We start from the raw sequence: 52,707 nt of genomic DNA on the forward strand, positions 1-52,707 counted from the left end.
GTCCACAGGGCTTCACACTGGCAGATGTCACGCACGAAGCGCTCCAGCATGCGCATACCCTGACGGGTGTGGGTCACTTCCGGGTGGAACTGCACGCCGTAGAAGCGTTTTTCTTCGTTCGCCATGATCGCGAACGGGCAGCTTTCAGTGCTGGCAACGGTCACGAAGTCGGACGGGATAGCGGTGACTTTGTCGCCGTGGCTCATCCACACGTCCAGCAGCGGTTTGCCGTCTGCGGTCAGGGAGTCTTCGATACCGCGCACCAGCGCGCTGTCGGTGACGACTTCAACCTGTGCGTAGCCGAACTCACGCTCGTTAGAGCCTTCTACGTGGCCGCCCAGCTGCATCGCCATGGTCTGCATACCGTAGCAAACGCCGAACACCGGTACGCCTGCTTCGAATACGTACTGCGGCGCGCGCGGGCTGTTCTCTTCGGTGGTGCTCTCCGGGCCGGGCGGGGACACGGGCCCACCGAACATCCGCTGAGCGAAATCCCGCCTCCCGGGCGCGCCGCCGGGTCCGCCCGCGCCGCCCCGCCACGCGGTAGACCTGGGGAGCCCGCGCGGCCCGGAGGCCGCCGCGCCGGCCGCGCGACATCCGCGTACGGCCGCCCCCCACAGGGAGGAACGTTTGTGCTGGAACGCACCGCTCACAAGAACCGCACCGAGGTGACCTTCGTCCTGCCCGCCGGGGACCCCCCGGGCGACGTCAGCGTCGTCGGCGACTTCAACGACTGGACGCCCGGCGCCCACCCCCTCACCCCCCGCCCCGACGGGCGGCGCGCCGTCACCGTGAAGCTGGAGGCCCGGCGGGTGCACCACTTCCGCTACCTCGCCGCCGGGGACTACTGGTTCAACGAGGACGAGGCCGACGGCCACGAGGGCGACAACAGCCGCCTGACCACCTGAGCCGCCCCCGGGCGCCCCGGCCGCCGGAGGCCGGTCACCCGCTCGGGGGCGAGTGTCGGTCGACGAGCAGGGCGTCCCGGTCTGGTGGGGTGGACCCCGTCGGCGGACCGGGCGAGGAGCCGCCGGCGTGGACCCGCCCGCGGGAGGGAGACCGGATGCCCGCCGTACCCGCTCCGGGACGCCGCTCCTGTGTGTCGCACGACGCCGGGACCGTCCGCGCCTTCCTGGAGGACGCCTACGGCTCCAGGGTCGAACTGACCGTTCTCACCCCGGCCCCGGAGCCGTACCGCATCACCCACACCGACGCGGGCGACCTCGCCGGCGGGGACCTGGTGCTCCCGGGCCGGCTCGGATTCGTCTCGGGACCGCCCCGGTGGCTGGTCGTCGCCACCGTCCGGGCGGGCCGTCTCACCCTGCGCGACGGTCGCGACGAGTACCCCCTGACCGCCGGCCAGACCTTCCTGGACGGCCGCTTCGGCCACTCCCTCACCACCCGCACCGAGGACCTGGAGCTGCGCACGGTGGCGATCCCCTGGGACGCGGTCCGTACGGCGGCCCGCCGCGCGGTTCCCGGGGACGACCGGCCGGTCCGCTTCACCGGGCTGCTCCCGTGCGACGCGGCCCACGCGACGGTCTGGCAGCGCACCGCCGACTTCGCGCACCGGACCCTGCTGGCACCGGACCTGCCCGCCTCCCCCCAGGTCCTCGTCGAATCGGCGCGGCTGCTGGCCGCGACCGCGCTCGCCGTGTTCCCCAACACCGTGCTCGGCGCACACTCGCAGGGCCCCCCGCCGGCCGAATGCCGCGACACCGCCTCCGACACCCTCCGGCGCGCCGTCGCCTTCATCGAGGGCAACGCCGCCGCGGACATCGGGCTCGCCGACATCGCCGCCGCCGTACCCGTCACCCCCCGCGCCCTCCAGTACGCCTTCGCCCGCCACGCCGACACCACCCCCCTCGGGTACCTGCGCCGGGTCCGGCTCACCCGCGTCCACGACGAGCTCCGGGCCGCGGCGCCGGACGACGGGCTCAGCGTCTCGCGCATCGCCGCCCGCTGGGGCTTCGCCCACGCGGGCCGGTTCGCCGCCACCTACCGGGAGGCGTACGGCCGCTCCCCCTCACAGACCTTCAGGGCGCGGGAGTGACGAGTGGCCCGGGCCGCCCGGAAGGACGGTTCCGGGACGAGGGGCCGCGCGCCGTTACCGCGGGGCCGTGGTGGGCAGGTGCCGGGAGCGGCGCCTGCGGCGGCCGGCACCGACGACCCGCCGGCCACCCGGCGCCGGCGCGGCCGACCGGCCGCGGCCCCCCGACACGAGGAAGAGGAAGCGATGCGACGGCCCCCCGCCCCCGAGCGCCGCGACTGCACGACCGGGGACCCCGAAGCGCTCGCCGCCTTCCTCGCGTCGGTCTACGGAACACGGCTCACCGCCCGCGCCCCGGACCCGGCCGCGCGCCCCTACCGGGTCTCCTGCGTCGCCGCCCCCACCGCCGTGGCCGGCGAGCTGGAACTGCCCGGCACCCTCGGCTTCGCCGCGGGGCCGGCCTCCCTCCTGGTCGTCTCGACCCTCCTGGCGGGCCGCGTCACCGTGGCGGAGGGCCACGAGGAACACCGCTTCGGGCCGGGCCACACCTTCCTGAGCGGCCGCCTGGGCCGCCCTCGCACCGCCCGTACGCAGGACGCGGCCGTCGAGAGCCTGGCCGTGCCCTGGGCCGCCGTCCAGGCCGCGGCCGGGCGGGCCGAGGCGGGAGCGCACCGGGCGGTGCGCTTCACCGGCCTCGCCCCCCTCGACGACAGCCGGGCCGGCATGTGGCGGCGCACCGCCGAGTTCGTCCGCCGCTCCCTGTTCGCCGGGGGTCCGCCCTGGTCCCCGCTCATCCTCGCCGAGGCCGGGCGGCTCCTGGCCGCCACCGCCCTCGCGGTGTTCCCCAACGACACGGTCACGGCCACCGGAGACGGGCCCGGCGGCTCCGACGCCACCTCCGACACCCTGCGGCGCGCCGTCGCCTTCATCGAGAACAACGCCGACCGGGACATCGGCCTGGCCGAGATCGCCGGATCCGTGCCGGTCACCCCCAGGGCGCTCCAGTACGCCTTCGCCCGGCACGCCGGTACCACGCCGCTGACCTACCTGCGCAGGGTGCGCCTCGCAGAGGTCCACGCGGAGCTGCGGGCCGCGGACCCGGCGGGCCCGGTCACGGTGACGGAGGTCGCCGCACGCTGGGGCTTCGCGCATGCCGGCCGGTTCGCGGCCGCCTACCGCAGCGCGTACGGGGCCACGCCCTCACAGACCCTCCGGCACCCGGGCGGAGACTGATCCCCGGATGTCCCGACCGGCAGGAGGAGGCGACGGGCGGACACTCCGCCGGGCCCGGTCCCGGCCCGGAGCCACGCCCGCGCACCCGCCGCCCGCCGGGCGGCCCGGTCACCCGGCAGAATACGTCCGTACACCTGGCGTCACGCACGGCAGGCGCCCCGGGGCACAGGACAAGAACGGCAGGGAGGTGCGCGCATGACCGAGAACCCGGCGGGGGACGGCGGGGGGAACGGCCCTTCCCTCAGCGAGCTGCGGATCGCGGTCGTGCGCGAGATCGCGACCGCTCTGACGGGCGTGCCCGCCGAAGACGTGCCCGGACGGCTCTGCGCCGCCCTCCTGAACCTCCTGCCCGTGACCGGCCTGGCCCTCAACCTGACCGCCGAGGGCATCTACAGCACCACCCTCGGCGCCACCGACGCCACGGCGAGCCGCCTGGCCGACATCCAGTTCACGCTCGGGGAGGGCCCGGGGGTACGGGCCGCCGAGGTTTCCGCCCCGGTCCTCGCCCCGGACCTGTCCCAGGACGCCAGGCGCTGGCCGCTGTTCGTGCCGCAGGCCCTCCAGACCGGGGCCCGGGCCATGTACGCCATCCCGCTCGGCAACTCCACCGTGGTGATCGGAACGCTCGACCTCTACCGCGACACGGCCGGCAGGCTGGCACCCGCCGACCTGGCGTCGGCCGTCCTCGCCGCCGACGCCTCCACCGCGGTCCTCGCCGGCCTCGACCACGGCAAGGCGTCCCCCGAGGGCGTCGCCTCCTGGCTCCACGGCGCCGGAGAGGCCCACAATGAGGTGTACCAGGCGGCCGGCATGCTGATGGCCCAGCTCGGAGCCAAGGCGGACGAGGCACTGCTCCTGTTGCGCGCCCGGGCCTTCCGCGAGGGGCGCACCGCGACCGAGGTCGCCGAGGACGTGCTCCTGCGCAGAATCGACTTCACCGAGAATGACTAGTGCCAAGCCCACCAGGGACCGGAAGCAGGCGACCGAGATGACCCGCGAACAGCAGTTGGCCAGGGCCTTCGTCAGCCTTGCGGACACCCTCGCACCCGGCTTCGACCCCCTGAGCCTCTTCGACGGCCTGGTCCGCCACTGCGTGGGCCTCCTCGACGCCGACGCCGGCGGCGTGATGATGGGCGATGCCCGCGGCGGCCTGCGCATCATGGCCGCGTCCGGGGAGGACGCCGTCCTGCTGGAGCTCCTCCAGCTCCAGACCGGCAGCGGACCCTGCCTGGACTGCTACCACAGCGGCCTGCCCCTCTCCGTTCCCGACCTCGCGGCGGACCGCCACCGGTGGCCGGAACTGGCCACGGCCGCGCTGGAGGTCGGGTACCGCTCCACGCAGACCGTCCCGCTGCGCCTGCACGAGCAGGTCATCGGCGCGCTGACCCTCTTCCGCCGGGCCGAGGGACGCCTGGACGCGGAACAGACGGAGGTCGCCCAGGCCCTCGCCGACTCCGCCGCCCTGTCCCTGCTCCACTGGAGCGCCGACCCGGACCCCGGCGCCGAGGTGCTCACCAAGACCCAGGCGGCCATCGCCTACAAGAACGCCCTGGAGATGGCCAAGGGCATGATCGCCCAGCATGCCGGGGTGAGCGTGGAGGAAGCCTCGGCGCTGCTGCGCGGCTACACCATCGACCGCGGGGTCTCACTCGCGGACACCGTCCACGCCCTGGTCGCGGGCTCCCTCGACCTCGGCCGGATCACCGCCCTGCCCCGGCGGCCGTGACGATGCCCCCGGCTCACTCCCCGAGGGCCCGCGCGGCGACCCGCAGGTCGGCCACCAGCCCCCGGTAGGCGCCGTCCCGGTCCCGCGCGCGCAGCACCGCCGACGGGTGCACGGTCACCAGGACCCGGGCCTCGGGCAGTGAGGCCCCGTCCCGCCGCGCCGCGTCGTCCGCGGGCAGCGGCTCCAGCAGGCCGCGGTGGTCACCCACCCGGAAGGGACCGCCGAGCAGCGCCCGCCCGGCCGTCGCCCCGAGGGCCACGACCAGGAGCGGCCGGACCGCCGCGAGCTCCGCCACCAGCCACGGCCGGCAGGCCGTCATCTCGCGCAGGCTCGGCGCCTTGTGGATCCGGCGCTTGCCCGGCTCCGGCACGGTGAACTTGAAGTGCTTCACCGCGTTGGTGAAGTACGCGGACGACTCGTCGAGACCCGCCTCGGCCAGGGCCCGGCGCAGCAGCGCGCCGGCGGGCCCGACGAACGGCTCCCCCTCCCGGTCCTCACGGTCCCCGGGCTGTTCGCCCACCAGGACCAGGCGGGCCCGCCGCGGTCCCGCACCGAACACCGTCTGCGTCGCCGCCGCGTACAGCGGGCAGCCGCGGCAGGAGGCCGCCGCCCGGCCCAGCTCGTCGAGGTCGGCCGTGTGCGGCACGTACGGGCGGGCGTCGTGCTCCGCCCCGCTGCCGGCCTTCTCCCGCGTGCCCGCCATGCCGCTCACCTCCGACGTGCCCCGGGACACAGTGCCGTGGCCCGTCCGGCGTCTTCACCCGGGCCGGTGGGGGCAAACGTCACCGCCCGCCATCGCGGCGCCGCCCGACCGTCAGCACGTTCCCGTGCGGGACGGTCTCGTACCCCGCCGCGTCCAGGGCGGCGCGCAGGGCGGCCCGTACCGTGCGCTGGATGGCGTGGGCCGGCCTGCCGCCGTCGTGGGCGTTCCAGGAGACGGCCACGCCGCCCCGCCCGTCCTCCCGCACGTCGACGCCCGGCTGGGCCGGCGTACTGCCCAGGGGGAAGCCCGAGGAGGCCAGCGACGCCGTGACGTCGACGGCGCGCACCCCGCCGGCCCGGTCGGCCGGTCCGGCCGGCGCCGGAACGAGCGGGCGGAACGCGGGGCCGGCGGCCGTCACCAGGACGACCGGGCCGCCCGCACGGACCCGCTCCCAGTACCCGGTCAGGGCCGTGCGGGCGCCCGGAGCGCAGAAGGTGACGCGGGCCAGGTCCAGGTCGATGCCGGCGGGTGAGGCCGTCAGCGCGGCCTCGCAGGTCGCCAGCAGATCGGGGACGTCCACGTCGTCGATCGACCCGGCCACGCAGACCACCGTCCGGCCCCCGCCGCCGTCGACGCTCGTGGCCAGGTAGGGGTGGGCGGGCGGCTGCCCGGCCTTCGGGGTGTAGGCGACGGACGCGGCCACGGCAGACTCCTTCCAGGCTTTCCCATCATGGCCCCGCCGGCCCCACCGGCGCTGCCCCCCGAACGAAGCCCCGCCCCGGCGCCGTCCGCCCGGCGAACTCCGCCCAGGACCGCCCCTCCCGTCGGCCCGGCAGGGGGAGCCGGGCAGGGGCGGGGCATGAAGTGCGCGCGGCCGGGCAGGCGTCCGGCGAACGGACGGCACCGGCCCGGCCCAGCCGCGGCCCGGAGCCGCAGCGGTGCCCCGGTCCGGGGACCGCGGTGTGTGAGGCGGTGGGTGTGCATGGAGACGCAACCGACGGTCCGGTGCCCGAACGGTCCGGCCCCCGAGCCCGAGGAACTGATGGAGATCGCCTACGAGGTGGGCCGCGACTACCTCCGCTGGCGCTCCCGGCTGGCCGAACCGGACGGCGAGGGCAGCTGGATCCAGCTGTTCCGCGCCGACCGGATCGGCGTCTGGGCGATCAGCTGGCACCACATGCCGCCGGGAACCTGCTACCTGGACCACGAACGGGTCAGGGGCGCGGTGTACGTGGCGCGCGGCGCCCTCACCCACGAGCGGGCCCGGCTGGGCAGCGCCCCGCACACCACGGAGATCGGTGCGGGCAACGCCTTCTGCTTCGACGAGACCTTCTACCACCGCATGCACGCGGCACGCGACGCCGGGCCGACCGTCACCGTCCACGTGTTCGCCACGCCCGCCGCGCCCGCCGAGGCGGACGGCCCGGACGGCCTGCCGCTGCGCCTGGGCCTGCCCTGAGGCCCACCCCGGACCCGCGTCAGGCGCCCTCGTCGTAGGTGCCCGCCTCGACCTCCAGGGCGAGTTCCTGAAGGACCTCGATGGAGGACACGTCCGTGCGCCCGCTGTCGTGCGCGATCGCCAGGCTGGTGAACGCCAGGCTGAACCCGGAGACCATCGTGTGCAGGGCCGGCCCGAGGGCCTCGGCCACCAGGGCCGCCACCTGCTGAGGCGTCGCGTCGGCCGGGACCCGGATCGACGGCAGCATCTCGTTCAGCAGCAGGGTCGCCACCCCCGGCGCCTGCGCCGCACCGGTCTCCCCGGCCAGGGCGTCGTCGCCGTCGCCCCCGTTCTCCACGGCCCGGCGGACGTCCTGGGCCTCGGTGAGGATGCCGATCACCCGCTTGAGTATCTCTGCGCGCTCCATTGTGGGGAGCCTAGCCCCACGCCGCGCGCGGCGCCGCGGGAAACGCGCCCTCGCCCCGGATCCGCCCTCAGCCGGACGGGGGCAGCAGCGGGCCGAGGGGCCCCAGGTCGAGGTTGAGGTCGGCGAGACTGTAGCCGTGCTGGGCGCACAGCTCCGTCATCCGGTCGTGGAGGGCCAGCAGCGTGGCGCCGAGTTCCTCCTCCTGGGCCTCGCTGAGGCCGCCCGCCTCGACGCGCCGCAGGGCCTGGCGTTCGATGAGCTGGCGCAGCAGCTCCACGACGGTGAGGACGAGCTTCACGAGGTCCTCCGCTGCACTGTCCGGGCCGGTGCGGACCCGTCGGGCGGGCCCGTGCGGGCCGGCCGTCTCGGCGGGGGCGGCGGGCAGCAGGCGCAGCGCCTCGGCCATCGCGTCGCCGACACCGCGCAGGTCGGCCGCGGCGGGACCGTCCGGGGAGGGGCGGTCAGCGGCCATCGCGGTCACCGCCCGGCGGTCGGGGGCCGTCGACGGTGGCGGCGGAGCAGACCAGGGCGCGCAGGGAGATGCGGACGAGGTCGATGTCGGCGATCGACAGCACGATGTCGCCCGCGATGACGACCCCGCCCGCCAGGAGCCGGTCGAGGAGGTCGACGAGGGCGACCTGCCGTCCGGGCAGGGAGACGTCGCGGTGGTCGGCGGGTGTCATGGCGTCCACGGCGCCGCAGGCGGGGGTGTGGCGGCGGCGAAGGAGTAGGGCGCCCACGGGCCCGTCACCTCCACCCGGATCCCGGGGAGCCCGCGGGCGACGCCGTCCAGGGCCGCCAGGAAGGCCTCCGCGTCGGCGTCGGCCACCAGATAGGCGTCGTTGAGGACGTTCTCCCCCGGCGCCGCGGCGGCGAGCGGGCCGCTCTGCACCGGGTGGCTCACCCGGTCGGAGGTGTGGCGGCGGGCGACGTCGGCCAGGCGTTCGGCGGCCAGACGGGCCTGCCGGTGGTGGTCCTCGTGGGCGGTGCGCTGGCTCCGCCGGGCCTGGAGGTAGGCCCGGCCGGGGCTCACGGCGGCGGACGGCGCGGCGGAATCGGCGGGAACGGCCGGGTCCGGGGCGGCGGCCGGGCGGACGTAGAGCTTGACCCCGTACTCGGTGTGACCGCTGAGACGCGCCAGCAGCGTGGCGAAGGCCTGCCCCTGCGTGCGCAGGACGCCCAGCGCGCCGGCGTGGTCGGCGTAGAGCGTGGCCAGGCGCAGGGGCAGGACCGTGGTGTGCGCGGCCAGGGCCTCGACGACCCGGTGGTGGTGGCGTGCGGCGTCCTCCAGCCACCGCAGGTCCTCGAAGCGGGCCTTGAGCGCGTCCTCGTCCCACTCCGGGCGCGGAACGTCGCTGATGACGAAGGCGACCGGCCCCGGATCGTCGCCGGGGGCGTGCAGCAGCGTGACGGGGCGGCCCTCCACACCGGTGAGGGACGGCAGCAGCCGCCGTACCGCGGGCGCCGGGGGCGCGACGGCGTACACGTACGTCAGCAGCGCCTCCGGCGGGGTCGACGGGGCGGGCGGGGCGTTCATGACCGTGGCCTGCGCTTCGCCGGGCCGCGGACGGGGGCCTCGTCCTCCCGGCGGGCGGCTGACCCGGCGACCCCGGGCTCCCCCTGCGCCTCGGGCAGCGCGGGGGTGCGGCGCAACCGCGCCAGTTCGGCGCGCAGCCGCTCGTTCTCGGCGGCCAGCGAGCCGTCCTCGCCGCGGGAGGACAACGAGGCGTCGTGCTCCCACCAGTCGATGCCCATCTCCTTGGCCTTGTCCACGGAGGCGATCAGGAGGCGCAGTTTGATCGTCAGCAGCTCTATGTCCAGCAGGTTGATGCGGATGTCGCCGGCGATCACGATGCCCTTGTCCAGCACGCGCTCCAGGATGTCCGCCAGGCTGGCCGAGGAACCCGGCGGGTATCCGGCCATGGCGGGACCCGGGCCGAAGCTGCGGGCCATCGGGTCGGTCACCGCACTCACCTCCGGCGGTCTCGTCGTATCGCGTCGCGTCGGGTCATGTCACCGGCCGGTGCGGCCGCGGAACTCCTCGATCTCCCTCAGGCGGTCGAGCAGCACCTCCTCCTCGCGGTCGAACGTCTCCTGGTCGATCTGCCCCTCGACCAGGAGGCGTTCGAGTTCGGCGAGTCCGGCCCAGACCGGGGCGGGGTCGTAGTAGCGGGCCTCCGCCTCCTGCGCCACGCGCTCGGCCGCCCAGAGCGCGGCGCGCACCGGCAGCAGGGGAGCGGTGATCAGTTTGCCGAGCAGTCCCATGGCCGGGCGCTCCTCTCGTCCTGTCGCCCTACGGAACGAAGCTGTACGGCGGGAGCGGCCCCGCCACCCGGGTGCGCACCCCCTCGCCGGTCTCTCGGGCGAGCCCGGCGTGCGCGTCGAGGAAGGTGTCTTCGCCGTCCCGGGGGATGAGCAGGGAGAGGTTGAGGAAGTCCTCGCCGGTGGGCGGGTGGACGACGTACGCGCGGGCCATCGGGGCCAGGGCCCGGATCAGTTCCGTGGACGCGGTCGAGCGGCGCGCCTCCACCTCGGCGGCGACCAGCTGCCCCAGTTCCAGCGGGAGTCTGGGGTCCGTGTGCCCGGAGAGGATCTCGTCGTTGAGGCTGCTCGCGCGCGGTGACGCGTCCAGGATGCTGCGCAGCAGGACGCTCTGCTCCTGCCCCGCCTTGATGTTGTACTCCGCGCACCCCTGGACGCCGGCCAGGGCGTCGAGGTAGGTGGCGGCACGCTCGTCGAGGACCCGGCGCACGCTGTCGTCGTCGGGCGCGGTGTAGCCGAACCGCAGCGGCAGCGGGGTCCCGTCGGCGAGGAGCCGGTCCAGGACCGCCTGGTGGGCGGCGATGTCCCGTCGCCGGGGCCGCACCTCCTCCTCCACGTCGCTGACCACGGCCCGGAGTCCTGCGCTCTCCACCACCCGCACGGGCGGTTCCCCGGAGCCGATGCCGGTGAGGCCGTCCAGGCGGCAGGGGTGATCGCCCCGGGCCACCGCGTACACGTAGACGGCCATGGGGTCACTCCCTCTCCCGGCGCGCCGGCCGGTGCGCGGTCCTGCGGCGCCGGACGGGCCGCTCTTCCTCCACCGGCTCCTCCTCCGGCTCCTCCTGCTCGTCGTCCTCGTCCTCGTCGCTCCCGCCGGTCAGCGACTGCTTCACGGCGTCGACGGCGCCGCTCAGGGCGCCCTTGGCCTTGCCCCGGCTGCCGCCCTCGACCATGTCGCCGACGACGTCCGGAAGCTGCGCGGGGGCCTTGCGGCCCGTCTCCAGATCGAGCCGGTTGCAGGCCTCGGCGAAACGCAGGTAGGTGTCCACGCTGGCCACCACGATGCGCGCGTCGATCTTCACCAGCTCGATTCCGACCAGGGAGATGCGCACGAAGACGTCGATGACCAGTCCCCGGTCGAGGATGAGTTCCAGGACGTCGTAGAGACTGCTTGAGGTTCCGCCCCCGCCGTCGCTCCTGACGACCGCTCCCGATCCCTGCGGCATCATCGTCATGGCGTCGCTTCCCTTCCCTGCCGGTCCGGTGTGGTGTCAGCGGCCCGGCCGGTCGACCGTGCCCCGGCTGTACCTCCGGGTCCTCTCGTAGGAGATCAGTTCGCCTTCCTCGTCCAGCGACACGGTGTAACTGCCCATGACGCTGGTGGTGTCGGGAATGCGCTCCAGCTCGACCACCTCGACGACCGCCTCCCAGCCGTCCTCCGTGGGTTTCACGGAGGAGACCGAGTCGGGCGTCCGCCCCAGCAGCTCGGCCAGTTGCTCGGCGGCGGCCCGCAGCACGGCGGCCGCACCGGGCGCACCGCGCTTGCGGGCTGGGCGTCGCGTGGCCATGTGCTCCCCTCGTGAACGAATCTCCATGGACTAGCGCCCCTCCCCAGGTGTGCCTGGAACATACCTCTTATATGGGACTTTTTTGGCATATGCCGCATATTCTCCATCGGTGCGAGCAGGCCTCTAGGTACCGCCCGGGTCGGACGACCCCCGGCACGGCGCGTTGACCGACCACCTTTGGAAGGGACCAGGCTGATGGACGACGCGAGCAAGATCGCCCTGGCGGCCGCCATCGCAGGGGGCTACCTACTGGGCCGGGCGAAGAAGGGGCGCATGGCCCTCTCCCTGGCCACCTACCTCGCGGGCCGCAGGTTCGGCCTCGACCCGGGCCAGCTCATGACGCAGGGACTGAAGAAGCTCGGCGAAATGCCCCAGGTCGCGGAACTCGGTGAGCAGGTGCGCGGCGAAGCCTTCGAGGCCGGCCGCAAGGCCCTCGCCGCGGCCGCCAACCGGCAGCTGTCCGGCCTGGCCGACACGCTGCACGAGCGCACCCTCGAACTCACCCGGGGCCCCGAGGACAAGGCGAAGGACGAGGACGAGGACGCCTACGCGGACGAGGCCGAGGCCGAGGACGAGGACCGGGCCTACGAGGACGAGGAGCCCGAGGAGGACGCATACGAGGACGAGGCGGAACCGGAGGACGAAGAGGAGGAGGAAGAAGCCGCAGACGGAGACGAGGAGGACGAAGAAGAGGAGGAACCGGGCGAGGACGAGGAAGAAGAGCCGCCGCGCAAGGCGCGGGCCGCACCGCGCCCCCGCCGGACTCCCTCGCGTGCCTCCGCGTCACCCCGGACCTCCTCGCGCGCCGCCCCCGCCCGCAAGGCGGCCGCCGAGCCGGCGAAGAAGCCCGCTTCCGGCGGCAGGGCGTCCAAGAAGGCGGCCGCCCCGGCGAAGAAGGCCGCCTCGCCGCGCCGTGCCCCGGCGAAGAAGGCCGCTGCGGCGAGGCCGGCGGCCAAGCCGGCCGCGAAGAAGGCGCCGGCCAAGCGGACGCCCGCCAAGCGGACACCCGCCAAGAAGGCCGCCACCGGCCGGTCGGCCCGCAGCGGGACGGCCAAGAAGACCGCCGCGCCGGCGAAGAAGACGTCGGCCCGCAAGCCGTCGACGCGGAGGTAGCGCCATGGCCACCACCGAACGCTCCCCCTCGGGGAGCAAGACGTCTCCTGTGGACCAACTGCTCGGCGAACTCGGCGAGTACCTCTCGGCGCAGGCCGGGAACCTGGCCGACAAGGCCGCCGACAAGATCGACGACTTCACCGACCAGCTCTACGACGTGGTGGACAACGGCGGTTCCCTGGCCGGCATCGGAGGCCGGCTGCTCCAGGGCGACTCGCCCGTCAAAGCCGCCATGGGCGGCATCGTGGACAAGGCCAAGGAGGTCGGCAGCGGGCTGCTGGGCGGAGGCAAAGGCAAGAGCCGCAAGGGGGGCTCCAAGCCCACCCACATCGCCGAGTCCGTCGACATCGGCGTACCCGTGCGCACCGCCTACGACCACTGGACCCGGTTGGAGGACTTCAGCGGCTTCGCCAAGGGGGTGCGCAGCGTCTCCCAGGACGACGAAACGACCTCCGCCTGGAAGGTCAAGGTCGGCCCGTCCACCCGTACGTGGAAGGCCACCATCCAGGACCAGATACCCGACGACCGGATCGTGTGGACCTCCGACGGGCCCAAGGGAACCACCCGCGGATGCGTCAGTTTCCACGAACTGGGGCCGTCCCTCACCCGAATCCTCCTGGTGGTCGAGTACTACCCGTCAGGGCTGTTCGAACGGACCGGAAACCTCTGGCGGGCCCAGGGCCGGCGGATGCGCCTGGACCTGAAGCACTTCCTGCGCCACGTGACGCTCTCCGGCGACGAGGACCCCGACGGGTGGCGCGGCGAGATCCGCGACGGTGAGGTGGTGACCACCCACGAGGAGGCCGTGGAACAGGAGGGGCAGGACGAGGACGGGGACGAGGAGTACGAGGAGTACGGCGAGGAGGAGGACGAACCCGAAGAGGGAGAGGAAGCGGAGGAAGGCGAGGACGAAGAGGAAGAGGAAGAGGAACCAGAGGCAGAAGCGGAAGAGGAAGAGGAAGAGGAAGAGCCCGACGAGGAGGAGCGCCCCCGGCGCAGGCGCCGCCGCTGACGGCGGGGCGCCACGCCCTCGTGCGGAGGCCGCCACCCCCACCCGGGGATGGCGGCCTCCGCACGAGCCGGCCCCCCGGCTAGTGCTTCAGGGCGTCCTTGGCCTTCTGTCCGGCCTGCTTCGTGTCGGCGACGGCCTGCTCGGCACGCCCCTTCGTTTCGAGGCTCTCGTTGCCGACCATCTTGCCGGTGGCCTCCTTGACCTTGCCCTTGGCGTCCTTGCCGATGTTCTTGGCCTTCTTGCCCGCTGCCATGCGTGTTCACCTCCTGGACAGAGCTTCACTACGCCGCATTCCCGGCATACCAAGTCATATGCGCCGAACCGCTGTTTTTCTCCGCCCCGTCACCGCTCTGCGTCGAGCACGGTGGCACCGCGGCGCAGTACCGCCGTCCGGCGGACGAGGACGGTGGGGACGAGCCAGCAGCTCGCACACCACACCACCACCGTCAGGTCCACGACCAGGGCCGTGGGCGCGCCCAGGACCGTGCGCAGCACGATCAGCAGGGCCAGGGCGACCATGCCCAGCAGCAGGACCAGCCCCGTCAACGTCAGCCGCGCGGCCCAGACCACCGCCTCGGGCTTGACCCCGAGGCCGGTGACGAGGCGGTGCAGGCACACGGGAGCGGTGAGCGCTCCCGTGGCCGCGCCGCCGAGGACCACGCAGACGACGTACAGGAGGTGGTCGGTGACCGGGAGATGGCCGAAGACCTGCGTGAACGGGGCGGCCAGCAGGAACGCGAGGAGCAACTGGACGGCCGTCAGGGCCACGCGCACCTCGTGCAGCAGCTCACCCCACAGCCGGTCCGCCCGTTCGTCGCAGCTCTCGTGCCGGTCGCCCGGGCCGAGCAGACGGGCCCGTTGGTGCGTCCTCAAGAGCAGCCGGTTCGACATGGCGGCCTCCTCGCGGTGATCTGTGCGTCTGCCCCGCGACGCGGCCGCCATGCGGCCCTCCAGGCCGGAACCGCCCGGGGCCGCACCGCCGTTCCCCGGCCGCACGGCGGCGCGGCCCGCGCGGTTTCAGCGCGGACGCGGGTGCAGCCACAGCGTCACACCGTGGTCCCCGGCGCCGGAATCGACGACCCCACCGCCGGCCCTCGCCCTGGCGGCGCCGGGGCCGGCACGTCACCGTGTGCGAACGCGCCCCGCACCGCATCGGCCCCGCCCCCGATGCCCTGCGCGCCCTTGACGCCATCGGCGTCGACGTGGCCCGCGCCGTCGGCAGTGCCATTCCCCGGGGATGGGCGCCAGCGCCCCCGGCCCCCCGGCCGGTCCCCCCGGGCTCCTCGTGCCCGGTCGCCGCGCCGGTGAGCGGAACCCGGGGCGGGTCCTCGATACTGGCCGCCATGACCGACTCCCCGTCCCAGCCGCCGCACGCGTTCTCCCGCATCAAGATCCGCGTCGGGGCCCTGGTGTTCTGCGGCGACGAGGTCGCCCTCATCCGCAGGGAACGCGCCGGCTCCCTCCACTACACCCCGCCCGGCGGCAACGTCGAGGACGGGGAGGACCTCACCGCCGCGCTCCGCCGGGAGCTGGAGGAGGAACTCGCCCTGGACATCGACCGGGCCGAGGGCGGCGACCTCCTCTGGGTCGTCGATCAGCGGGTCACCCGCCCCGGCCCCACGCCCCCGCCGCGCAAGCTCCACCTGATCTACCGCCTGCACGTCACCCCCGGCCTCCGGGCCACCCTCGCCGCGTTCGAGCAGGACGAACTCCCCGACGGCGGTCACGACATCGGCACCATCGAGTGGATCGACCACCGGGAGACCGCCGGCCTGCCGATCTTCCCGCCCATCGGCCCCGCCCTGGCGGCCCTGCCCCACCCGCGCGCGGTGGTGGCCGACGCCTCTCTGGGCGCCGTCACGGACGAGACCTACACCTGGGTGTGACGCGACGGCCCGGCCGGATCAGGGGGGGCGGGGGTGGTACGGGGCGACGAGCGGCCCGGCCAGGGAGCCGGCTCCAGGAGACCGCCGCAGCGGTCCGGGTGCCGAGTTCGCGGCGTCCCCGTCCAGCCGTTCGCCGAGTCCCCGGCCTCGCGGTGCGGCCGGGCCCGTCGCGCCGGCCCCCTCGACGGCCCGCGCGAGCAGCCGCCGGCCTCCCGGCAGGTCCGGGCCCGGCGCCGCGGCGGCACCGGGTGACGGGCCGCCGCCGTGGCCCCCGAACGCGCGCGGAGGCCCGGCGGATCGGCTGGTCGAGGTCGACGGCCGCCACGTCATGACGTCCACGGCCTCCGGCACCGCCCGGACCGGCAGGTACGTGGTCGGAGCGATCGAGACCGTCGCCGGCCGGCTCGCAGGGGCCGGCGTCGAGCCGCTGACCCTCCTCGCCCGCCTGACCTGGCGGCGCCCGCTGTCGGACCCCTCTACGACCATGGCCCTGTGAACGCGCCGCTCCCCGCACTGCATCCGACCCGCCTGTTCCGCCACGACCCCGGCGGCTTCGCCCACCACCCCGGGCTTCTGGAGGAGCCCCTGTTCTGGTGGCAGCACCTGAGCAGCTGCCTCCGGGAGGGGATACCCCGCTCCTGGCTCGGGCCGCGCGACCCCCGCGCCGCCCGGGCGTTCTCGCGGCGGCTGTGGGCCGGGGCCGACCGGCCGGTCTTCACCGTCCCGCTCGCCGGCGGGCTCCGTCTGCACGTGGTCTACCAGAACGCCGACCAGGACACCGGCGTCGATTACGTGGTCCATCACCCCGCCTGGGCGGAGGCCGAGCCCCTCGCCTGGGACGCCGGGCACTGGCGTGGGCCGGGGCTGTCCTGGGACGAGCTGACCGGCGCGGCCGACAACGGCCTGCCCGGCGGCACCACGACCGACCCCGGCCTCCGGCTGCTCCTGCTGCTGCCCGCACTCGGCGACCGCGAGCCGCCGGCCGGCGCGGGCGCACGGCTCGCGGCCTGCCTGCGCGACCGCCTCGGCGCCTCCGAACCCGGGCGGCTCGCCGCGGCCGTACTGCGCCGCCAGGGCAGGGCCGGCCCGTCCCGGTGGAGCACCGACGCCCGCGGAGTGCGCACCGACGACGGCCCCCACTCCTTCCGCAACCCGGCCAACCGGGACGCCCTGCCCGACTGCCGCCTCGCCCAGATCTCCGCGGCCCTCACGGACCGCCGAGCCGCCCCCCACCGCGACCGCCGGCCGGAGGACTGCCGGCCGGACGGCTGCCCGGCCACCCCCCGCTCCGCCGCCGACTGCCCCCGACGGGCCGCGTACACGGCCTGGCTCACCGCCCTGACGGCGGACCCGGCGCCCCCCTTCTGACCCCCGCCATGCGCGCCCCTGGCCGGTACGAGCGCTCAGTGCGGTCCGCACCCCGACGGCGGGCCGGCGGCGTCCTCGTCCGTCATGCGGCGCCGGACCTGGTCCTCCTGCGCGAGGCGCCGCAGCAGTTCGAAGACGGGGGCGCAGATCGCGAAGACGATGACGGCCCGCTCGGCGAGGGCCACCGGGTCGTCGAGGCACTCCGCACGCTCCAGGTCGAGCCGGGCCACCGACTCGGCCAGCCTGGCGTAGGCGGCCAGCTCGCCCGGGGCGTACTGCGCGTCCAGCCGCCGGAGCTCCTTGAGGGCGGCCGTGAGCCCCCGTACGTGCGGTGAGGTCTCCGGAGCCCGCCAGTCGAGGGACGCCAGCAGCTCCGCCACCTCCGTACCGGCGGCCTCCTCCGCCTCCGCGTCCTCCGCCTCGTCCGCCCCGCCCTGGGAGGAGGCGACCGGCACCGGGAGCGCGTAGCTGATCGCACCGAGGGCGCCCTCGGTGGTGTCGGCCTGGTCGACCGCGCCGAGCACCTCGCGGGTGGCGGCGATGGACAGGCCGCCGAGCGTGGTCAGCGCCTTGATCAGCCGCAGCCGCTCCGCGTGCTCCTCCCCGTACTCGGCCAGGGTCGCGGCGGTCGCCCGCCCCGCGGGCAGCAGGCCCTGCCGCCGGAAGTACTTGATGCTGGCGACCGGAACGCCGGTGCGCCGGCTGAGCTCCGAGATCTTCATGCGGCCTCCCCGCCGGTCGTCCGGGCCGGTTCCCGCCATCGGCGGCCGTGGCGATTGGACACCACAACAAGATACTGCCAGTATCCAGTAGCTGGATACCAGAAGTATCCAGTCGAGGAACGCGGCCGAAGCAGCCCACCGCAGCCGCACCGGAAGATCCCGGAGAACCGATGCCCCACCCCATGCCCCGCTCCGTGCTCCGCCGACCCCAGCTGTGGATCGGAACGGGACTCATCGCCGCAGTGGTGTCGATGCTGTTCGCCCTGCTCTACGTCGGCGGCAACGTCAACCCCCGAGGCAATCTGCGCGACCTGCCGGTGGCGCTGGTCAACGCCGACGCCGGCGCCGACGCGGGCGGCCGCCACGTCGCCCTGGGCGAGCAGGTCGTCGCGGGCATACGCAAGGCCGCCGAGAAGGACAAGAGCATCGACTGGCAGCTGGTCAGCCGCGAGGAGGCCGACAAGCGCCTCGGCCGCGGCAAGGTCTTCGGCGCCCTCGTCATCCCGCAGGACTTCAGCGCCACCGTGACCGCCCTCGGCGCCCCGCAGTCCGCGCCGGGCAAGCAGCCCGCCCCGCCGACCCTGAGCGTGCTGACCAACCAGTCCGCGGGCAGCATCGGCTCCTCGATGTCCTCGCAGGCCGCCCAGAAGGCCGCGCACGCCGCCTCCGCCCAGATCGGCCAGGAACTGCTCAAGCAGGCCGCGGCCCAGAAGGCCCAGCTGCCGCCCGCCGCCCAGCTCAAGCTCGCCGACCCGGTCACCGTCACCGTCGCCGACGGCCACCCGCTGGGCGCCCGCAGCGCCATGGGCCTGAGCGCCTTCTACTACGCCCTCGTCCTGGTGGTCTGCGGCATGCTCGGCGCCAACCTGGTCAACTCCCAGGTCGACACCGCCCTCGGCTACCTGCACACCGACTTCGGCCCCTTCCGCAAGCGCGAGCCCGTCCAGCACACCAGCCGTGTCCGCACCCTGGCCATCGGCATGGCTCTCATGCTCGGCCTCTCCCTGGTGATGGGCTCCCTGGTCGAGGTCGCCACCGTCGGCATCCTCGACATGGACGCCTCCCACCTGGGTCACCTGTGGCTGTACTCGGTGTCCACCATCGCCGTCGTGGGCATCGGCAGCCTCGCCCTGTTCGCCGCCTTCGGCACCCCCGGCATGCTGCTGGCCACGGTCGTGTTCGTCGCGATGGCCGTGCCCTCCTCCGGCGCGACCGTCCCCCTCCAGGCCCTGCCCGGGTTCTTCCGGGGCCTCTCCGAGTTCGAGCCGCTGCGCCAGATCACCGAGGGCATGCGCGCCCTGCTCTACTACGGAGCCCAGGCCGACGCCGGCCTGACCCGTGCCTGGGCCTCCATGGGGATCGCCCTCGCCGCCGCGCTGGCCTTCGGCTTCGCGGTCACCGCCTTCTACGACCGCCGGGGCCTGCACCGCATCCCGCGGCCCGAGGCGCAGACCCCCGCCGAAGCGGAGCCGGCCGCGGCCTGAGCACCCCGCGGCACCCGGTCCGGAGCGCCGGCCCCCCGTCGAAGAGACGGCGGGCCGGCGCTCCGGCGTTCCGGGTGAAGGGGGCCCTTCAGGGCAACGGGCGGCCCCGTACGAGCCGGGATCCTTGGAATGGAGGGTTCCGCGGGGTACCCCTGGCAGGGCGTACGCGCGCGGCCCCGGTCCGCGGCCCGGGCCGGGGGCCGGCAGGGTCCGCGCCCCCACCGACGGCAGGAGCGCCCCATGACCACAGGCTGGAACCCCCGTCCGCCGCAGCCCGGACACCCGGCGGCCGAACATCTCCCGGAGCTCGACGTCCCGCCCCCGGGTCCCCAGCGGCGCTGGACGGTTCTGCTCCGCTTCCTCCTGCTCCTGCCGCAGTTCATCGCCACGGCCGTCCTCGGCATCGCCGCCTTCTTCGTGACCGTCGTCGGCTGGTTCGCCGCGCTGTTCACCGGCCGCCTCCCGGCCGGCATCGCGGACTTCCTCGGCGGGTACCTCGCGTACGAGACCCGGGTGGTCGGGAGCGCGATGCTGCTGGTGGACCGGTACCCGCCCTTCTCCTTCGACGGGCAGGGGCACCCCGTGCGGATCGAGCTGCGGCCCGGCGAACTGAACCGGCTGGCGGTGCTGTTCCGCTTCGTCCTGATGATTCCGGCGGCGATCGTCACCAGCATCCTGCAGTACGGCCTGGCCGCCGCCTGCTGGGTGTTCTGGCTGATCACGCTGGTGCTGGGGCGCATGCCCGGGCCCGTGTTCGGTGCCGTCGCGGCGGTGCTGCGGTTCCGCATGCGCTACCAGGCGTACGTGATGATGCTGACCTCCGCCTACCCGAAGCGCCTCTTCGGCGACGGTCCGCCCGTCGGGCAGGCCCTCGCCCCCGCTGCCGTGGCGGCGCCCTCCGGCACCCGCCCGCTGCTCCTCGGGACGCCGGCCAAGGCCCTGGTCGTCCTGCTCCTCGTGCTCGGCGTCCTCGGTGCGGGCACGTCCCAGACCGTCCGGATCCGGCAGGAACGCTGGGGCGCCGTCGACGGGACCGGAGCGGCAGTCGGAGCCGGAACCGCACCGATCCGGACAAGGTGAGTGTCCTCCAGGTGTACGCGGGGTGCGCAGCAGCAGGTCAGCGGCGCGGTCCGGGCGGCCTCCGCGGTGATCACCCCCTGTTTCCGCCCGGACACGGAGCGAGCGCACCCCCGCTGAGCTGCCCGAACACCCTTGCGCTATCCGATATTCGAACACGGTGTCCGTAAAAAGGTCATCGACATGCGCTCCACCTTCACATCCGACAGACTCGGCCGCACCGAAGCGCGACAACGCAACCAAATGCCGCGCTAAACCTTCGTATCGAAAGTGAGTCTTGTCGTGCGCTACCGCTTCGCTGCTGTTTCCGCCGCCGCCCTCCTGTGCCTGGCAGGCGCCACCGGCATGGCGGAGGCAAAGCCCACCAGCCTGTACGCCCCGTCGGCCATGGTCTTCGCCGTCTCCCAGGGCGACGACACCGCCGGTGCCACGGTCCTGCGCGCCGCGACCCTCAGCTGCATGCCCACCGCCCAGGGCACGCACCCCGACCCGAAGGCCGCCTGTACGGCCCTGAACTCCACCGGCGGCTCCTTCGACCGCCTCCTCGCGGCTCCCGACACCAACCGCGCCTGTCCGATGCTCTACGCCCCGGTCACCGTGACCGCCGACGGCGTCTGGCAGGGCAGCCGGGTCTCCTGGAAGCACACCTTCTCCAACACCTGCGCCATGTCCGCGACCCTCAACGGCAACGCCGTCTTCGCGTTCTGACGCCTGCGGGATCCGGCGGCCGGCCCGGCGGCCGACCGCCGGGCCGGCTCAGCGGGCGTGGGCCAGTTCCAGGAAGCGGTGGAGGTCGTACGCGGCTTCGAGCGCGCACAGGCTGGTGGCCGCCAGCAGCGCCGCGGCGGCGGCGAGGAGAAGGGGCCGGTTCCTCGGCGGGGGTGCGAGGAGGGCGGCGACCCGGCGGGGAACCAGGCCGGGCCGGGGGCGGCGGCCGAGGATGCCGAGGGCGGCGCCGGGGAGGCGGCGCGGGCTCCGGCTGTGTTTGGCGGCGACGGCGGCCCGTGCGACGGTCTCGGCGACGGCGCGGCGGTCGCCGGTGTGCCGTGCGGCGTGTTCGTCCGCCCAGCGCTCGACGGTGTAGCCGACCGCTGAGGCCAGGGGGCGCAGGAGGGGGTTGGCGGCGGCGGCCAGCTGGGTCAGGGAGACGAACGCGTAGTGGTGGTGGCGCAGGTGCGCGCGCTCGTGGCTGAGGAGGATCTCGTGCCCGGCCGGGTCCAGGGCGTCGAGCATGCCGTGGGTGACGACGATCCGCCCCGGCAGGCCGGGCACCGTGTAGGCCTCCGCGCCGGGGCCGTCGGTGACGACGACGGGGCCGGATCCGGGCAGGCACGCGGCTTCCAGTGCGGCGGACCACAGGGCCCCTGCGCGCCGCGCGGCCAGCCGTACGGCGGCCAGGACCGCGAAGGTGAGCAGGACGGCGCCCGCGAGCGCGGCGGGCCACGCGGCCGGGTCCTGGCGGGCGACCACCGCGGGGGCGTAGCCCTTGAGAGCGTCGACGAGCGGGATCCGCACCAGGCCGGCCAGCGCGAGCAGGCCCAGGACCAGGGTGCTGGAGGCGGCCAGCAGCAGCCCGGCCGCGGTCAGCAGCCAGGTCGCCAGACGGGGCTCCAGCCGACGGGCCAGCGGGTCGGCACCGAGCCCCGCCAGGGCGGGGAAGAGGAGGGGGAGGTACACGGCCAGGTGCATCGTCGGCGGGGCTCCCTATCCCTCGGTGCCCAGCAGGCGGCGCAGCAGGTCCTCGTCCGCGTCGGACAGTTCGTCGACGAACCGGGTGAGGACCGAGGCGCGGTCGCTTCCGCCCTCCATGACCTGGCGCATCTGCCGGGCGGTGAGCCCGGGCTCGTCGGTGACCGGCGCGTAGGCGAAGCTCCGCCCGCGCGGGGTACGGTCCAGGACGCCGCGCGTGTGGAGGCGGGCCAGGGTGGTGGCGACCGTGGTGTGGGCGGGGGAGGCGGTGAGGCGTTCGGCCACCTCGCCCGGGGTGAGCGCGCGGCCCGCGCCGTGCAGGAGGGCGATGACCTCGTTCTCCAGGGCCCCGTTCGCCCGCCGTCCGCCGCTGCCCCGGCCCGGCGGCTCCTTGTTCGTTCCCACCGTCTGCCTCCTTCCTCGGGTCGTCCGGGAGCCAGAGTAACTTCTATTCACGAATAGAAGTTACTCTGTGCGTCGCGTGCGTCCGAACGGGACGCCCGATGCCCGTTCAACCAACCGAAGGTGAAGGCACGTGAGCGCGATCAGTGTGGGACAGGCCGTGGTCCTGGGCGTCGTCGAGGGGGTGACGGAGTTCCTGCCGGTCTCCTCCACCGGCCACCTCAAGATCACCGAAGGGCTGATGGGCATCCCCGTCGACGACAAGTCCGTCGTCGCCTTCACCGCCGTGATCCAGGTCGGCGCCATCGCGGCGGTCCTGACGTACTTCTACAAGGACATCGCCCGCATCGTCACCGCCTGGGGGCGGGGTCTGGCCGACCGCGAGGAGCGCTACCACCACGACTACAAGTTCGCCTGGTGGGTCATCTTCGCCACCGTCCCGATCGTCGTCGTCGGCCTCGCGGCCAAGCCCCTGATCGAGGGGCCGCTCGCCTCCCTGTGGGTGGTCGCCGGGTCGCTCATCGTCGGCAGCGGCCTGATGTGGGCGGCCGATCAGATGGGCCGCCACAAGCGCGGCGAGGACGACACCTCGCTCAAGGACGCCATGCTCGTCGGCTCCTCGCAGATCCTCGCCCTCCTCTTCCCCGGCTTCTCCCGCTCCGGCGCCACCATGTCCACCGGACTCATCCTGGACCTGGAGCGCGTCGCGGCCACCCGCCTCTCCTTCTTCCTCGGCATTCCGGCACTGACCGGCGCGGGCCTGTACGAGCTGAAGGACGCGCTCGGGGCCGGCGTGGACACCCTTCCGCTGGTCGTCGGCACCGTCGTGTCCTTCGGTGTCGCCTACGCCTCCATCGCGTGGCTGCTGAAGTTCGTCGCCAAGCACTCCTTCAACGCCTTCGTCGTCTACCGGGTCGTCGTCGGCGTGCTCCTCTTCGGACTCCTGGGCACCGGCGTCCTGCACGCCTGACCCGTCCCCGCCCCCGACCGCCCCCGGCCGCCTCCGCGACCGGGGGCGGCCCGTGTCGGAGCGCCTAGTTCCGCAAGGCCGGTGCTTCCGGGATGATGTGGCCTCGTCATCCCCGGCGGGAAGGAACGGAACATGGCCACCGTGTGGTCAGGTCAGGGTGTATTCCGTCGCAAGCCGATCGAGCACATCGAGGAGCCCGAAGGCGGCCCCAGCGAACGTCTCGTCCGCACCCTCGGCCTGTGGCAGCTCACGGCCATCGGAGTCGGCGGCATCATCGGCGCGGGCATCTTCACACTCGCCGGAACGGTCGCCAACGGCGTCGCGGGACCGGCGGTCCTCCTCTCCTTCCTCATCGCAGGCGTGGCCAGCGCCGCGGCGGCGTTCTCCTACGCGGAGTTCGCCGGCCTGATCCCCAAGGCCGGTTCCGCCTACACCTACGGCTACGCCGTCCTCGGCGAGGTGGCCGGCTGGTTCATCGGCTGGGACCTGCTGCTGGAGTACACGGCCATCGTGGCGGTCGTCGCCATCGGCATCTCCGGGTACTTCAACTTCCTCCTGGAGGAGACGGGCGCCTCCCTGCCCACCTGGATGCTCGGAGCCCCGGGCACCGGCGAAGGGCACCGCTTCGACCTCATCGCGGCGGTCCTGTGCCTGTTCACCGCCTACCTGCTCACCCTGGGCATCAAGAACGCCGCCCGCTTCGAGACGATCGTGGTCGGGCTCAAGGTGCTGGTGGTGCTGCTCGTCATCATCGTCGGCTTCTTCCACATCAACACCGACAACTACACGCCGTTCTTCCCCTTCGGCGTGAGCGGCGCCTTCACCGGCGCGGCCACCGTCTTCTTCGCCGTCTTCGGCTACGACGCCATGAGCACCGCCGCGGAGGAGTCCAAGGACGCGCAGCGGCACATGCCGCGGGCGATCATCTACTCCCTCGCCATCGCCATGGTGCTGTACGTCCTCGCCTGCCTGGTCCTGACGGGCATGCAGAAGTACACCGACATCGACCCCGAGAGCGGCTTCTCCAGTGCCTTCAAGGCGGTCGGGCTGCCCGTCGTCGCCGACGTCATCGCCGTCGGCGCGATCATCGGCATCCTCACCGTGATGTTCACCTTCATGCTCGGCGTGACCCGCGTGTGGTTCTCCATGAGCCGTGACGGACTGCTGCCCCGCTGGTTCGCCAAGACGCACCCCACCCGGCACGTCCCCACCCGGGTCACCTGGATCGTGGGTGTGGCCTCGGCGGTCATCGCGGGCTTCGTGCCGATCGGCGAGGCGGCGGAACTCACCAACATCGGCATCCTGCTCGCCTTCGCGGTCGTGTGCACCTCGGTCATCGTGCTCCGCTACCGGCGCCCCGACCTGCCCCGTTCCTTCCGCACCCCGCTGATGCCGGTCCTGCCCGCGATCGGCGTCATCGCCTCGATCTGGCTCATCACCTACCTGCGCGTGGAGACCTGGATCCGTTTCGTGGTCTGGTTCCTCATCGGCCTGGCCATCTACTTCGGCTACTCCTACCGCCACTCCCTGCTGGCCCGGCACACCCCCCAGGGCACGCCCGGGAGCGGCGGCCTCCCCGAGTAGGGGCCGGCCCCGGCCCCGGGCGGGCGGCGGGTCAGAGGTCGATGGAGCGGAACTCGTCCAGTACGGCGAACCCGGTGCTGTCGTACAGGCCCATCGCGACCTCGTTGCCGCCGAAGACGTTGAACATCAGCGCCTCGTCGCCGCCCTGCCGGGTGGCCCACTCGCCGACGGCCATGGCGGCCCGCCCGTGTCCCCTGCCGCGGTGCTCCTCGTGCACCTCCAGGGAGAACCCGAACGTGACGCCCGGCAGGTAGCCGTGGTTGACCCAGCCGGTACCGATCACCACGCCGCCGGTCTCCATGGCGTAGAAGGCGTGCCCCGGCGTCCGGTACCCCTGGGGGAGCTGCTCGGCGAAGTCCCGGTCGGACTTCTGCCGGGCCTGCTGCGGCGTCAGCGCCCCGGCCCGGACGATGTCCGCGATGTACGAGGCCTCCTCGCGGGCCAGCCAGTCCGCGTATTCCTCCTCGCGGAGCCGGCGCACCGTCAGCCCCGGCGGCAGGACGGGCCGCTCGGCCACGGCACGCATCCGGTTCTGGCCCCGCACGGGGTAGTCGGCGAAGGCCCCCGTCCCCGGCTGCGCCCCCGCGCCGCCGGTGAGCCGCACGCGCACGCTGCGCGCACCCTGCTCCGCGCACCACCGCTCGGCCCACGCCCGGCCCCCGGGTACCGTCAGGTCGTGGATCCGGCCCGTGACCACCCCGTTGTCCTCGGCCGCCTCGACGGCGATCCACCCCGTGCCGTCCGTGGCGAGCGTCCAGCCGTCGATCCCTGTCACGGCCCGCTCCCGCAGGGCCAGGGCCAGGGGCTCCGAGCACCCCGCCTCCCGGTAGGCGGCCAGCAGCCGCTCCTCGAACCCGCCCCGCCACGCGCCCTGTTCGGCGACGATCTGTATCCCGGTCATCCGGCCAGCCTAGCCAGCGCCACCGACAGCGGCCCGCGCCCCGCCCGTTCACCCGTACTCACCGGTGGCGCGCGGGGCCCGGCGGACGTGGGCGACGGCCCCGTCCGGAGCGCCTGCCCTCCGGACGGGACCGTCGTGAGCGGCCTCGGGCCGCGGGTGGATCAGGTGTTGATGCAGGTGTTGCCGGCGGCCGGGTTCAGCAGGCCGATGATGTTGATGGTGTTGCCGCAGACGTTGATCGGGATGTGGATCGGCACCTGGACGACGTTCCCGGACAGCACGCCCGGGGAGCCGATGGCCGCACCGTTCGCGTTGGCGTCGGCGACGGCGGAACCCGTGGCGCCGAGGATGCCGACGGCGGCCAGCACGGTGGCGGCGAACGCAGTTCGAATACGCATGTCACTCCAAAGTCGATGACGGACGTCGAAGCAGGATCACACCGCTTGCGCGGGCCACTTCCCGGGCATTCACCCCACCAACGGCGTGTCACGCCCGGGCGGCCCGATGTCGCGCCCCAAGACGGCAGTTTTCGTACAGTTCTGCACGGAAACGTCCGTTCGAAACGTTGAATCAATTCTTGCGTGCATTCGGTTGCGGTCGTCGGGACAAGGGCCCGTACCGGAGGGGGCGTGACGGTGTCGAGACCGGTTCGCGTTTCCTTTTTCGGTGCTGCCCTGTTGCGCTCTGGATTTCCACTTCCGGGCGGCCCGCCCGGGCATTCTAATTGGCCCGGCTATAGCGGGCGGTACCCGTCCAGATGCGTTCGAGCCGGACGCGGGTGCCGGGTCGGGGAGCGTGCCAGATCTGGTCGTGGCCCGCGTAGATGCCGACGTGGCGCATGGTTCCCCCGGTGGGGAAGAAGACCAGATCTCCTGGCGCGCGCTCGGTGCGCGAGATGTGGTCGGTGCTCTCGTACTGGGCTTCCGCGGTGCGGGGAAGGGTCCGGCCGGCCTTGCGGAAGGCGTAGAGCGTGAGGCCCGAGCAGTCGAATTCATCGGGACCGGTGGCGCCGTACACGTAGGGGGCGCCCTTCTTGGAGGCTGCGACGGCGACAGCCTTTATGCCGTAGAGGGAGGCGGCCTGGGCGGGGGGCGCGGGTGTGAAAAGTACGGCGGTTACGGAGACTGCGAGCAACAGGACCGGAGAGCGATGGCTCTCCCGGCGTTTTTTTGTTTTGGCCAATCGTGATACCTCCGCATTCAAATACAGGAACAACCGTGATGGTGACTGTTCTCGGTGACTGCGTTACGGCTCCCGACGACGGCCCATTTTGCACGAGATGTTCTGGCGCGGAGTGTCGGACACGGCGTGAAATATCTCGGTTGGGCAAAGCGAACCGAGATGATATGCCTTCACTTTGTCGGACCATTCCGCCGTCCGGCCCGCCGTGCGGGGCGCGAAACCGGCCGGAACGCGAGAAGCGGCCACTTGGGCCGCTCGATGTCCCGCCACCGTCCCCCGTCCCCCGTCCCGTTGCCCCGCCCGCGCCCCCGCCCCCCGGTTCTCCCTACCCCGCCCTCACGGCCGGGGGCGGGAGGCCGGCCGTCCCTTCCGGTGGGCCGACAGCGACTCCCGGAACACCCGCGCGGAACGGGGGTTCTCGCCGCACTGCCACACGCCGTGCGGGCAGTAGTCGGTGATGCTGTGGTAGAGCGGCCTGTGCTCGGAGATCCACCTCAGCATCCGCCGCATGTACTCCGGGTTGTCGCCGTTGCGGAAGAGTCCCCACTCCGGATACGAGATCCGCTTGTGGTGCGCCTTGGCGAACTCGACGTGCTGGCGCAGCCCGTAGGGCTGGTCGACCATCTCGTCGAAGGAGTCGCCGGGAGGCTGGTCGTAGGAGTCCATCCCCACGATGTCGACCACGTCGTCCCCGGGATAGCACGCGGTCCAGCCGATCGCGTCCGGCCCGCGGTTGGGCGCGAAGTCGAAGCGGAACCGCTGTCCGTCGGCGGAGCGCATGGCGGCCACGATGCGCCGCCAGTACCGCTTCCAGTTCTCGGGGTCGGGGCGGCACCTGTGGGTGTAGTTGAAGCCGTTCATCTCCCAGCCCAGCACGATCACGGTGTCCGGCACCCCGAGTGCGACCAGGCGCCGGCCCAGCTGCCGGAAGTGGTGGTCGTACGCGCCCTCCGCGCCCGAGCGGATCAGCTCGGCGACCCGCTCGTCGGGGACGTCGGCCTCGTTGCCCTCGAACATGGGCACGTTGAGGACGAACAGCCTGTCGCGCCTCTCCTTGCGCCACCGCGCCCAGCTCCGCAGGGAATCGGGCGCCCCCTCGATGTTCGCCCACGTGTCGCCCGGCAGGTAGGTGTGTCCGGCGCGCAGCTCGGCCCCTCCGAGCCAGCGCGAGAGCCCCCGCATCCGGTCGACGCCGGGCGAGCCGTAGTGGAGGTAGGCGCCCACCGCCACCCCCGAACCGCTGCCGCCCCCGGCGGCCGGGAACGGCACCGCGGCGACCCCGCCCCCGGCCTCCGGGCGCGGCGCCGGGGCCACGCCGCCGCCGGCGGCCAGCACTCCGACCGCGACCACACCGACGCAGGCGCCGGCCATCCACCGCCCTGTACGGGACATGGTCGTCTCCATGAGCCTCGGGAACCGATGTGCTTGCCAGTGACGCTAGACACCCGCCCCGCAGACGGCCTGCCCGGTGCCCCGATCCTGAGCCATTCGCGGGAGCGGACCCGCCCCCGCTTGGCCCGACCGGGCGAAGCCGGTGCCGATGCCGCCGCAACCGCCGCCGTCCTGCGCCCCTTCGGGTGACCCGCGTCCGCGACCGGAACCGGACGGGGCGTCGCCCCCTCCCCTTCGGCATGAGTGCGAATGTGATCACGATCGAGATCCGGGGCCTGGAGCCGGCGGCCCTCAAGGCGGCCGAGCGGATCTCCGCCCTGTTCCCCACGAGCGGTGGCGGCCTGCCCCGGCGTGCGGGGGGCGAGGACGAGGTACTCGTCACGATCCGTGCCGACCTGGGCCCCACCCCTCCCGACGGCGGCTATACGGACACCTGCGCGTGATCGGGGCCCCTTTCGCGGGCGCAGGGCCGCCGCCCGTCCCCGCCGTGCGGGGCGGACGCGGCCGGGCCGCCCGCGCGGGCGGGAGCGCGTGACCGCGTTCGTGCGCCCGGCGCGTACCACCGGTGGGCCCGGGCCGAGTGCCGCCGGCCCCGCCAGTACGGGCCCGGCTCGTCCAGGGTGATTGTCACTCTATTCCCGCTAAGGGATGGCTGGCATAGTTTCGTCGATCTTCGCGTGCTTATGCTTCACCCGCTATGACGGAAAGCCATCCATCCCACGCGTTACGCGCGTCAACCGACGTGGTCGTCCTCGGTGCCGGTCCGGCCGGGCTCGTCCTCGGAAACCTCCTGCTCGGCGCCGGGATCGACTGCGTCGTCCTGGAACGCGCCTCCCGTTCCCGTCTCCGTGACCGCGCCCGTGCCGGGTTCCTCACCCCCGGCACCGCACGGATCCTGGAACGCCACGGCCTCGCCGACGGCCTGCACCGGCACGGCCGCCGGCACGGCACCTGCGAGTTCCGTACGCCGGAGGGCCGGTTCCGGCTCGACTACGGCACCCTCGGCGGCGGACCGCACCACGTCTACCCGCAGCAGAACCTGGTCACCGACCTCCTGCGCCACTATCTCGACCGCGGCGGACGGATCCACTTCGACACCGAGGCGCACACCGTGCACGACGCCGACGGCACCCGGCCGTCCGTCACGGCGTCCGGGCCCGACGGCCGGCCCGCCCGGTGGACGGCCCGCTACGTCGCCGGCTGCGACGGGCGGTACGGGGCGGCCCGCCGCTGCCTGCCCCCGGGAACCGTCCGCCACCACCACGACCACGGCGTGACCTGGCTCGGCCTCCTCGCCCAGGCCCCGCCGAGCCTGGACGCCGTCGGCTACGCCCTCCACGAACGCGGCTTCGCCGGGCACATGGCCCGTACCGCGGAGGTGACCCGCTACTACCTCCAGTGGCGGCGCGGCACCACCGCCGACGCCTGGTCCGACCAGCGGATCTGGGACGAGCTCGACCTCCGGATGGGCGCCGCCGAGCACGGCCCCCTGCACCGGGGCGCGCTCCTGGAACGCGGGCTCTTCGACCTCACCTGCGACGTGATCGAGCCCCTGCGGCACGGCTCGCTCTTCCTGGCGGGCGACGCGGCCGCCCTGCTCGCGCCGGCCGCCGCCAAGGGCGCCAACCTCGCCGTGCTCGAAGCCGAGATCCTGGCCGGAGCGCTCGCCGACGCCCTCACCCGCGGTGACACCACCGGCCTCGACGGATACTCGGACCGGTGCCTGGCGCACATCTGGAGGGCGCAGGAGTTCACCGGGTGGATGTGCCGGCTCCTGCACTGCGCGCCCGAACCCGACGGGGCGGGAGGATCGTCCTTCCAGGCCGGCCTGCGCCGCTCCCGGATCGCCTCGCTGCGGACCTCGCGCGTCCTCCAGGACTGGTTCGCCGAGAACTACGCCGGCGTCTGACCCCTCCCACCGCGCCCCCGCTCCGCCGCACCCCGCCCCGCCCTGCTTGCACCGATCCCCACCGGCTCCTGAGGACACCCCCACGATGACGACGACGCTCCTCGACGAAACGATGCTGCGGGACGACACCGCCCGCCTGCGCGCGGCGGCCGAGTTCGTCCGCGAGCACGACAGCGCCTCCCTGCTCCCCCTGCTCCTGCCCGGCATCGACGGGCCGGACCTGCGGGCGCTGGCCGGCCACTGCCGCTTCGCCCATGCCGGAACGCTCCTCTTCCCGCCGGACGAGGAGAGCCTGCGGGCCCAACTCGCCGACTGCGGGCTGGCCGTGGACACCCCGCCCCAGCCCAGCGTCGTCGTCCGCGAACGCCTCGCCCGGCGCCACCGGCGAGAGCCGGCCGAACTCGACGTGCGGATCCTGCGCCCACAGGTGAGCGGCGCAGCCGGCGGGGAACGCCGCGCCGTGGAGATCTTCGCCCTGACCGTGCCCCCGCATTCGGACCTGGAGCGGATCGCCGCCCACGAACGCACCCGCGGCCACGAGGCGCACCTCGCCTTCGAGGTGGACCACCCGGACCCGCTGGTCCTGCGCGGCCTGTGCGCGATCCTCGCCCGCCACGGGGCACACCCCGACGGCGGCGGCTACAACCCGCACGAGGACGGCACCGTCTTCTACTTCACCACCCCCGCGGACGAGGCCTGCGGCTACCGGCGGCTGGAGCTCTACGCGCACGGCGACCACCGCGACGCCCTCGCCGCCCACCTCGACGACCCCGGCCGGTACTCCCGCCCCTCCGCCCGCCCGCCCGCCGAAACGCTCCTCCACCTGCTCACCGGCGCCTGGAGCACCCAGGCCCTCGCCTCCTTCGCCCGGCTGCGCCTGCCCGAAGCCATGGACACGCGCACCGCGCACCGCGCCGAGGACCTCGCCCGCCGGACCGGCACCCACCCCCGCGGCCTGGCCACCCTCCTGCGCTGCCTCGCGATGCTCGGCGCCGTGAGCCGGGAGGAGCCCCCGCGGGAAGGGTTCCGCCTCACCGCACTCGGCGCCCTGCTGCGCGAGGACGCGCCCGCTTCCATGCGCCCGCTGGCCCTGATGTACGGCGGCCCGTTCTACCGTTCCTTCGGCGCGCTCGACCACGCCGTACGGACCGGGCGCCCGGCCTTCGACCACCTCTTCGGCGAGAACCACTTCGACCACTTCGCCCGCGACCCCGAGCTCGCCGACCTCTTCGACCGCTCCATGGCCGCCAGTTCCCGCATGTTCGAGCCGCTCCCGGCCCACCCCGCGCTCACCGCCGCGGCCCGGGCGTCCGCGCCCGCCACGGTCGTCGACGTCGCCGGAGGAAACGGGGAACTGCTCCGGCAGGTCCTCACCGCCCACCCGGCTCTGCGCGGCGTCCTCCTCGAACGCCCGCACGCCGTCGCCACCGCCCGCCGCCTGCTCGACGCCGCCGGCTGCGGCACGCGCTGCGACTACCGCGCCGGCGACTTCGCCGACGTACCGTCCGGAGGCGACGTCTACGTCCTGGCCCGCGTCCTGCACGACTGGGACGACGACCGCTGCCGCGAAATCCTGCGCCACTGCGCCCGCGCGATGCCCGACCACGCCGACCTGCTGATCGTCGAACGCCTCCTGCCCGCGGACGGTTCCCCCTCGCTGGCGACCGCCTGGGACCTGCACATGCTGTGCAACGTCGGAGGGCGCGAACGCCGCGCCGACCACTACGCCCGCCTGCTCGCCGACGCGGGCCTCCACCTCCACGGCCACACGCCCCTGCCGCTGGACGCGCACGTCCTGCACGCCCGCAAGACGCCCGTCCCGTGCCCGCCCCGGACCTGACCCCGGTCGACAGTTCTCCTTAACACCGCTTCACCAACAGGTCACTTCTGCTGATGACGCCTGGCCCGCCAGAGTGAGGGCATGCAAAGGATCTGCGTCATCGGCGGAAGCCGGTACTTCGGAAAGCTCCTGGTCCGGCGTCTGCGGGAGGCCGGCCACCAGGTCACGGTGATCAACCGCGGCTCCGGCCGGCCGCCCGCCGGCGTCGAGCACCTCGTCGCCGATCGTGACGACGAGGCCGCCCTCCTCGCCGCCCTCGGCCCCCGCACCTTCGACGTGGTCGTCGACCAGGTCTGCTACACCCCCGTGCAGGCGGCCATCGCCGCCCGCGTCTTCGCCGGCCGTACCCGCCGGTACGTCATGACCTCCACCATCGAGGTCTACGACCCGGCCACCGCCGCCCTGCCGTCCCTCACGGCCGGCACCCCGGTGCCGGAGGAGACCGTGGACCCGGCCGCCTGGCCGGTGGACCCGGACCTGCCCTGGCAGGACGCGGCGTACCTGGAGGACCACTACGCCGAGGGCAAGCGCCAGGCGGAGGCCGTCCTCACCCGGGCCGGCGGTTTCACCTTCGCCTCCGTCCGCAGTGGCCACGTACTCGGCGGCGGCGCCCGCGAGTTCACCGGACGCCTCGCCCACTACACGCGGCGCGTCGCCCGCGGCGAACCGGTCACCGTCCGCCCCGACGAGCGGCCCACGGTCTTCATCCACTACGCGGAACTCGCGGCCCTGCTGCACTGGGCGGCCACCGGAACGGACTTCGCGGGCCCCCTCAACGCCTGCTCCGACGGCCCGCTCGACGGGCGCGCCCTCACCGCCGCCGTCGCCGCGCAGACCGGTGGGGAGCCGCTCTTCGCGGTGGCCGCCGCGCCCGCGCCGGCGTCGCCGTTCTCCTTCGACCGCCACTACGCGATGAGCAACGCCCGCGCGAAGGACCTGGGCTTCGCCTTCCGGCACACCGCCGACTGGCTCCCGGCCGCCGTCACCGAAGCCCTCGCCGCACCCACCCACTGAGGACCACGCACATGTCCCACCCCTCCCCGTACCGCACCCTCGCGCACACCACGGTCGGCGCCGTCGGCCTCGGCGCCATGCCGCTGTCGATCGAGCACCGCCCGGACGAGAGCCGGGCGATCGCCACCGTCCACGCCGCCCTCGACGCCGGGGTCACACTCATCGACACCGCCGACAGCTACCACTGGCACGCCGGCGAAGAGGGCCACAACGAACGGCTCATCGCCCGCGCCCTGGCCCGCTACGGAGGCGACACCTCCGGCGTCCTGATCGCCACGAAGGGCGGCAGGGGCCGCCCCGGCGACGGCAGCTGGACCGTCACCGGCAGCCCCGCCCACCTCAGGCGCGCCGCCGAAGCCTCCGCGCGGCGGCTGGGCGTCGACGCGATCGGCCTGTACCAGCTGCACAAGCCGGACCCGGCCGTCCCCTGGGCGGAGTCGGTCGGCGCCCTGCGCGAACTCCTCGATGCCGGCACGATCCGCGCCGCCGGCATCTCCAACGTCACCACCGACCAGATCCGCCAGGCGCACGCGATCCTCGGCGACGGCCTCGCCTCCGTCCAGAACCAGTACTCACCCGCCGTCCGCGACAGCGAACCGCAGCTGCGCCTGAGCACCGGACTGGGCCTGGCCTTCCTTCCCTGGAGCCCCCTCGGCGGCATCTCCCGCAGCGCCCTGGACGGCCCCTCCGGCCCGACCTCCTCGGGCACCGCCTTCCACCGGGTGGCGGCCGAACGCGGCGTCAGCCCGCAGCAGGTCACGCTGGCCTGGCTGCTCGCCCGTTCCCCGTCCGTCATCCCCCTGCCGGGAGCCAGCCGCCCGGCCTCGATCACGGACTCGGCCCGCGCCGCGCACCTCCACCTGACCGACGCCGAACTGGCCCTTCTCGACGCTGCGCCGGCCCCCCGGGCGGTATGAGAGGGGCCGGCGGAAGGGCCCGGGCGGGGCCGACCGGATTCGAACCGGCGTCCTCACGGTTGTGGAGACCGCGCGCGACGACCTCTGCGCTACGGCCCCGCCCGCCCGCATCCTATGCGGGCCGCCCGTTCGGCCGCCGCCCGCGGGACCGGGGCGTCCCGCCGAGCCGGCGAGCGGTGGGGAGGCCCGGGCATGTCCGATGAGTTCCGCGGCTCCCGCCGGTCTACCGTGCAGGACCCGATCGTTGCGGAGGGAGCACCAGATGACCGGCAGCACGGCTTTCGATCTCGGACCGCAGGCGGCCGTCGTGGCCCGCCTCGTCTCCCGTGTGCCCGGGGGCGGGCTCGGCGGACGTACGCCGTGTCCCGGGTACGCCGTCGGGGACCTGCTGGGGCACCTCGCCGGGCTGGCCGTCGCCTTCCGTGACGCCGCCCGCAAGGACCTCGGCCCCACGACCGACACGCCCCCGGGCGCGGCCGCGCCGCCGCTGCCCGCCGACTGGCGCGAGCGGATCCCGCGGGCGCTCGGTGAGCTGGCCGAGGCCTGGCGGGACCCGTCCGCCTGGACCGGAATGACCCGGGCGGGCGGCGTCGACCTGCCCGGCGCCGTCGCGGCGGCCGTGGCGGCGGACGAACTGGTCGTGCACGGCTGGGACCTGGCCCGTGCCACCGGCCAGGAGTACGCACCCGACACCCCCGCGCTGCACGCCTCCCACGCCTTCCTGCTGGCGGCCGCCCAGGAGGCGGGCGCCGGCCAGGGCGTCTTCGGGCCGGTCGTCCCGCTGCCGGACGGCGACGGCGCCCCGCTGCTGGACCGGACCCTGGCCCTGAGCGGACGCGACCCGGGCTGGAAGCCGTAGGGGGTGTTGCCCGGCGGTCAGGAGTTCGGCGGCCACGCCGGTGACACCGGTACGGGTTCCCACGGGGCCGGCCGGCGCCGGACCACCAGCCAGACGGCACCGAGCACCGCGGAGGCGAGCAGGGACAGGGCGCCGGCGATCAGCAGCGCCCCGAAGAGGGAGGCGGTGCGCAGGGCCTCCCCGCGCGGGAGGGCCACTCCCCGGACCCGGGCGACCGGGGCGGTGCCGCCCGGCGCCGCCCGCATGCGGTAGCGGGAGTCCCGGGCGTTGGCGCGGTTGTCGCCCAGCAGGAAGACCCGTCCCTGCGGGACGGTCACGGAGAACGGCTCGTGACTGCCGGCCGTCGGGGCGCCGTCCTTCACGTACGGCTCGTCCAGCGGCTCGCCGTTGAGGGTGAGGCGTGCGGCGCCCGGCTGGCAGGCGATCGTGTCGCCGCCCACGGCCACGACCCGCTCGACGACCGGGCCGCCGGGGTCCTCGCCGTCATCCCAGGCCCCCGCCGCCACCAGCACCACGTCCCCGCGCCGGACCCCTGCCGGGTCCTGGCGGAACAGCAGCAGGTCGCCCCGGGCGTAGGTGGGCGCCATGGCGGCCCCCGAGTACGACGCCGCGCGGTACAGCAGCCGGGGCGCCAGTGCGCCCCCGGCGGCCATCGGCACTCCGGCCGTCAGCGTCACGAGCGCCGCGATTCCCCATCCCCGTCCCCGCCTGCGCACCCTGCTCTCCCTTCGCGCCGTCATGTGGCCGAAACCCTATGGGGTGCGGCAGAGGTGTCACCGGCCGGGAGGGAACGGTTCAGCTCGTGATCACTTCTACGTCGTATGTCATGTGAAATATCACATGACATACCGAACGGTCACGACGAGAGAGAGAACACCGATGAACCGCTCAGCCCTTCTGGCCGCCGGCGCCGCGGGCCTGGCCGTCCTCACGGCCACCCCCGCCCTCGCGGCCACGCCGCCCGCCCCCGCCGAGACCGTCACCTCCTGCGGCGCCTCCGGGCTCCAGGCGGGCCTGGCCACCAGGGTGTGCGCCGAAGTCACCGGCACCACCGTCGCGTTCTACGGCACCGTCGCCCTCGCCGGCCCGCCCTCCCCGGGCAGCCCCGCCCCCACGCCCAAGCAGCTGTTCACGACCCTCTCCGTCGAGGTCGTCGGCAGCGGCGTGCCCGTCACCCGGGACCTGCCGGTCGTCTTCACCTCCTCCACCGTCGAGGTGCGCGGGCAGTCCGCCTCCGCCCCCTGCGGGTCGACCGTCCGCGCCGCCTTCGGCGTGGCCTCGTTCCCCTGGACGGCCAGGCCCGTCGTCCACGAGGTCACCCTCACCTGCTGACGGCCCCGGCACCGTGCACGCGCCGGCGGACACCGCCGTCGGCGCGTGCCCGGCCGCGCCCCGCGTACGGTGGAACCGTGCGGATCCTGCTGACCTCGGACACCCACGTCCCGGCGCGGGCCAAGCGGCTCCCCGAGGTGCTGCTGGCGGCCGTCGACGAGGCCGACGCGGTCGTCCACGCGGGCGACTGGACCGACGAGGCCACCCTCGACCTGCTGGAATCGAGGTCACGCCGCCTGATCGCCGTCTACGGCAACAACGACGGCCCCGCCCTGCGCGACCGGCTCCCCGAGATCGCCCGCGCGGAGCTCGAAGGTGTGCGCTTCGCGGTCGTCCACGAGACCGGCCCGGCCGCCGGGCGCGAGCGGCGCTGCGCCGCCCGCTTCCCCGACACCGACGTCCTGGTGTTCGGCCACAGCCACATCCCGTGGGACTCCACGGCCCCCGGCGGGCTGCGCCTGCTCAACCCCGGCTCACCCACCGACCGCAGACGCCGGCCGCACCACACCTTCCTGACCCTGACCGCCGTCGACGGCGTGCTGGGCGACCCCGTCCTGCACCGCCTGCCCGACCGGCCCTGACCCCGGAGCGGTCAGGACTCGCGCTCCATGACCCGGCGGGCCGCCTCCGCCTCGGCCGCGGGCGGGGACAGCTCGTCCAGGGTGTCGAGCTCGTCGTCCGCCCCCAGCTCCTCCTCCCAGGCCGCCGCGAGACGCTCCTGCTCCGCGCGCGGCCGGGCCGTCACGGCCTCCCGGTGCGCGGGGTCCAGAGCCGTCAGAAAGCGTCCGACCGAGTCCGTCGGCATGCCGTTCTCCTTGTCGCCGTGCGGGAGGGCCGTCGCCCTGCTGCCGCGCCCGGCCCAGCATCGCGAACCCGTACCGGCGCCGTCGGCCGACACGTCCGGCCACCACCCGAAGAGCGGCGTGATCCGGCCGGGCGCGGCGCTTCGACCGGAATCTCCCCGCCGTCGCACTACGCTGAGGGGCCGTCCGGCGCCGGAACGTGACGACCGGGGCAGATCCCGGCCCACGCTCGCTCCGGCGCTCCGGACGCTTCCGGGAACGAGACGCGAGGGCCGATGGCAATCACACCAGGGCGCGGAGAACTCGAACTGCTCGACGACGGGGCGGGGGAGGGCGGAGGGGGCGGCGGCGAGCCCCGCGCACACCCCCACGCCCCCGACGAGGCACCCGGCAAGTCCGCCCGGTTCTCCGCCGGGCCCCCCGCCCCGCCCCGCACCCTCGTCGACGTCTTCGCCGCCACCGTCCGCGCCCACCCCGACGAACCCGCCCTCGACGACGGCACCGCGCGCCTGACCTACCGGGCCCTGGCCGCCGAGGTCGAACGCCGCCGGCGCGTCCTCGCCGCCTGCGGCATCGGACCCGGCGACCGGGTCGGCGTACGGGTGCCGTCCGGGACGAACGACCTGTACGCGTCCGTCCTCGCCGTGCTCGCCGCCGGCGCCGCCTACGTACCGGTCGACGCCGAGGACCCCGACGAACGCGCCCGGCTCGTCTTCGCCGAGGCAGGGGTCCGGGCCGTCCTGGGCGCCGGCCCCGGCATCGAGGTCACCGGCCCCCGCGCCCGCGAACGGGTCCGCTCCGCACCGCCCGCACCCGAGGACGACGCCTGGATCATCTTCACCTCCGGCTCCACCGGAAGGCCCAAGGGCGTCGCCGTCAGCCACCGCAGCGCCGCCGCCTTCGTCGACGCCGAGGCCGCGCTCTTCCTCGCCGACGAGCCGATCGGCCCCGGCGACCGGGTGATGGCCGGCCTGTCCGTCGCCTTCGACGCCTCCTGCGAGGAGATGTGGCTCGCCTGGCGCCACGGGGCCTGCCTCGTACCCGTCCCGCGGGCGCAGGTGCGCGCCGGCGCCGACCTCGGCCCCTGGCTGGTGGACCAGGAGATCACCGTCGTCTCCACCGTCCCCACCCTGGCGGCGCTCTGGGAACCCGAGCACCTCGACGAGGTACGGCTGCTCGTCTTCGGCGGCGAGGCCTGCCCGCCCGAGCTGAGCCGGCGCCTGGTCACCGAGGGCCGCGAGGTCTGGAACACCTACGGCCCCACCGAAGCCACCGTCGTCGCCTGCGCCTCGCTCCTGACCGGAGAGGAACCCGTCCGCATCGGCCTCCCGCTCAACGGGTGGGAGCTCGTCGTGGTGGACGAGTCGGACGAGCCCGTGCCCATGGGCGGCAGCGGCCAGCTCGTCATCGGCGGCGTCGGCCTCGCCCGCTACCTCGACCCCGCCAAGGACGCCGAGAAGTACGCCCCTCTCCCGTCCCTCGGCTGGCCGCGCGCCTACCGCAGCGGCGACCTCGTCCGCGCGGAACCCGAAGGCCTGGTCTTCCTCGGCCGCGGCGACGAACAGGTCAAGCTCGGCGGACGCCGCATCGAACTCGGCGAGGTCGACGCCGCGCTCCAGGCCCTGCCCGGCGTCTGCGGCGCGGCCGCCGCCGTGCGCACCGCACGCGGAGGCAACCAGCTCCTCGTCGGCTACCTCGTCGCCCAGGACGGCTGGGACCACGCGGCGGCCCTCGCCCGGCTGCGCGCCGAACTGCCCGCCCCGCTCGTCCCGCTGCTCGCCCCCGTCGACTCCCTCCCGACCCGCACCTCCGGCAAGGTGGACCGCGACGCCCTGCCCTGGCCGCTGCCCGGAGCCGCACACCCCGGGCCCGCCGAACCGCTGCACGGCACGGAAGCCTGGCTCGCCGCCCAGTGGAGCGAGGCCTTGGGCGTGCCCGTCACCGGCCCCGACGACGACTTCTTCGCGATCGGCGGCGGCAGCCTCGCCGCCGCCCGGCTGGCCACCCTGCTGCGCACCCGCTACCCGGGCGCGGCCGTCCTCGACGTCTACCAGCAGCCCGTCCTGCGCAAACTGGCCCGGAGGCTGGAGAAAACCGTACGGGAGGACGAGGCGCCCCGGACCGTCACCCCGGTGCCGCTCCGCTCCCGCGTCCTCCAGACGCTGCTGCTGCTCCCGCTGTTCACCGTGGCCGGCCTGCGCCGCACGGTGGTGCTGTTCGCGCTGGGCAACGTACTGCACCGGTTCGGGCCCTACCCGTGGGCGCCGGCCGTCTCCTGGTGGCTGGTCGCCGCCGGGGCGGTGCTGCTGCTGAGCCCGCCCGGCCGCCTCGCGATCGCGGCGGGCGGCGCCCGCCTGCTGCTGCGCGGGGTGGCGGCCGGACGCCATCCGCGCGGGGGCGGGGTGCACCTCAGGCTGTGGACCGCCGAACGGCTCGCCGAGTGCGCCGGCGCGACCTCCCTCACCGGCGCCTGGCTGGAACGCTACGCCCGGGCCCTCGGCGCCCGGGTCGGCCCCGACGTGGACCTGCACTCCCTCCCGCCGGTGACCGGCATGCTCCGGCTCGGCCGCGGCTGCGCCGTCGAGGCCGAGGTGGACCTCTGCGGGCACTGGCTGGACGGGGACCAGCTCGTGATCGGCCCGGTCCGGGTCGGCGCGGGCGCCGTCGTCGGCACCCGCAGCCTGCTCTTCCCCGGCGCGCGGGTCGGCAAGCGGGCCGAGGTGGCCCCCGGTTCCGCCGTCGTCGGCCACGTTCCGACCGGCCAGCGGTGGGCCGGCGCACCCGCCGCCAAACTCGGCCGGGCCAAACACGAATGGCCCCGCCGGCGCCCCCCGCGCCCGCTGCTGTGGCGCGCGATGTACGGGGCGACCGGCGTGGGCCTGACGGCCCTTCCACTGCTCGCCGCCCTGCCCGCCCTGCTCGTGGCCGCCCGGTTCGTACCCGCCGGCGCGGGCCCCGGCCCGGCCCTGCGCGGCGCGCTGCTCGCGGTGGTGCCCGGGGCGCTCACCTACGGGCTCGCGTACGCCCTGCTGGTGCTGGCCGGCGTGCGCGTGCTCAGCCTGGGCCTGCGCCCGGGCAGCCATCCCACGCACAGCCGGACCGGCTGGCAGGCCTGGGCGGTCACCCAGCTGATGGACCTGGCCCGGGACACGCTCTTCCCGCTGTACGCCGCCCTGGCCACCCCCTTCTGGCTGCGGCTGCTCGGCATGCGCGTCGGCCGCCGCGCCGAGGTCTCCACCGTCCTCGGGCTGCCCAGCCTCACCACCGTCGGCGACGGCGCGTTCCTCGCCGACGACACCCTCACCGCCCCCTGCGAACTCGGCGGCGGCTGGGTGCGGATCGGGCCGTCGCGGATCGGCCGCCGGGCCTTCCTCGGCAACTCCGGCATGACCGCCCCGGGCCGCCGGGTGCCCGACGACGGACTGGTCGGCGTGCTGTCCGCCACGCCCAAGAAGGCCAAGAAGGGCGGCTCCTACCTGGGCCTGCCGCCCGTGCGGCTGCCGCGCTCGGCGGCGGCCGCCGACCACAGCCGCACCTACGACCCGCCCGCACGGCTGCTGTGGGCGCGCGGCCTGGTCGAACTCGGCCGGATCGTCCCGGTGTTCTGCTCCGCGGCGCTGGTGGTCCTGACGGCCGCCGCGCTGTGCGCCCTGGCCGCGCCCGGCCGGCTGGGCCCCGGCGGAGCCGCCCTGCTGTCCGGCGCGGTCCTGCTGGCGGCCGGCGCGGCCGCCTGCGCGGTCACCGTGGCCGCCAAATGGCTGCTCGTGGGCCGCCACCGGGTGGGGGAGCACCCGCTGTGGAGCGCCTTCGTGTGGCGCAACGAACTCGCCGACACCTTCGTCGAGGTGCTGGCCGTGCCGTGGCTGGCCGGATCGGTGCCCGGCACCCCGCTGCTGACGCTGTGGCTGCGCGGACTCGGCGCCCGGATCGGACGCGGGGTGTGGTGCGAGAGCCACTGGCTGCCCGAGACGGACCTGGTGGCGCTCGGCGACGGCGTCAGCGTCAACCGGGGCTGCGTGTTGCAGACGCATCTCTTCCACGACCGGATCCTGCGGACCGATACTGTGGTGCTGCGCGAGGGCGCCACCCTGGGCCCGGGCGGGATCGCCCTGCCCGGGAGCACGATCGGAGCCCGCGGCACGGTGGGGCCCGCCTCCCTCGTCATGGCCGGGGAGTCCGTCCCCGACGACACCCGCTGGCTGGGCAACCCGATCGAGGCGTGGCGCTCCTGAACCCGCGCCCCGGCCGGACGCGGCCCGGCACACCGGCACCCCGGAAGAGCACGGCGCAGGGAGCGGAAACGGCAGTGAGCGGCCAGCAGACAGCGGCACCGGACCCGTACTTCCCGGAGAACGGCGACCCGCGCTACCGCGCGCACCGCTACGAACTCGCCCTGGACTACCGGCCCGGCCCCAACCGGCTCACCGGCCGTGCCCGGATCAGCGCGATCGCCGGACCCGCGCCGCTGGCCGAGTTCCACCTCAACCTCGCCGATTTCAGGCTGGGACGGATCCTGCTCGACGGCCGGGCCCCGCACTACACCCACCGCGCGGGCCGGCTCCGCGTGCGGCCGGCCCGGCCGCTGCCCCCGGGCGCCGCGTTCACCGTGGAGGTGCACTGGTCGGGCAATCCCAAACCGGTCCGCAGCCCCTGGGGCGGCATCGGCTGGGAGGAGCTGACCGACGGCGCGCTGGTCGCCAGCCAGCCGGTCGGGGCCCCCTCCTGGTACCCGTGCAACGACCGGCCCGCCGACAAGGCCTCCTACCAGATCTCCCTCAACACCCCCTCCGCCTACACCGTCGCGGCCGGCGGCCGCCTCCTGACGCGGACCACCCGGGCCAGCACCACCACCTGGGTCTACGAACAGCCCGCGCCCACCTCCAGCTACCTCGTCGGCCTGTCCGTCGGCCCGTACCGGACGCTGCCGGTCGACGGCGCCGGACCCGGCGAAGTCCCCCAGACCGCCCACGTGCCCGCGCGCCTGCTGCCGCGCTTCACCCACGACTTCGCCCGCCAGCCGGCCATGATGCGCCTGTTCCAGGAACTGTTCGGCCCCTACCCCTTCGGCGAGTACACGGTGGTCGTCGCCGACGAGGAACTGGACGTCCCGGTGGAGGCGCAGGGCCTGTCCACGTTCGGGGCCAACCACGTGGACGGCGCCCGCGGTTCGGAACGGCTCATCGCCCACGAGCTCGCCCACCAGTGGTTCGGCAACAGCGTGACCATCGCGGACTGGCGGCACATCTGGCTCAACGAGGGCTTCGCCAAGTACGCCGAATGGCTCTGGTCGGAGCGCTCCGGCGGGCGCACCGCCCAGGAGCTGGCGGCCGCCGCACACCGGCTTCTCGCCTCCCGGCCGCAGGACCTGAGGCTGTCCGACCCGGGCCGCAAGCTGATGTTCGACGACCGCCTCTACGAGCGCGGCGGCCTCACGGTCCACGCCCTGCGCTGCGCCCTGGGCGAGGAGGCCTTCTTCCGCATGCTGCGGGACTGGGCGACGCGGAACCGGCACGGCGTGGTGACCACCTCCGCCTTCACCGCCCACGCGGCCCGGTACGCGGCCGGCTCCACGGACGGCCTGTGCGCGGCCTGGCTCGACGAACCGGCCCTCCCCCCGCTGCCCCGCCCCGCGCACGGCACCTGACGGCCCGTCCGCCGCCCCGCCCCGGCCGCTGTCGGACCCGGGCCCTAGGGTGGGGGCAAGTCGGTGATCAAGGAGCGGTGTGGTGCGGATAGAGCGTCATCAGGTGGACGGAGCGGCCGTTGCGGCGGCCCTGGACGATTTCGAGGACCGGTTCGGGGCGCAGGTCCGCACGATGTCGCGGGGCGGGCCGATGGCCACGTACGAGTGGCAGCTGCTCGCCGAGGACCTCCTCGACCACCTGGGCGCGCTGTCCGTCAAGGCGCCCGCCCTCGACACCCCGCAGGCCGCGGCCTTCCTGCAGGACGCGGCGGCGGCGGCCGCCGGCGCGGTCGCCTACGCGGCGTACCACACGTACGACTCCTTCAGCGTCTTCCTCGACCACGTCAACTTCGGGATGAGCTACCGGCCCGGCGGCGAGCGCGACGAATTGGACGGGGTCAGCCCCTCCGAGTGGAACGACGCGTTCTGCCTCGCGGTCCTCACCGACCGGGTCGCGGCGAACGGGGAGGCCTTCCACTTCGCCCGCCAGGAGTGGGACGGCAACGCCCCCGGCAGCCCCGCCATCGAGCTCGTCAAGGGCTTCCTGGCCCAGGTGACGGGGGACACCGGGAACGAGGACGACGACTATCCGCCGAGCGCCCGGGCGAGGCTCGCCGCCCTGGACGCGGGGCTGGAGCGGATCGGCGCCCGGGCCGCCGAAGAGGGCCAGGACGGTCTCCTCGGCCGGCCGGACGCCATGGGGCTGCGGGCCCTGCGCGCCCTGGCCGCCGGCGACCGCGAGGCCTTCGACTCCGAGCTGGCCGCGCTCCTGACCCACCACAGCGCCCAGCCGGGCCCCGTCACCCGGCCGCGCAGTCTTCTCCCGCTGCTGCCGCTGGCCCTGGCGGCGCTGGCGTACCGGACGCACGGCTGGCGGCCGGCCGTGGACACGGACTACCTGCCGCTCGCCCTCGTCACCGGCTTCGAAGCGGCCTGAGGCACCCGCGCCGGACGGCTCCGGGCCGGAACCCTCCGGCGCGGGCTGCGGGCGGCGCCCTCAGGTGCCGTCGACGAGGCGCTGGAGCCCCGGCGCGTACAGGTCGGCCAGCCGCTCCGGACGCGCGTGCGCACCCGCACCGTCCGGGCGGTGCAGGCTCAGGGTGGCGCCCAGGCCCAGCAGCTGGCCGGCGATCAGCTCGGCCCGCAGCCGGGCGTCCGGTCCCGCCAGGGCGCCGGCCAGCCGGTCGGTGACCTGCTCGCGGAATCGGGCCCGCAGCAGCGTGCGCTCGTCCTCGATGCCGAGGGAGAACACCACCCGCAGCAGCGGGTCCCCGCCGAAACGGTCCCGCAGCTCGACCATCGTCAGGACCATGTGCCGGCCGAGCTCCGGCGGCGGTGCGGCGAACAGGGCGTCGGCGGCCGCGCCGAAGTCGGCGACCGTGTTGAACAAGGCCTCCTTGCTGCCGAACCGCTTCACGATCAGCGAGGGGCTCACCCCGGCGTCGGCGGCGATGCCGCGCAGGGTGACCTCGGCGTACGGCCGCAGCGTGAACGCCCGCCGCGCGGCCCGCACGATGGCGTCCCGGCCGGTCCCGGAGCCCGCCTCCGCCCCGGGGGTGGCGGCCCGCGCGGGGGCGGGTCCGTCGGTGGTGCTCATGCGCTCTCCCGGGCGGCGGTCGCGGACGCGGACACCGTGACCGTACCGTCCTGCGCACCCCGCCCGCGCGGCCGGTCCGACGGGAGGAACAGCGCGGCGGCGAGCGCGGCGAGCGCGGCCCCCGCGGCGATCAGGAAGACCAGCAGGTAGGCGTGCAGGGTCGGGGCCGTGCGGCCGCCCGCCGTGAAGGTCAGATGGGCCAGCACGGCGGCGACGACGGCGCTGCAGCAGGCCTGCCCGACGGAACGCATCAGGGTGTTCAGGCCGTTGGCCGCCGCCGTCTCGCCCACCGGCACCGCCCGCATGACCAGGGCGGGCAGCGCCGAGTACGCGATCGCCGTGCCCGAGGAGACGACGGTCGCGCCGGCCACGATCATCCAGAGGCTGTGGCTGGTGTAGAAGCGCACCACGTAGCCGACGGCCATCACGACGGCGGCGAGCGCGAGGGCGGTGCGGGGCCCGTACGCGGCGGAGATCCGTGCGGAGACGGGGGAGAGGGCGACCATGGCCAGGCCCCCGGGCAGCAGGCACAGGCCGCTGACGACGATGGACGCGCCGAGCCCGTACCCGGTGCTGGTGGGTTCCTGCACCATCTGGCCCGTGACCAGGGAGTTCGCGTAGAAGGCGAAGCCGATCAGCAGGGCCGCGACGTTCGTCAGCAGCACCGCGGGGCGCGCCGAGACCCGCAGGTCCACCATGGGGGAGCGGGCGCGCAGCTCGTAGCGGCCCCACAGCAGGCCCACGGCCGCGGACGCGCCGAGGAGGCCCAGCGTGCGCCCGGAGGTCCAGCCCCAGTCCGCGCCCCGGGTGATGGCCAGCAGCAGTCCGACGAGGCATCCCGCCAGGCCGATGGTCCCCGGGAGGTCGAAGCGGCCGGGGGAGCGCACCGGGGACTCCGGGACGATCCGCAGTACCAGGAGCAGGTCGAGCAGCCCGAGGGCGGCCGAGGCCCAGAACATCGTGTGCCAGTCGAAGTTCTCCATGACCACCGCGGCGACCGGCAGGCCGATGGCCGCGCCGATGCCGAGGGTCGAGCTCATCAGGGCGATCGAGGGGAGCACCCGCTCGGCGGGCAGCTCGTCGCGGATGATGCTGATGCCCAGCGGGATCACCGCCAGGGCGGCGCCCTGAAGGGCCCGGCCGGTGATCAGCACCCCGATGCGGGAGCTGACGGCGCAGAGCACCGAGCCGAGGGTGAGGACCCCGAGCGAGGCCAGCAGCACCCGCCGCTTCCCGTACATGTCCCCGACGCGCCCGAGCACCGGTGTGAAGACGGCCCCGGTGAGGAGGGTGATCGTCACCAGCCAGCCGGCTGCCGCCGGGCTCGCGCCCGTCAGCGCCGGGACGTGCGGCAGCAGCGGGACCACGAGCGTCTGCATCACGGCGACGACCATGCCGCAGAAGGCGAGGACGGGAACGACGAGACGGGCGCGGGGGGCGGCGCCCGAGGCGGGGGGTATCGCGGCGGGCATGCTGCTCCAGAGGGTGAGGAGAGCGGGCACCTAGGGGGTGCACGATCGTTCACCCCTCAGGGTAAACGACTGTGCACCCCTGTGTCCCCGTCCCGGTCCCGCCGCCCCGTTCCCGCGCTGCGGCGCGCTCACCCCCGTCCGTGCGGAGGCGTCGCTGTACGGACCGCCGGTGCGGCGGCCCGTACAGCGCTCGTGACGATCGGCCGGTCAGTCAGCCGCAGTCGTCGTACCCTCCGCCCCAGTCGTCATCGTCGTCGTACCAGCCGTGGCCGTGGCCGTACCCGTAGTCGTCGTCGTCCCAGCCACCGCCGTGGCTCGAATAGGCGACCGCGTGGGTGGGCGCCGCCGCGGAGGCCGTGCCCGCCGCGCCGAGTGCGGCGCCGCCTGCCAGCAGGACTCCGATCGCGGATGCCGCGAAGAGCCGCTTCACTCTCAGTGCTTGCATGGTTGAGAACCCCTTCTCGTCACTGCGCCGTTCGTACGGCGCGAAACGGTGCGCGCCTCCTTTCGCCAACAGCACGGAGTTTTCCTGTACCCGATCAACGTGCGGGGGCGAATCCGCCGTCAACGTGGCCGTTCGGGCCACGGACCCAGGGGCTGGATCGCTCTTTCACCGGGCCGCCTGCGTCCCCGCAGGTGAATACCGACTTCCCACGGTGGCGGCCTTACCCAGACCATGCTAGTCACCTACCTGTGAGTCGTCACTTCGGGCGGCGGCCCACGACCGAGCACTCGAATTCCCGTGAAGGGGTGTGCCGCTGTGGAACAGGAACGCACGACGTGCTGCGTGGTGGGAGGCGGGCCGGCCGGCATGGTGCTGGGGCTGCTCCTGGCCCGCGCGGGGGTCGAGGTGACGGTGCTGGAGAAACACGGTGACTTCCTGCGGGACTTCCGCGGCGACACCGTGCACCCGTCGACCCTCTCGCTCCTGGACGACATCGGGCTCGCCGAGCGCTTCGCCGCCCTGCCGCAGCGCCGGGTGTCCTCCGTCCAGCTGCCCATCGGCCCGGACCGGTCCCTCGTCACGGTCGGCAACCTCGCGGCGCTGCACGGCCCGTACAACTACATCGCGATGGTGCCCCAGTGGGACCTCCTCGACCTCCTGGCCGACGAAGCGGGCAAGGAACCCTCCTTCCGGCTGCGCGTGGACACCGGGGCGACCTCCTTCCTGGTCGAGCGCGGACGGGTCACGGGCGTGCGCTACCGCACCGCCGACGGCCGCACCGGTGAACTGAGGGCCACCCTCACCGTGGCCTGCGACGGGCGCGGCTCGCTCGCCCGGGCCCTGCCGGAGCTCGGGCTGGAGGGCTTCGCCTGCCCCATGGACGCCTGGTGGTTCCGCCTGCCGCGGCACGAGGACGACCCCAGCGGGCTCGTCGGCGCGCTCGGCGACCGCTTCTTCACCGCCCTCATCGACCGGGGCGACTACTGGCAGTGCGCGGCCCTCATCCCCAAGGGGACCGACGCCGAGCGCCGGGCCGAGGGGCTGGAGCGCTTCCTGACCCGCTTCGCACAGGCCGCGCCGTGGCTGGCCGACCGCACCGGCTCCCTCACCTCCTGGGACGAGGTCAAACTCCTCGACGTACGGCTCGACCGGCTGCGCCGCTGGCACCGGCCGGGACTGCTGTGCATCGGTGACGCCGCCCACGCCATGTCGCCCGTCTTCGGCATCGGCATCAACCTGGCCGTCCAGGACGCGGTGGCCGCCGCCCGCCACCTGGTGCGCCCGCTGCGCGCAGGCACCGTGGGGCTGCACGACGTGCGCCGGGTCCAACTGCGCCGCTGGCCCACCACGGTGGCGACGCAGGGCCTCCAACGCCTGGCCCACGCCCAGGTCATCGAGCCCCTGCTGGCGGGCCGGACCGCCTTCGGCGACCCGCGCCGCGCCAAGCGGATGACGGAACTGGTCACGGAGTCCCGCTGGCTCAATCGCGTTCCCGCCTACTTCATCGGATACGGAGCCCTGCGCGAGAAGCCGCCCGAGGAGTCCCTGCGGTGACCCTCCGAGCAGCGGTGTGGAAGTAGGGTCTCCGTTTATTCGGACTGGCTGGATATGATCGGCATCCCACCCCACAGGGCCGTGTCGGCAGTTTCCCCATGCCCTCGTCCAGGCCGGCCCGCCCCCCCGCTCCGCCGCTCCCGAGGACCGATGTCTGCGATGGCACCAGAAGGCCCACCGAGCCCGCCGCCCGTCCGGCGCCGCCGTACCGTGCGCCTGCGCACGATGCTCGTCTGCCTGGCCGTCGTCCCCACCGTGGCGATGGGGACGCAGACGGCCCTCACCGCCCAGCGCCTGCTGGCCCAGTCGGAGCACCTGCGCGCCGACGTGGAGGCCGGCCGGCAGGTCGGGGTGCCGCTGGTGAAGCTGATGAACGAGCTCCAGGCCGAGCGGGCGATGGCGGCGGCACGGTGGGCGGGCTCGCCCGTCACCGACGAGGCCCTGCGCGACAAAAGGGCCGATACCGACCGTGCGGCCGCGGAGTTCCGCCGGATACGGCCCTCCGACAGCGACCCCGCGCAGGGGTCGGAGAAGGCTCCCGACGGCACCGACGAGGGACGCCTCGCCGCCGTGGACGGACGGCTCGACCTGCTCACCGCGTACCGCAGGCGCGTGGACTCCCACAGCGGCAGCGCCGAACAGGTGGTCGGCTACTACACCGGGGTGATCGACGACATCATCCGCGCCTACCAGGACGAATTCAGCCATGCCGAGGACGCCGAACTCGCGCAGGAGAGCCGGCCCGCCGTCTCCCTGTTCTCGGCCACCGAGATGGTCGCCCGCGAGGACACCGCCTTCGCGCTGGCCGGCCCCTCCCGGGAACTCGCGGCCACCGGCTTCTCCCAGTTCCTCGACGCCGTCGGCACCCACCGGTACCTCTACGACACCTGGATCGTGCCGTACCTGCCGCCCGCCGAACTGGCCCTGTACGACAAACTCACCGCCTCGGACGCCTGGCAGGCCAAGCTCCGCATCGAGAACGCCGTCATCGCCAACCACAAGGACACCCCGACCGGCGTGAAGCTGCCGGCCGACGTCGGCGACTGGCCCGCCGCGTACCGCACGTTCGCACCGCGCCTGGCCGAGCTCAACACGGACCGCGCCCGCAGCGTGTTCGCCGCCGCCGATGCCAAGGCCTCCGAGCTGGAGGCCGAGGTCTCCTGGCTCATCGCGGCCAGCGGGGGTGCCCTGCTGCTCGTCACCGCGGTCGTGGTCCTCACCACCCGGTCGGTCCTGCGCCGGCTGAACCGCCTGCACAGCCGTACGGTCGCCCTCGCCGAGGAGACGCTGCCCGACGTGGTGGCCCGGCTCCAGCGCGGCGAGGCCGTCGACGAGTCGGCGCTCCCGGCCGTGCGCGGGCGCCAGGACGAGGTCGGCCAGATCGCCGACGCCTTCGCCCGGGTGGTCGCCGCCTCCGTCGACGGGCACCGCCAACTCGCCGCCGAACGGCACGGCTTCGGCCTGTTCGCCTCGGGCATCGCCTCGCGCACCGGCAACCTCGTCAGCCGGCAGCTCAGCCTGACCGAGGACCTCCAGGACACCTTCGGCCACGACGAGGCACTCCTGGCCCGGCTGATGCGCTCCGACCAGCTGACGGTGGGCATGCGGCGCCAGATCGAGAACCTCCTCATCCTCGCCGGCGGCGAGATCCCCGACCCCCACACCGACCCCATGCGCGTCGCCGACCTGCTGCGCGAAGCCGCCGCGGAGGTCGAGGACTTCCGCCGCATCGAACGGCAGGCCCTGGACGAGGCGAGCGTGCAGCCGCACGCGATCAGCCAGATCAGCCACCTGCTGGCGGAACTCCTCGACAACGCCACCCGGTTCTCGCCGCCGCGCTCGAAGGTCGTCGTCCGCGCCGAACTCGTCGCGGACGGACTGTCCGTCGAGATCGAGGACCGCGGACCGCGCGTCTCGCCCGCCGGGTACGAGGCCATGAACGAGCGCCTGCACTCCGCGCCGCCCTACGCGGTCCTCGCCGAGAACGCCCACCGCCTGGGCCTCTTCGTCGTGGGCCACCTCGCCGACCAGCTCCAGGCCCGCGTCACGCTGCGCCGCTCCGTGTACGGGGGGACCGCGGCCGTGGTGATCCTGCCGGGCGCGCTGCTGACGCCCGCCGCGGACCCGCCGAGGCCCGGCCGCGCACCGCGGCCGGCCGCCGCGCCCGAACCCGCCGCCGAGTCCGAGTCCGAGTCCGTGCCCGTGCCCGTACGCATCCCCGTACGCGGCCGTACGCCCGAGGCCGAGCCCGAGGCGGCGCCCGCACCCGTACCGCCGAGGCCCGAGCGGGCGTTGCCCACCCGCTCCGAGGCCCGCGCCGACGCGCGGCCGGCCCTGCCCGAGCGCGTCCCGCAGACCCATCTCACCCGGCAGTTGCGCGGCCCCCGCGCCCCGGAGCCGGAAGGCGGCCGGGACGCGGCGACACCCGAAGAGGTGGCCGACGCCTGGGCGGACTACGAAGAGGGGACCAGGAAAGTGGAAGCAGAGCTCGGAGCGGACCAGCCATGACGACGACATCCAGTGACATGATCTACGGCATCCTGGACAACAACCTGAGCCGGATCGCCGGCATCCAGGGAGCCGTGCTCCTGTCCAACGACGGCATCAAGCTCAGCGCCTACCTGCTGGAGCGGGACCGGGCCGAGCGCATCGCGGCCGCCTCCTCCGGCATCGCGGCCACCATGAAGGCGATATCCCGGGAGATCGACGGCGGCCGGGTCATCCGCCAGCTGGTCGAGATGGACGACAGCTACCTGTGCGTCGTCGGATGCGGGGAGGGCAGCACGCTGATCGTGGTCACCTCCCGCAAGGCCCGGCTCGGCGAGCTGGGCGGGGAGGCCGTACGGACCGCCCAGGCGCTCGGCGAGTGGCTGGGGACCCCCGAGCGCACCTCCGCGCCGACCGCGTAATGCCGGACGAGCCGCAGCGCCGGGGCACGCGACGGACCCGGCTGTACGCGCTCACCGACGGCCGTACGACCGCCGCTCCGCAGACCGTCCTCACGATGGACACCACCATCGTGGCGGCGGTCCCCGCGGACGACGACGACCCCGGCCTGGCCACCGAATGGCGGGCCGTCCTCGCCCTGTGCGCGCCGCCCGGCGGGATGGCGGTCGCCGAGATCGCCGCCCGCATGCACATGCGCCTCACTCCGATGACGCTCCTGCTCGGCGAACTCGCGGACCGCGGGCTGATCGACCACCGGCCGCCCCTGGAGGCGGCCGAGACCACCAATGTCCACCTGCTCATGAAAATCAGGGACAACCTTGCCCGGATATGACACCGCCGACGCCTCCGCCGCCCCGGGAGCGTCCCCGGTCAAGATCCTCATCGCCGGGGGATTCGGAGTCGGCAAGACGACCCTGGTCGAGGCGGTCTCCGAGATCGAGCCGCTGCGCACCGAGGAACGCCTGACCAGTGCCGGCGTCGGGGTCGACGACCTGGACGGCATCGAGTCCAAGACCCTGACCACCGTCGCGATGGACTTCGGCCGGATCACCCTCGGGGACGCCGGAGTCGTGCTCTACCTGTTCGGCACGCCCGGCCAGGAGCGGTTCTGGTTCATGTGGGACGACCTGCTGAGCGGGGCCCTGGGGGCGCTCGTGCTCGTCGACACCCGGCGCCTGGACCGGGGCTTCCCGGCGATCGACTTCTTCGAGAGCCGGGGGCTGCCGTTCGTGGTCGGCGCGAACTGCTTCCACGGCGAACAGCCCTACACCGCCGAGGAGATCGCCGCGGCCCTGCACCTGCGGGACCCCGCCACCCCGGTCCTGCTGCTGGACGCCCGCTCCCGCACGGAGGCGCGGGACTGCCTGCTGGCCCTGCTCGACGTGGTCATCGCCCGGGCGGGAGCCCCGTCCGGGGCCTGAGCGGGCAGCCCACGGCCCCGCCGTCCTCCAGGAGGACCCGCAGGGCGTACTCGGCCGCCCGGTGCCGCAGGAACACCTGGGCGGAGGTCCCGCCCGCCAGGTACCGGGCCGCGGCCGCCCCCTTGCGCGTCGCGTCGTCCCGCTTCTCGCACCAGCCCTGCGCGGTGCGCCGCACGGTGCCGTCCCACGCGGTGTAGCGGGCCATCCAGAACCAGCCGGTGCCGGCGCGGCAGCACCCCCAGAGCACCGCGTCGAGGCCGGCGTCCTCCCCGTCCTGCCCGTGCGCCTGCGTCTCCCGCGTCACGTGCGTCCCCCCGGTTTCGGTCCTGGCCCGGACCGCAGGCTAGGTCAGGGCGGCGGGCGCCAGGGAGTACGGGATTCGGCCAACCTGGAGCACGCCGGCGACCCGGTGGCGCGTCAGGACCGGCTCGGCTGCGGGGACGGGGAGGCCGCGTCCGCCGAGGGGGAGGGGCTCTGCGTGGGGTCCACGGTGCAGACGACCTCGTCGCGCGGGGTGTAGTGGGTGCGGAACGTCTCCCGCTTGACCTCCTGGCCCTGCCGGACGAACACGCGGTCCACCGCCACGTCGAACCCTTCGAGCGGGGTCTGCGCCTCGCAGTCCGGGCCGGAGGCCTCGCGCCTGCCGGGCGGGGTGAGGTGCGTGCGGGGGCCCAGGGTGGCGCGTACCGCGTCGTACTGCTTCGTCCCGAGCAGGGTGATCGTCACGGAGGTGTCCGTGGACGCGGCCCGGATGGTCAGGGGATGGCCGGAGTCGTTCCTCCAGCGCAGGTCGAGGGTGCCCCAGGCGACGGTGGCCTCGCGGCCCTCGGGGTACCGCTCGATGTAGAAGGAGTGGGCCCCGTGCTCCACGAACGGGGCGCCCGCGAAGAACACGGCGTTGTACACGGCCGTGGCGACGCTGGAGACACCGCCGCCGGGCGCCTTCACGTACCGGCCGTCGTTGATCATGACGCCGTCGACGAAGCCGTTCTCCTTGGTGCGCTCTCCGACCGTCCGGTTGAAGCTCCACGTCTGGCCTGGGCGGACCACCGACCCGTTGATCAGCTCGACGGCCCGCCCGATGTTCGCGGTCCGGTAGGGGGCGGCGGGGAAGTGGACCGTGAAGGAGGACACCTCCTGCGGGGCCGCCGCCACGCCGACACCGCCGGCCACCGCTCCGCCGGTCACCACACCGCCGGCCGCGGCCGGCGCGGCGGGCGCCGGGGCCTCGGCACCGGCGGCGTGACCGGCCGGGATCAGCAGGGTGAGGCCGAGGCCGAGCGC

At 74.3% G+C, this 52,707-nt stretch carries 59 protein-coding genes, 1 tRNA gene and 1 pseudogene; 32 read left to right on the forward strand and 29 right to left on the reverse strand.

What is annotated here, in order from left to right:
- Positions 1 to 464, reverse strand: a 464-nt coding sequence (gene guaA / locus WDV06_RS16610) for a glutamine-hydrolyzing GMP synthase (protein WP_463668216.1), incomplete at its 3' end; no start/stop codon positions are given.
- A 168-nt stretch (positions 465 to 632) separates the two neighbouring features.
- Here guaA and WDV06_RS16615 point away from each other — a divergent pair.
- The 5 genes from WDV06_RS16615 (at position 633) to WDV06_RS16635 (ending at position 4,949) form a co-directional block, all read left to right on the forward strand.
- The gene (locus WDV06_RS16615; protein WP_395510516.1) at positions 633 to 908 is read left to right on the forward strand and encodes an isoamylase early set domain-containing protein; all 276 of its coding nucleotides are present in this window, start codon (positions 633 to 635) and stop codon (positions 906 to 908) included.
- Between the two features lie 155 nt (positions 909 to 1,063).
- Positions 1,064 to 2,053, forward strand: coding sequence for a helix-turn-helix transcriptional regulator (locus WDV06_RS16620; protein ID WP_395510517.1), 990 nt, complete (start codon positions 1,064 to 1,066; stop codon positions 2,051 to 2,053).
- 183 nt (positions 2,054 to 2,236) lie between these two features.
- Positions 2,237 to 3,223, forward strand: a complete 987-nt coding sequence (locus tag WDV06_RS16625; RefSeq protein WP_395510518.1) for a helix-turn-helix transcriptional regulator — start codon at positions 2,237 to 2,239, stop codon at positions 3,221 to 3,223.
- Positions 3,224 to 3,418: 195 nt separating this feature from the next.
- Entirely contained in the window at positions 3,419 to 4,174 is a 756-nt protein-coding gene (locus WDV06_RS16630; RefSeq protein ID WP_395510519.1) for an ANTAR domain-containing protein, read from the forward strand.
- Positions 4,167 to 4,949: a GAF and ANTAR domain-containing protein gene (locus WDV06_RS16635; RefSeq protein WP_395510520.1), complete on the forward strand. Its 783-nt coding sequence runs from the start codon at positions 4,167 to 4,169 to the stop codon at positions 4,947 to 4,949. The genes WDV06_RS16630 and WDV06_RS16635 overlap by 8 nt, the downstream gene beginning before the upstream one ends.
- A gap of 13 nt (positions 4,950 to 4,962) precedes the next feature.
- Here WDV06_RS16635 and WDV06_RS16640 read toward each other — a convergent pair whose 3' ends face one another.
- Together WDV06_RS16640 and WDV06_RS16645 are read right to left on the reverse strand one after the other, a co-directional pair.
- Positions 4,963 to 5,652 (reverse strand): UdgX family uracil-DNA binding protein, encoded by a 690-nt coding sequence (locus WDV06_RS16640; protein WP_395510521.1) that lies wholly within the window; start codon positions 5,650 to 5,652, stop codon positions 4,963 to 4,965.
- A 79-nt stretch (positions 5,653 to 5,731) separates the two neighbouring features.
- Positions 5,732 to 6,355, reverse strand: a complete 624-nt coding sequence (locus WDV06_RS16645; RefSeq protein WP_395510522.1) for an STAS domain-containing protein — start codon at positions 6,353 to 6,355, stop codon at positions 5,732 to 5,734.
- Positions 6,356 to 6,634: 279 nt separating this feature from the next.
- Here WDV06_RS16645 and WDV06_RS16650 point away from each other — a divergent pair, with 279 nt between their 5' ends.
- Positions 6,635 to 7,111 (forward strand): cupin domain-containing protein, encoded by a 477-nt coding sequence (locus WDV06_RS16650; RefSeq protein ID WP_395510523.1) that lies wholly within the window; start codon positions 6,635 to 6,637, stop codon positions 7,109 to 7,111.
- Positions 7,112 to 7,130: 19 nt separating this feature from the next.
- Here WDV06_RS16650 and WDV06_RS16655 read toward each other — a convergent pair whose 3' ends face one another.
- The 9 genes from WDV06_RS16655 to WDV06_RS16695 all read right to left on the reverse strand — a co-directional run bounded on the left by WDV06_RS16655 (position 7,131) and on the right by WDV06_RS16695 (position 11,347).
- Positions 7,131 to 7,517 carry a hypothetical protein gene (locus tag WDV06_RS16655; RefSeq protein ID WP_395510524.1) on the reverse strand — a complete coding sequence of 129 codons (387 nt, stop codon included), beginning with the start codon at positions 7,515 to 7,517 and terminating at the stop codon, positions 7,131 to 7,133.
- A gap of 67 nt (positions 7,518 to 7,584) precedes the next feature.
- On the reverse strand, positions 7,585 to 7,989 hold the full coding sequence (locus WDV06_RS16660; RefSeq protein WP_395510525.1) for a gas vesicle protein K: 405 nt from the start codon (positions 7,987 to 7,989) through the stop codon (positions 7,585 to 7,587).
- Positions 7,979 to 8,200, reverse strand: coding sequence for a gas vesicle protein (locus WDV06_RS16665; RefSeq protein ID WP_395510526.1), 222 nt, complete (start codon positions 8,198 to 8,200; stop codon positions 7,979 to 7,981). The genes WDV06_RS16660 and WDV06_RS16665 overlap by 11 nt, the downstream gene beginning before the upstream one ends.
- Positions 8,197 to 9,054, reverse strand: a complete 858-nt coding sequence (locus WDV06_RS16670) for a GvpL/GvpF family gas vesicle protein (protein ID WP_395510527.1) — start codon at positions 9,052 to 9,054, stop codon at positions 8,197 to 8,199. Before WDV06_RS16670 ends, WDV06_RS16665 begins: the two co-directional genes overlap by 4 nt.
- Entirely contained in the window at positions 9,051 to 9,482 is a 432-nt protein-coding gene (locus tag WDV06_RS16675; protein WP_395510528.1) for a gas vesicle protein, read from the reverse strand. Before WDV06_RS16675 ends, WDV06_RS16670 begins: the two co-directional genes overlap by 4 nt.
- Before the next feature lie 48 nt (positions 9,483 to 9,530).
- On the reverse strand, positions 9,531 to 9,782 hold the full coding sequence (locus tag WDV06_RS16680) for a gas vesicle protein GvpG (protein WP_395510529.1): 252 nt from the start codon (positions 9,780 to 9,782) through the stop codon (positions 9,531 to 9,533).
- A 28-nt stretch (positions 9,783 to 9,810) separates the two neighbouring features.
- A complete protein-coding gene (locus tag WDV06_RS16685; RefSeq protein WP_395510530.1) occupies positions 9,811 to 10,527 on the reverse strand; it encodes a GvpL/GvpF family gas vesicle protein in 717 nt (238 codons plus the stop codon).
- Positions 10,528 to 10,531: 4 nt separating this feature from the next.
- Positions 10,532 to 11,014: a gas vesicle protein GvpJ gene (gvpJ, locus tag WDV06_RS16690; RefSeq protein ID WP_395510531.1), complete on the reverse strand. Its 483-nt coding sequence runs from the start codon at positions 11,012 to 11,014 to the stop codon at positions 10,532 to 10,534.
- 36 nt (positions 11,015 to 11,050) lie between these two features.
- Positions 11,051 to 11,347: a gas vesicle protein GvpO gene (locus WDV06_RS16695; protein WP_395510532.1), complete on the reverse strand. Its 297-nt coding sequence runs from the start codon at positions 11,345 to 11,347 to the stop codon at positions 11,051 to 11,053.
- A 195-nt stretch (positions 11,348 to 11,542) separates the two neighbouring features.
- On the opposite strand from WDV06_RS16695, the gene WDV06_RS16700 reads away from it, so the two are divergent.
- On the forward strand, positions 11,543 to 12,460 hold the full coding sequence (locus WDV06_RS16700; RefSeq protein WP_395510533.1) for a histone protein: 918 nt from the start codon (positions 11,543 to 11,545) through the stop codon (positions 12,458 to 12,460).
- Positions 12,461 to 12,464: 4 nt separating this feature from the next.
- The gene (locus WDV06_RS16705) at positions 12,465 to 13,472 is read left to right on the forward strand and encodes an SRPBCC family protein (RefSeq protein WP_395510534.1); all 1,008 of its coding nucleotides are present in this window, start codon (positions 12,465 to 12,467) and stop codon (positions 13,470 to 13,472) included.
- Positions 13,473 to 13,551: 79 nt separating this feature from the next.
- Here the strand turns inward: WDV06_RS16705 and WDV06_RS16710 are convergent, their stop codons facing one another.
- Entirely contained in the window at positions 13,552 to 13,725 is a 174-nt protein-coding gene (locus WDV06_RS16710) for a CsbD family protein (RefSeq protein ID WP_395510535.1), read from the reverse strand.
- An 89-nt stretch (positions 13,726 to 13,814) separates the two neighbouring features.
- The gene (locus WDV06_RS16715) at positions 13,815 to 14,363 is read right to left on the reverse strand and encodes a DUF6328 family protein (protein ID WP_395510536.1); all 549 of its coding nucleotides are present in this window, start codon (positions 14,361 to 14,363) and stop codon (positions 13,815 to 13,817) included.
- Positions 14,364 to 14,815: 452 nt separating this feature from the next.
- Between WDV06_RS16715 and WDV06_RS16720 the strand changes: the two genes are divergently transcribed.
- The 3 genes from WDV06_RS16720 to WDV06_RS16730 all read left to right on the forward strand — a co-directional run bounded on the left by WDV06_RS16720 (position 14,816) and on the right by WDV06_RS16730 (position 16,726).
- Positions 14,816 to 15,358 (forward strand): NUDIX domain-containing protein, encoded by a 543-nt coding sequence (locus WDV06_RS16720; protein ID WP_395510537.1) that lies wholly within the window; start codon positions 14,816 to 14,818, stop codon positions 15,356 to 15,358.
- 328 nt (positions 15,359 to 15,686) lie between these two features.
- Positions 15,687 to 15,854, forward strand: coding sequence for a hypothetical protein (locus WDV06_RS16725; RefSeq protein ID WP_395510538.1), 168 nt, complete (start codon positions 15,687 to 15,689; stop codon positions 15,852 to 15,854).
- Entirely contained in the window at positions 15,851 to 16,726 is an 876-nt protein-coding gene (locus WDV06_RS16730; protein ID WP_395510539.1) for a hypothetical protein, read from the forward strand. The genes WDV06_RS16725 and WDV06_RS16730 overlap by 4 nt, the downstream gene beginning before the upstream one ends.
- Positions 16,727 to 16,761: 35 nt before the next feature.
- Here WDV06_RS16730 and WDV06_RS16735 read toward each other — a convergent pair whose 3' ends face one another.
- A complete protein-coding gene (locus WDV06_RS16735) occupies positions 16,762 to 17,448 on the reverse strand; it encodes a MerR family transcriptional regulator (RefSeq protein ID WP_395510540.1) in 687 nt (228 codons plus the stop codon).
- A 170-nt stretch (positions 17,449 to 17,618) separates the two neighbouring features.
- On the opposite strand from WDV06_RS16735, the gene WDV06_RS16740 reads away from it, so the two are divergent.
- The 3 genes from WDV06_RS16740 (at position 17,619) to WDV06_RS16750 (ending at position 20,717) form a co-directional block, all read left to right on the forward strand.
- Positions 17,619 to 18,932: a YhgE/Pip domain-containing protein gene (locus WDV06_RS16740; protein ID WP_395510541.1), complete on the forward strand. Its 1,314-nt coding sequence runs from the start codon at positions 17,619 to 17,621 to the stop codon at positions 18,930 to 18,932.
- Between the two features lie 240 nt (positions 18,933 to 19,172).
- Positions 19,173 to 20,012, forward strand: a complete 840-nt coding sequence (locus WDV06_RS16745) for a DUF4389 domain-containing protein (RefSeq protein ID WP_395510542.1) — start codon at positions 19,173 to 19,175, stop codon at positions 20,010 to 20,012.
- 342 nt (positions 20,013 to 20,354) lie between these two features.
- Positions 20,355 to 20,717, forward strand: coding sequence for a subtilase-type protease inhibitor (locus WDV06_RS16750; RefSeq protein ID WP_395510585.1), 363 nt, complete (start codon positions 20,355 to 20,357; stop codon positions 20,715 to 20,717).
- A 48-nt stretch (positions 20,718 to 20,765) separates the two neighbouring features.
- Here WDV06_RS16750 and WDV06_RS16755 read toward each other — a convergent pair whose 3' ends face one another.
- Both WDV06_RS16755 and WDV06_RS16760 read right to left on the reverse strand, forming a co-directional pair.
- Positions 20,766 to 21,698 carry a M56 family metallopeptidase gene (locus tag WDV06_RS16755; protein ID WP_395510543.1) on the reverse strand — a complete coding sequence of 311 codons (933 nt, stop codon included), beginning with the start codon at positions 21,696 to 21,698 and terminating at the stop codon, positions 20,766 to 20,768.
- A 15-nt stretch (positions 21,699 to 21,713) separates the two neighbouring features.
- Complete coding sequence (locus tag WDV06_RS16760; RefSeq protein ID WP_395510544.1) at positions 21,714 to 22,103, reverse strand: BlaI/MecI/CopY family transcriptional regulator; 390 nt, start codon at positions 22,101 to 22,103, stop codon at positions 21,714 to 21,716.
- Between the two features lie 130 nt (positions 22,104 to 22,233).
- On the opposite strand from WDV06_RS16760, the gene WDV06_RS16765 reads away from it, so the two are divergent.
- On the forward strand, positions 22,234 to 23,070 hold the full coding sequence (locus WDV06_RS16765; protein WP_395510545.1) for an undecaprenyl-diphosphate phosphatase: 837 nt from the start codon (positions 22,234 to 22,236) through the stop codon (positions 23,068 to 23,070).
- A gap of 132 nt (positions 23,071 to 23,202) precedes the next feature.
- Positions 23,203 to 24,654: an amino acid permease gene (locus WDV06_RS16770; RefSeq protein ID WP_395510546.1), complete on the forward strand. Its 1,452-nt coding sequence runs from the start codon at positions 23,203 to 23,205 to the stop codon at positions 24,652 to 24,654.
- Positions 24,655 to 24,685: 31 nt separating this feature from the next.
- Here the strand turns inward: WDV06_RS16770 and WDV06_RS16775 are convergent, their stop codons facing one another.
- The 4 genes from WDV06_RS16775 to WDV06_RS16790 all read right to left on the reverse strand — a co-directional run bounded on the left by WDV06_RS16775 (position 24,686) and on the right by WDV06_RS16790 (position 28,129).
- Positions 24,686 to 25,555 carry a GNAT family N-acetyltransferase gene (locus tag WDV06_RS16775; protein ID WP_395510547.1) on the reverse strand — a complete coding sequence of 290 codons (870 nt, stop codon included), beginning with the start codon at positions 25,553 to 25,555 and terminating at the stop codon, positions 24,686 to 24,688.
- A 161-nt stretch (positions 25,556 to 25,716) separates the two neighbouring features.
- Positions 25,717 to 25,953: a chaplin gene (locus WDV06_RS16780; protein WP_395510548.1), complete on the reverse strand. Its 237-nt coding sequence runs from the start codon at positions 25,951 to 25,953 to the stop codon at positions 25,717 to 25,719.
- Positions 25,954 to 26,275: 322 nt separating this feature from the next.
- Entirely contained in the window at positions 26,276 to 26,692 is a 417-nt protein-coding gene (locus WDV06_RS16785; RefSeq protein WP_395510586.1) for a C40 family peptidase, read from the reverse strand.
- Between the two features lie 381 nt (positions 26,693 to 27,073).
- Positions 27,074 to 28,129 (reverse strand): glycoside hydrolase family 26 protein, encoded by a 1,056-nt coding sequence (locus WDV06_RS16790; RefSeq protein WP_395510549.1) that lies wholly within the window; start codon positions 28,127 to 28,129, stop codon positions 27,074 to 27,076.
- A 239-nt stretch (positions 28,130 to 28,368) separates the two neighbouring features.
- Between WDV06_RS16790 and WDV06_RS16795 the strand changes: the two genes are divergently transcribed.
- The 5 genes from WDV06_RS16795 to WDV06_RS16815 all read left to right on the forward strand — a co-directional run bounded on the left by WDV06_RS16795 (position 28,369) and on the right by WDV06_RS16815 (position 33,809).
- Positions 28,369 to 28,572 carry a hypothetical protein gene (locus tag WDV06_RS16795; protein WP_395510550.1) on the forward strand — a complete coding sequence of 68 codons (204 nt, stop codon included), beginning with the start codon at positions 28,369 to 28,371 and terminating at the stop codon, positions 28,570 to 28,572.
- 254 nt (positions 28,573 to 28,826) lie between these two features.
- Positions 28,827 to 30,038 (forward strand): 4-hydroxybenzoate 3-monooxygenase, encoded by a 1,212-nt coding sequence (locus WDV06_RS16800; RefSeq protein ID WP_395510551.1) that lies wholly within the window; start codon positions 28,827 to 28,829, stop codon positions 30,036 to 30,038.
- An 85-nt stretch (positions 30,039 to 30,123) separates the two neighbouring features.
- On the forward strand, positions 30,124 to 31,878 hold the full coding sequence (locus WDV06_RS16805; protein WP_395510552.1) for a methyltransferase: 1,755 nt from the start codon (positions 30,124 to 30,126) through the stop codon (positions 31,876 to 31,878).
- Positions 31,879 to 31,959: 81 nt separating this feature from the next.
- Positions 31,960 to 32,892 carry an NAD-dependent epimerase/dehydratase family protein gene (locus WDV06_RS16810; protein WP_395510553.1) on the forward strand — a complete coding sequence of 311 codons (933 nt, stop codon included), beginning with the start codon at positions 31,960 to 31,962 and terminating at the stop codon, positions 32,890 to 32,892.
- A gap of 11 nt (positions 32,893 to 32,903) precedes the next feature.
- Positions 32,904 to 33,809 (forward strand): aldo/keto reductase, encoded by a 906-nt coding sequence (locus tag WDV06_RS16815; RefSeq protein ID WP_395510554.1) that lies wholly within the window; start codon positions 32,904 to 32,906, stop codon positions 33,807 to 33,809.
- 24 nt (positions 33,810 to 33,833) lie between these two features.
- On the opposite strand, the gene WDV06_RS16820 is transcribed toward WDV06_RS16815, so the two are convergent.
- Positions 33,834 to 33,908 (reverse strand) — tRNA-Trp (locus tag WDV06_RS16820).
- A gap of 163 nt (positions 33,909 to 34,071) precedes the next feature.
- Between WDV06_RS16820 and WDV06_RS16825 the strand changes: the two genes are divergently transcribed.
- A complete protein-coding gene (locus WDV06_RS16825) occupies positions 34,072 to 34,668 on the forward strand; it encodes a TIGR03086 family metal-binding protein (RefSeq protein WP_395510555.1) in 597 nt (198 codons plus the stop codon).
- Positions 34,669 to 34,685: 17 nt separating this feature from the next.
- Here WDV06_RS16825 and lepB read toward each other — a convergent pair whose 3' ends face one another.
- The gene (gene lepB / locus WDV06_RS16830; protein WP_395510556.1) at positions 34,686 to 35,345 is read right to left on the reverse strand and encodes a signal peptidase I; all 660 of its coding nucleotides are present in this window, start codon (positions 35,343 to 35,345) and stop codon (positions 34,686 to 34,688) included.
- Positions 35,346 to 35,547: 202 nt separating this feature from the next.
- Here lepB and WDV06_RS16835 point away from each other — a divergent pair, with 202 nt between their 5' ends.
- Both WDV06_RS16835 and WDV06_RS16840 read left to right on the forward strand, forming a co-directional pair.
- On the forward strand, positions 35,548 to 36,000 hold the full coding sequence (locus WDV06_RS16835) for a hypothetical protein (protein WP_395510557.1): 453 nt from the start codon (positions 35,548 to 35,550) through the stop codon (positions 35,998 to 36,000).
- Between the two features lie 77 nt (positions 36,001 to 36,077).
- Complete coding sequence (locus tag WDV06_RS16840; RefSeq protein WP_395510558.1) at positions 36,078 to 36,581, forward strand: metallophosphoesterase family protein; 504 nt, start codon at positions 36,078 to 36,080, stop codon at positions 36,579 to 36,581.
- An 11-nt stretch (positions 36,582 to 36,592) separates the two neighbouring features.
- On the opposite strand, the gene WDV06_RS16845 is transcribed toward WDV06_RS16840, so the two are convergent.
- On the reverse strand, positions 36,593 to 36,805 hold the full coding sequence (locus tag WDV06_RS16845; RefSeq protein ID WP_395510559.1) for a hypothetical protein: 213 nt from the start codon (positions 36,803 to 36,805) through the stop codon (positions 36,593 to 36,595).
- A 273-nt stretch (positions 36,806 to 37,078) separates the two neighbouring features.
- On the opposite strand from WDV06_RS16845, the gene WDV06_RS16850 reads away from it, so the two are divergent.
- From WDV06_RS16850 to WDV06_RS16860, 3 genes are all read left to right on the forward strand, one after another.
- Complete coding sequence (locus WDV06_RS16850; protein WP_395510560.1) at positions 37,079 to 41,035, forward strand: Pls/PosA family non-ribosomal peptide synthetase; 3,957 nt, start codon at positions 37,079 to 37,081, stop codon at positions 41,033 to 41,035.
- A 74-nt stretch (positions 41,036 to 41,109) separates the two neighbouring features.
- On the forward strand, positions 41,110 to 42,447 hold the full coding sequence (locus WDV06_RS16855) for a M1 family metallopeptidase (protein WP_395510561.1): 1,338 nt from the start codon (positions 41,110 to 41,112) through the stop codon (positions 42,445 to 42,447).
- Positions 42,448 to 42,529: 82 nt separating this feature from the next.
- Entirely contained in the window at positions 42,530 to 43,423 is an 894-nt protein-coding gene (locus WDV06_RS16860) for an Imm49 family immunity protein (RefSeq protein ID WP_395510562.1), read from the forward strand.
- A 60-nt stretch (positions 43,424 to 43,483) separates the two neighbouring features.
- Here WDV06_RS16860 and WDV06_RS16865 read toward each other — a convergent pair whose 3' ends face one another.
- The 3 genes from WDV06_RS16865 to WDV06_RS16875 form a co-directional block, all read right to left on the reverse strand.
- Positions 43,484 to 44,083 (reverse strand): TetR/AcrR family transcriptional regulator, encoded by a 600-nt coding sequence (locus WDV06_RS16865; protein ID WP_395510563.1) that lies wholly within the window; start codon positions 44,081 to 44,083, stop codon positions 43,484 to 43,486.
- Positions 44,080 to 45,555 (reverse strand): MFS transporter, encoded by a 1,476-nt coding sequence (locus WDV06_RS16870; RefSeq protein WP_395510564.1) that lies wholly within the window; start codon positions 45,553 to 45,555, stop codon positions 44,080 to 44,082. The genes WDV06_RS16865 and WDV06_RS16870 overlap by 4 nt, the downstream gene beginning before the upstream one ends.
- A 211-nt stretch (positions 45,556 to 45,766) precedes the next feature.
- Entirely contained in the window at positions 45,767 to 46,000 is a 234-nt protein-coding gene (locus tag WDV06_RS16875; RefSeq protein WP_395510565.1) for a hypothetical protein, read from the reverse strand.
- A gap of 315 nt (positions 46,001 to 46,315) precedes the next feature.
- On the opposite strand from WDV06_RS16875, the gene WDV06_RS16880 reads away from it, so the two are divergent.
- From WDV06_RS16880 to WDV06_RS16900, 5 genes are all read left to right on the forward strand, one after another.
- Positions 46,316 to 47,554: an FAD-dependent oxidoreductase gene (locus WDV06_RS16880; RefSeq protein WP_395510566.1), complete on the forward strand. Its 1,239-nt coding sequence runs from the start codon at positions 46,316 to 46,318 to the stop codon at positions 47,552 to 47,554.
- A gap of 159 nt (positions 47,555 to 47,713) precedes the next feature.
- Entirely contained in the window at positions 47,714 to 50,062 is a 2,349-nt protein-coding gene (locus WDV06_RS16885) for a sensor histidine kinase (protein WP_395510567.1), read from the forward strand.
- Positions 50,059 to 50,463 carry a roadblock/LC7 domain-containing protein gene (locus WDV06_RS16890; protein WP_395510568.1) on the forward strand — a complete coding sequence of 135 codons (405 nt, stop codon included), beginning with the start codon at positions 50,059 to 50,061 and terminating at the stop codon, positions 50,461 to 50,463. The genes WDV06_RS16885 and WDV06_RS16890 overlap by 4 nt, the downstream gene beginning before the upstream one ends.
- Positions 50,463 to 50,834, forward strand: a complete 372-nt coding sequence (locus WDV06_RS16895) for a DUF742 domain-containing protein (protein ID WP_395510569.1) — start codon at positions 50,463 to 50,465, stop codon at positions 50,832 to 50,834. The genes WDV06_RS16890 and WDV06_RS16895 overlap by 1 nt, the downstream gene beginning before the upstream one ends.
- Positions 50,821 to 51,423: a GTP-binding protein gene (locus WDV06_RS16900; RefSeq protein WP_395510570.1), complete on the forward strand. Its 603-nt coding sequence runs from the start codon at positions 50,821 to 50,823 to the stop codon at positions 51,421 to 51,423. Before WDV06_RS16895 ends, WDV06_RS16900 begins: the two co-directional genes overlap by 14 nt.
- Here WDV06_RS16900 and WDV06_RS16905 read toward each other — a convergent pair.
- The gene (locus WDV06_RS16905; RefSeq protein WP_395510571.1) at positions 51,389 to 51,727 is read right to left on the reverse strand and encodes a hypothetical protein; all 339 of its coding nucleotides are present in this window, start codon (positions 51,725 to 51,727) and stop codon (positions 51,389 to 51,391) included. The two genes, WDV06_RS16900 and WDV06_RS16905, sit on opposite strands and share 35 nt — an antisense overlap.
- Positions 51,728 to 51,840: 113 nt before the next feature.
- A pseudogene (locus tag WDV06_RS16910) lies at positions 51,841 to 52,563 on the reverse strand (VanW family protein); the annotation flags it as partial.
- Positions 52,564 to 52,707 lie beyond the last annotated feature (144 nt).

It is taken from the genome of Streptomyces racemochromogenes, assembly GCF_044129415.1.
Taxonomy (GTDB): domain Bacteria; phylum Actinomycetota; class Actinomycetes; order Streptomycetales; family Streptomycetaceae; genus Streptomyces; species Streptomyces racemochromogenes_A.

Excerpts from the sequence above, each read along its gene's own strand:
- WDV06_RS16800 (WP_395510551.1), top strand. The coding sequence starts at position 28,827 with ATGACGGAAAGCCATCCATCCCACGCGTTACGCGCGTCAACCGACGTG.
- WDV06_RS16810 (WP_395510553.1), top strand. The coding sequence starts at position 31,960 with ATGCAAAGGATCTGCGTCATCGGCGGAAGCCGGTACTTCGGAAAGCTC.
- WDV06_RS16825 (WP_395510555.1), top strand. The coding sequence starts at position 34,072 with ATGACCGGCAGCACGGCTTTCGATCTCGGACCGCAGGCGGCCGTCGTG.
- WDV06_RS16665 (WP_395510526.1), bottom strand. The coding sequence starts at position 8,200 with ATGACACCCGCCGACCACCGCGACGTCTCCCTGCCCGGACGGCAGGTC.
- WDV06_RS16885 (WP_395510567.1), top strand. The coding sequence starts at position 47,714 with ATGGCACCAGAAGGCCCACCGAGCCCGCCGCCCGTCCGGCGCCGCCGT.
- WDV06_RS16630 (WP_395510519.1), top strand. The coding sequence starts at position 3,419 with ATGACCGAGAACCCGGCGGGGGACGGCGGGGGGAACGGCCCTTCCCTC.
- WDV06_RS16625 (WP_395510518.1), top strand. The coding sequence starts at position 2,237 with ATGCGACGGCCCCCCGCCCCCGAGCGCCGCGACTGCACGACCGGGGAC.
- WDV06_RS16740 (WP_395510541.1), top strand. The coding sequence starts at position 17,619 with ATGCCCCACCCCATGCCCCGCTCCGTGCTCCGCCGACCCCAGCTGTGG.
- WDV06_RS16795 (WP_395510550.1), top strand. The coding sequence starts at position 28,369 with ATGAGTGCGAATGTGATCACGATCGAGATCCGGGGCCTGGAGCCGGCG.
- WDV06_RS16715 (WP_395510536.1), bottom strand. The coding sequence starts at position 14,363 with ATGTCGAACCGGCTGCTCTTGAGGACGCACCAACGGGCCCGTCTGCTC.
- WDV06_RS16655 (WP_395510524.1), bottom strand. The coding sequence starts at position 7,517 with ATGGAGCGCGCAGAGATACTCAAGCGGGTGATCGGCATCCTCACCGAG.
- WDV06_RS16835 (WP_395510557.1), top strand. The coding sequence starts at position 35,548 with ATGAACCGCTCAGCCCTTCTGGCCGCCGGCGCCGCGGGCCTGGCCGTC.
- WDV06_RS16845 (WP_395510559.1), bottom strand. The coding sequence starts at position 36,805 with ATGCCGACGGACTCGGTCGGACGCTTTCTGACGGCTCTGGACCCCGCG.
- WDV06_RS16680 (WP_395510529.1), bottom strand. The coding sequence starts at position 9,782 with ATGGGACTGCTCGGCAAACTGATCACCGCTCCCCTGCTGCCGGTGCGC.
- WDV06_RS16660 (WP_395510525.1), bottom strand. The coding sequence starts at position 7,989 with ATGGCCGCTGACCGCCCCTCCCCGGACGGTCCCGCCGCGGCCGACCTG.
- WDV06_RS16750 (WP_395510585.1), top strand. The coding sequence starts at position 20,355 with ATGGCGGAGGCAAAGCCCACCAGCCTGTACGCCCCGTCGGCCATGGTC.
- WDV06_RS16745 (WP_395510542.1), top strand. The coding sequence starts at position 19,173 with ATGACCACAGGCTGGAACCCCCGTCCGCCGCAGCCCGGACACCCGGCG.
- WDV06_RS16890 (WP_395510568.1), top strand. The coding sequence starts at position 50,059 with ATGACGACGACATCCAGTGACATGATCTACGGCATCCTGGACAACAAC.
- WDV06_RS16865 (WP_395510563.1), bottom strand. The coding sequence starts at position 44,083 with ATGAGCACCACCGACGGACCCGCCCCCGCGCGGGCCGCCACCCCCGGG.
- WDV06_RS16770 (WP_395510546.1), top strand. The coding sequence starts at position 23,203 with ATGGCCACCGTGTGGTCAGGTCAGGGTGTATTCCGTCGCAAGCCGATC.
- WDV06_RS16895 (WP_395510569.1), top strand. The coding sequence starts at position 50,463 with ATGCCGGACGAGCCGCAGCGCCGGGGCACGCGACGGACCCGGCTGTAC.
- WDV06_RS16725 (WP_395510538.1), top strand. The coding sequence starts at position 15,687 with ATGACGTCCACGGCCTCCGGCACCGCCCGGACCGGCAGGTACGTGGTC.
- WDV06_RS16875 (WP_395510565.1), bottom strand. The coding sequence starts at position 46,000 with ATGCAAGCACTGAGAGTGAAGCGGCTCTTCGCGGCATCCGCGATCGGA.
- WDV06_RS16735 (WP_395510540.1), bottom strand. The coding sequence starts at position 17,448 with ATGAAGATCTCGGAGCTCAGCCGGCGCACCGGCGTTCCGGTCGCCAGC.
- WDV06_RS16670 (WP_395510527.1), bottom strand. The coding sequence starts at position 9,054 with ATGAACGCCCCGCCCGCCCCGTCGACCCCGCCGGAGGCGCTGCTGACG.
- WDV06_RS16850 (WP_395510560.1), top strand. The coding sequence starts at position 37,079 with ATGGCAATCACACCAGGGCGCGGAGAACTCGAACTGCTCGACGACGGG.
- WDV06_RS16700 (WP_395510533.1), top strand. The coding sequence starts at position 11,543 with ATGGACGACGCGAGCAAGATCGCCCTGGCGGCCGCCATCGCAGGGGGC.
- WDV06_RS16815 (WP_395510554.1), top strand. The coding sequence starts at position 32,904 with ATGTCCCACCCCTCCCCGTACCGCACCCTCGCGCACACCACGGTCGGC.
- WDV06_RS16775 (WP_395510547.1), bottom strand. The coding sequence starts at position 25,555 with ATGACCGGGATACAGATCGTCGCCGAACAGGGCGCGTGGCGGGGCGGG.
- WDV06_RS16705 (WP_395510534.1), top strand. The coding sequence starts at position 12,465 with ATGGCCACCACCGAACGCTCCCCCTCGGGGAGCAAGACGTCTCCTGTG.
- WDV06_RS16685 (WP_395510530.1), bottom strand. The coding sequence starts at position 10,527 with ATGGCCGTCTACGTGTACGCGGTGGCCCGGGGCGATCACCCCTGCCGC.
- WDV06_RS16635 (WP_395510520.1), top strand. The coding sequence starts at position 4,167 with ATGACTAGTGCCAAGCCCACCAGGGACCGGAAGCAGGCGACCGAGATG.
- WDV06_RS16650 (WP_395510523.1), top strand. The coding sequence starts at position 6,635 with ATGGAGACGCAACCGACGGTCCGGTGCCCGAACGGTCCGGCCCCCGAG.
- WDV06_RS16790 (WP_395510549.1), bottom strand. The coding sequence starts at position 28,129 with ATGTCCCGTACAGGGCGGTGGATGGCCGGCGCCTGCGTCGGTGTGGTC.
- WDV06_RS16640 (WP_395510521.1), bottom strand. The coding sequence starts at position 5,652 with ATGGCGGGCACGCGGGAGAAGGCCGGCAGCGGGGCGGAGCACGACGCC.
- gvpJ (WP_395510531.1), bottom strand. The coding sequence starts at position 11,014 with ATGACGATGATGCCGCAGGGATCGGGAGCGGTCGTCAGGAGCGACGGC.
- WDV06_RS16870 (WP_395510564.1), bottom strand. The coding sequence starts at position 45,555 with ATGCCCGCCGCGATACCCCCCGCCTCGGGCGCCGCCCCCCGCGCCCGT.
- WDV06_RS16710 (WP_395510535.1), bottom strand. The coding sequence starts at position 13,725 with ATGGCAGCGGGCAAGAAGGCCAAGAACATCGGCAAGGACGCCAAGGGC.
- WDV06_RS16720 (WP_395510537.1), top strand. The coding sequence starts at position 14,816 with ATGACCGACTCCCCGTCCCAGCCGCCGCACGCGTTCTCCCGCATCAAG.
- WDV06_RS16695 (WP_395510532.1), bottom strand. The coding sequence starts at position 11,347 with ATGGCCACGCGACGCCCAGCCCGCAAGCGCGGTGCGCCCGGTGCGGCC.
- WDV06_RS16805 (WP_395510552.1), top strand. The coding sequence starts at position 30,124 with ATGACGACGACGCTCCTCGACGAAACGATGCTGCGGGACGACACCGCC.
- WDV06_RS16780 (WP_395510548.1), bottom strand. The coding sequence starts at position 25,953 with ATGCGTATTCGAACTGCGTTCGCCGCCACCGTGCTGGCCGCCGTCGGC.
- WDV06_RS16620 (WP_395510517.1), top strand. The coding sequence starts at position 1,064 with ATGCCCGCCGTACCCGCTCCGGGACGCCGCTCCTGTGTGTCGCACGAC.
- WDV06_RS16755 (WP_395510543.1), bottom strand. The coding sequence starts at position 21,698 with ATGCACCTGGCCGTGTACCTCCCCCTCCTCTTCCCCGCCCTGGCGGGG.